This window comes from Serratia sp. TMDUHS_CL, assembly GCF_037137105.1.
Classification (GTDB): Bacteria; Pseudomonadota; Gammaproteobacteria; order Enterobacterales; family Enterobacteriaceae; genus Serratia; species Serratia nevei.
In genome coordinates, this window is the sequence record NZ_JBBBDV010000010.1 from 108,896 (window position 1) to 166,566 (window position 57,671).

Annotated in this window: 49 protein-coding genes (2 of these 49 running past the window's edge); 18 read left to right on the forward strand and 31 right to left on the reverse strand. The window is 60.6% G+C overall.

Annotated elements, in window-relative coordinates:
• Positions 1–83, reverse strand: the start of a protein-coding gene (gene malQ, locus WCL58_RS18390; protein ID WP_100396760.1) for a 4-alpha-glucanotransferase. It extends 2,008 nt beyond the left edge of the window; 83 of the gene's 2,091 nt are visible here — the first part of the coding sequence; it begins with the start codon at positions 81–83; its stop codon lies beyond the left edge, outside the window.
• Between the two features lie 9 nt (positions 84–92).
• Positions 93–2,498 (reverse strand): maltodextrin phosphorylase, encoded by a 2,406-nt coding sequence (gene malP / locus WCL58_RS18395; RefSeq protein ID WP_084827094.1) that lies wholly within the window; start codon positions 2,496–2,498, stop codon positions 93–95.
• A gap of 460 nt (positions 2,499–2,958) precedes the next feature.
• Between malP and malT the strand changes: the two genes are divergently transcribed.
• A complete protein-coding gene (malT, locus tag WCL58_RS18400) occupies positions 2,959–5,673 on the forward strand; it encodes an HTH-type transcriptional regulator MalT (RefSeq protein ID WP_060424501.1) in 2,715 nt (904 codons plus the stop codon).
• A gap of 3 nt (positions 5,674–5,676) precedes the next feature.
• On the opposite strand, the gene WCL58_RS18405 is transcribed toward malT, so the two are convergent.
• The 6 genes from WCL58_RS18405 to ulaA are packed head-to-tail and all read right to left on the reverse strand — an operon-like array spanning position 5,677 to position 10,099.
• Positions 5,677–6,363, reverse strand: coding sequence for an L-ribulose-5-phosphate 4-epimerase (locus tag WCL58_RS18405; protein WP_141960761.1), 687 nt, complete (start codon positions 6,361–6,363; stop codon positions 5,677–5,679).
• Between the two features lie 4 nt (positions 6,364–6,367).
• On the reverse strand, positions 6,368–7,222 hold the full coding sequence (locus WCL58_RS18410) for an L-ribulose-5-phosphate 3-epimerase (RefSeq protein ID WP_336851463.1): 855 nt from the start codon (positions 7,220–7,222) through the stop codon (positions 6,368–6,370).
• A gap of 9 nt (positions 7,223–7,231) precedes the next feature.
• Positions 7,232–7,888 (reverse strand): 3-keto-L-gulonate-6-phosphate decarboxylase UlaD, encoded by a 657-nt coding sequence (locus tag WCL58_RS18415; protein WP_180547899.1) that lies wholly within the window; start codon positions 7,886–7,888, stop codon positions 7,232–7,234.
• A gap of 12 nt (positions 7,889–7,900) precedes the next feature.
• Entirely contained in the window at positions 7,901–8,368 is a 468-nt protein-coding gene (ulaC, locus tag WCL58_RS18420) for a PTS ascorbate transporter subunit IIA (RefSeq protein WP_060438254.1), read from the reverse strand.
• Between the two features lie 10 nt (positions 8,369–8,378).
• Entirely contained in the window at positions 8,379–8,687 is a 309-nt protein-coding gene (ulaB, locus tag WCL58_RS18425) for a PTS ascorbate transporter subunit IIB (protein ID WP_047729673.1), read from the reverse strand.
• A 14-nt stretch (positions 8,688–8,701) separates the two neighbouring features.
• Positions 8,702–10,099, reverse strand: a complete 1,398-nt coding sequence (ulaA, locus tag WCL58_RS18430; RefSeq protein WP_060424498.1) for a PTS ascorbate transporter subunit IIC — start codon at positions 10,097–10,099, stop codon at positions 8,702–8,704.
• A gap of 354 nt (positions 10,100–10,453) precedes the next feature.
• Here ulaA and ulaG point away from each other — a divergent pair, with 354 nt between their 5' ends.
• From ulaG to glpD, 6 genes are all read left to right on the forward strand, one after another.
• Positions 10,454–11,518, forward strand: coding sequence for an L-ascorbate 6-phosphate lactonase (gene ulaG, locus WCL58_RS18435; RefSeq protein WP_060424495.1), 1,065 nt, complete (start codon positions 10,454–10,456; stop codon positions 11,516–11,518).
• A gap of 110 nt (positions 11,519–11,628) precedes the next feature.
• A complete protein-coding gene (gene ulaR / locus WCL58_RS18440; RefSeq protein WP_060424494.1) occupies positions 11,629–12,384 on the forward strand; it encodes an HTH-type transcriptional regulator UlaR in 756 nt (251 codons plus the stop codon).
• An 84-nt stretch (positions 12,385–12,468) separates the two neighbouring features.
• Positions 12,469–12,795, forward strand: coding sequence for a thiosulfate sulfurtransferase GlpE (gene glpE, locus WCL58_RS18445; protein WP_004930790.1), 327 nt, complete (start codon positions 12,469–12,471; stop codon positions 12,793–12,795).
• 171 nt (positions 12,796–12,966) lie between these two features.
• Positions 12,967–13,803 carry a rhomboid family intramembrane serine protease GlpG gene (gene glpG / locus WCL58_RS18450; protein WP_084827091.1) on the forward strand — a complete coding sequence of 279 codons (837 nt, stop codon included), beginning with the start codon at positions 12,967–12,969 and terminating at the stop codon, positions 13,801–13,803.
• 50 nt (positions 13,804–13,853) lie between these two features.
• Complete coding sequence (locus WCL58_RS18455; protein WP_004930797.1) at positions 13,854–14,612, forward strand: DeoR/GlpR family transcriptional regulator; 759 nt, start codon at positions 13,854–13,856, stop codon at positions 14,610–14,612.
• Positions 14,613–14,861: 249 nt separating this feature from the next.
• Positions 14,862–16,370 (forward strand): glycerol-3-phosphate dehydrogenase, encoded by a 1,509-nt coding sequence (glpD, locus tag WCL58_RS18460; protein ID WP_049202828.1) that lies wholly within the window; start codon positions 14,862–14,864, stop codon positions 16,368–16,370.
• A 63-nt stretch (positions 16,371–16,433) separates the two neighbouring features.
• Here the strand turns inward: glpD and glgP are convergent, their stop codons facing one another.
• The 6 genes from glgP to asd all read right to left on the reverse strand — a co-directional run bounded on the left by glgP (position 16,434) and on the right by asd (position 27,594).
• Positions 16,434–18,881: a glycogen phosphorylase gene (gene glgP / locus WCL58_RS18465; RefSeq protein WP_055311829.1), complete on the reverse strand. Its 2,448-nt coding sequence runs from the start codon at positions 18,879–18,881 to the stop codon at positions 16,434–16,436.
• Positions 18,882–19,022: 141 nt separating this feature from the next.
• Entirely contained in the window at positions 19,023–20,453 is a 1,431-nt protein-coding gene (glgA, locus tag WCL58_RS18470) for a glycogen synthase GlgA (protein ID WP_049202834.1), read from the reverse strand.
• 135 nt (positions 20,454–20,588) lie between these two features.
• Positions 20,589–21,866 carry a glucose-1-phosphate adenylyltransferase gene (glgC, locus tag WCL58_RS18475; RefSeq protein WP_004930810.1) on the reverse strand — a complete coding sequence of 426 codons (1,278 nt, stop codon included), beginning with the start codon at positions 21,864–21,866 and terminating at the stop codon, positions 20,589–20,591.
• A gap of 15 nt (positions 21,867–21,881) precedes the next feature.
• Positions 21,882–23,864 (reverse strand): glycogen debranching protein GlgX, encoded by a 1,983-nt coding sequence (gene glgX, locus WCL58_RS18480; protein WP_141960483.1) that lies wholly within the window; start codon positions 23,862–23,864, stop codon positions 21,882–21,884.
• The gene (gene glgB / locus WCL58_RS18485) at positions 23,861–26,047 is read right to left on the reverse strand and encodes a 1,4-alpha-glucan branching protein GlgB (RefSeq protein WP_060441400.1); all 2,187 of its coding nucleotides are present in this window, start codon (positions 26,045–26,047) and stop codon (positions 23,861–23,863) included. The genes glgX and glgB overlap by 4 nt, the downstream gene beginning before the upstream one ends.
• Before the next feature lie 443 nt (positions 26,048–26,490).
• Entirely contained in the window at positions 26,491–27,594 is a 1,104-nt protein-coding gene (gene asd, locus WCL58_RS18490; RefSeq protein ID WP_016930397.1) for an aspartate-semialdehyde dehydrogenase, read from the reverse strand.
• Positions 27,595–27,786: 192 nt separating this feature from the next.
• Between asd and WCL58_RS18495 the strand changes: the two genes are divergently transcribed.
• A complete protein-coding gene (locus tag WCL58_RS18495; protein ID WP_336851464.1) occupies positions 27,787–28,380 on the forward strand; it encodes a YhgN family NAAT transporter in 594 nt (197 codons plus the stop codon).
• 30 nt (positions 28,381–28,410) lie between these two features.
• On the opposite strand, the gene gntK is transcribed toward WCL58_RS18495, so the two are convergent.
• From gntK to WCL58_RS18515, 4 genes are all read right to left on the reverse strand, one after another.
• A complete protein-coding gene (gntK, locus tag WCL58_RS18500; protein WP_033649350.1) occupies positions 28,411–28,938 on the reverse strand; it encodes a gluconokinase in 528 nt (175 codons plus the stop codon).
• Between the two features lie 101 nt (positions 28,939–29,039).
• Complete coding sequence (gene gntT, locus WCL58_RS18505) at positions 29,040–30,356, reverse strand: gluconate transporter (RefSeq protein WP_033636339.1); 1,317 nt, start codon at positions 30,354–30,356, stop codon at positions 29,040–29,042.
• 340 nt (positions 30,357–30,696) lie between these two features.
• The gene (gntR, locus tag WCL58_RS18510; RefSeq protein ID WP_060424481.1) at positions 30,697–31,692 is read right to left on the reverse strand and encodes a gluconate operon transcriptional repressor GntR; all 996 of its coding nucleotides are present in this window, start codon (positions 31,690–31,692) and stop codon (positions 30,697–30,699) included.
• Positions 31,693–31,982: 290 nt separating this feature from the next.
• A complete protein-coding gene (locus WCL58_RS18515) occupies positions 31,983–32,678 on the reverse strand; it encodes a pirin family protein (RefSeq protein WP_038873615.1) in 696 nt (231 codons plus the stop codon).
• A 390-nt stretch (positions 32,679–33,068) separates the two neighbouring features.
• Here WCL58_RS18515 and WCL58_RS18520 point away from each other — a divergent pair, with 390 nt between their 5' ends.
• Together WCL58_RS18520 and WCL58_RS18525 are read left to right on the forward strand one after the other, a co-directional pair.
• Positions 33,069–33,584, forward strand: coding sequence for a GNAT family N-acetyltransferase (locus WCL58_RS18520; RefSeq protein WP_060441401.1), 516 nt, complete (start codon positions 33,069–33,071; stop codon positions 33,582–33,584).
• Positions 33,577–34,758: a P1 family peptidase gene (locus WCL58_RS18525; RefSeq protein ID WP_336851465.1), complete on the forward strand. Its 1,182-nt coding sequence runs from the start codon at positions 33,577–33,579 to the stop codon at positions 34,756–34,758. Before WCL58_RS18520 ends, WCL58_RS18525 begins: the two co-directional genes overlap by 8 nt.
• A gap of 58 nt (positions 34,759–34,816) precedes the next feature.
• Here the strand turns inward: WCL58_RS18525 and iolE are convergent, their stop codons facing one another.
• Genes iolE through iolD form a run of 4 tightly spaced genes read right to left on the reverse strand, consistent with a single transcriptional unit; the run spans position 34,817 to position 39,687 of the window.
• Positions 34,817–35,713 carry a myo-inosose-2 dehydratase gene (iolE, locus tag WCL58_RS18530; RefSeq protein WP_019455194.1) on the reverse strand — a complete coding sequence of 299 codons (897 nt, stop codon included), beginning with the start codon at positions 35,711–35,713 and terminating at the stop codon, positions 34,817–34,819.
• Between the two features lie 59 nt (positions 35,714–35,772).
• The gene (locus WCL58_RS18535) at positions 35,773–36,657 is read right to left on the reverse strand and encodes a sugar phosphate isomerase/epimerase family protein (RefSeq protein ID WP_004930845.1); all 885 of its coding nucleotides are present in this window, start codon (positions 36,655–36,657) and stop codon (positions 35,773–35,775) included.
• Positions 36,658–36,697: 40 nt separating this feature from the next.
• Positions 36,698–37,711 (reverse strand): Gfo/Idh/MocA family protein, encoded by a 1,014-nt coding sequence (locus tag WCL58_RS18540; protein WP_336851466.1) that lies wholly within the window; start codon positions 37,709–37,711, stop codon positions 36,698–36,700.
• 35 nt (positions 37,712–37,746) lie between these two features.
• Positions 37,747–39,687, reverse strand: a complete 1,941-nt coding sequence (iolD, locus tag WCL58_RS18545; RefSeq protein ID WP_336851467.1) for a 3D-(3,5/4)-trihydroxycyclohexane-1,2-dione acylhydrolase (decyclizing) — start codon at positions 39,685–39,687, stop codon at positions 37,747–37,749.
• A 545-nt stretch (positions 39,688–40,232) separates the two neighbouring features.
• On the opposite strand from iolD, the gene WCL58_RS18550 reads away from it, so the two are divergent.
• Both WCL58_RS18550 and WCL58_RS18555 read left to right on the forward strand, forming a co-directional pair.
• Positions 40,233–42,164 carry a bifunctional 5-dehydro-2-deoxygluconokinase/5-dehydro-2-deoxyphosphogluconate aldolase gene (locus WCL58_RS18550; RefSeq protein WP_336851468.1) on the forward strand — a complete coding sequence of 644 codons (1,932 nt, stop codon included), beginning with the start codon at positions 40,233–40,235 and terminating at the stop codon, positions 42,162–42,164.
• Positions 42,165–42,367: 203 nt separating this feature from the next.
• Positions 42,368–43,204: a MurR/RpiR family transcriptional regulator gene (locus tag WCL58_RS18555; protein ID WP_004930856.1), complete on the forward strand. Its 837-nt coding sequence runs from the start codon at positions 42,368–42,370 to the stop codon at positions 43,202–43,204.
• A 41-nt stretch (positions 43,205–43,245) separates the two neighbouring features.
• Here WCL58_RS18555 and WCL58_RS18560 read toward each other — a convergent pair whose 3' ends face one another.
• The 4 genes from WCL58_RS18560 to WCL58_RS18575 form a co-directional block, all read right to left on the reverse strand.
• Positions 43,246–43,584: a type II toxin-antitoxin system RelE/ParE family toxin gene (locus WCL58_RS18560; RefSeq protein WP_049202849.1), complete on the reverse strand. Its 339-nt coding sequence runs from the start codon at positions 43,582–43,584 to the stop codon at positions 43,246–43,248.
• A 14-nt stretch (positions 43,585–43,598) separates the two neighbouring features.
• Positions 43,599–43,868 (reverse strand): hypothetical protein, encoded by a 270-nt coding sequence (locus WCL58_RS18565; RefSeq protein ID WP_004930864.1) that lies wholly within the window; start codon positions 43,866–43,868, stop codon positions 43,599–43,601.
• 174 nt (positions 43,869–44,042) lie between these two features.
• The gene (gene iolB / locus WCL58_RS18570; protein ID WP_336851469.1) at positions 44,043–44,864 is read right to left on the reverse strand and encodes a 5-deoxy-glucuronate isomerase; all 822 of its coding nucleotides are present in this window, start codon (positions 44,862–44,864) and stop codon (positions 44,043–44,045) included.
• 77 nt (positions 44,865–44,941) lie between these two features.
• On the reverse strand, positions 44,942–46,447 hold the full coding sequence (locus WCL58_RS18575; protein WP_336851470.1) for a CoA-acylating methylmalonate-semialdehyde dehydrogenase: 1,506 nt from the start codon (positions 46,445–46,447) through the stop codon (positions 44,942–44,944).
• Positions 46,448–47,003: 556 nt separating this feature from the next.
• Here WCL58_RS18575 and WCL58_RS18580 point away from each other — a divergent pair.
• Entirely contained in the window at positions 47,004–48,446 is a 1,443-nt protein-coding gene (locus WCL58_RS18580; protein ID WP_049202853.1) for a sugar porter family MFS transporter, read from the forward strand.
• A gap of 32 nt (positions 48,447–48,478) precedes the next feature.
• Entirely contained in the window at positions 48,479–49,315 is an 837-nt protein-coding gene (locus WCL58_RS18585; protein ID WP_060424467.1) for a TIM barrel protein, read from the forward strand.
• Between the two features lie 36 nt (positions 49,316–49,351).
• Here the strand turns inward: WCL58_RS18585 and fetB are convergent, their stop codons facing one another.
• The 5 genes from fetB to WCL58_RS18610 all read right to left on the reverse strand — a co-directional run bounded on the left by fetB (position 49,352) and on the right by WCL58_RS18610 (position 52,849).
• On the reverse strand, positions 49,352–50,125 hold the full coding sequence (gene fetB / locus WCL58_RS18590; RefSeq protein WP_049202855.1) for an iron efflux ABC transporter permease subunit FetB: 774 nt from the start codon (positions 50,123–50,125) through the stop codon (positions 49,352–49,354).
• Positions 50,112–50,789: an iron efflux ABC transporter ATP-binding subunit FetA gene (gene fetA / locus WCL58_RS18595; RefSeq protein ID WP_047729658.1), complete on the reverse strand. Its 678-nt coding sequence runs from the start codon at positions 50,787–50,789 to the stop codon at positions 50,112–50,114. Before fetA ends, fetB begins: the two co-directional genes overlap by 14 nt.
• Positions 50,790–50,979: 190 nt before the next feature.
• The gene (locus WCL58_RS18600) at positions 50,980–51,267 is read right to left on the reverse strand and encodes a FaeA/PapI family transcriptional regulator (RefSeq protein WP_100396774.1); all 288 of its coding nucleotides are present in this window, start codon (positions 51,265–51,267) and stop codon (positions 50,980–50,982) included.
• A gap of 38 nt (positions 51,268–51,305) precedes the next feature.
• Complete coding sequence (locus tag WCL58_RS18605; RefSeq protein WP_244951341.1) at positions 51,306–52,406, reverse strand: FKBP-type peptidyl-prolyl cis-trans isomerase N-terminal domain-containing protein; 1,101 nt, start codon at positions 52,404–52,406, stop codon at positions 51,306–51,308.
• Positions 52,407–52,435: 29 nt separating this feature from the next.
• Entirely contained in the window at positions 52,436–52,849 is a 414-nt protein-coding gene (locus tag WCL58_RS18610) for a hypothetical protein (RefSeq protein ID WP_038871468.1), read from the reverse strand.
• Between the two features lie 757 nt (positions 52,850–53,606).
• Between WCL58_RS18610 and WCL58_RS18615 the strand changes: the two genes are divergently transcribed.
• From WCL58_RS18615 to WCL58_RS18630, 4 genes are all read left to right on the forward strand, one after another.
• Positions 53,607–54,137: a fimbrial protein gene (locus WCL58_RS18615; protein WP_038871472.1), complete on the forward strand. Its 531-nt coding sequence runs from the start codon at positions 53,607–53,609 to the stop codon at positions 54,135–54,137.
• Positions 54,138–54,228: 91 nt separating this feature from the next.
• Positions 54,229–54,780, forward strand: coding sequence for a fimbrial protein (locus tag WCL58_RS18620; RefSeq protein WP_060441410.1), 552 nt, complete (start codon positions 54,229–54,231; stop codon positions 54,778–54,780).
• 86 nt (positions 54,781–54,866) lie between these two features.
• The gene (locus WCL58_RS18625; RefSeq protein ID WP_102985396.1) at positions 54,867–57,353 is read left to right on the forward strand and encodes a fimbria/pilus outer membrane usher protein; all 2,487 of its coding nucleotides are present in this window, start codon (positions 54,867–54,869) and stop codon (positions 57,351–57,353) included.
• Between the two features lie 24 nt (positions 57,354–57,377).
• Positions 57,378–57,671: the beginning of a fimbrial biogenesis chaperone gene (locus WCL58_RS18630; protein WP_070913855.1), read on the forward strand. The gene runs 453 nt beyond the window's last position; only the first 294 of its 747 coding nucleotides appear in the window; the start codon lies at positions 57,378–57,380; its stop codon lies beyond the right edge, outside the window.

The window sequence follows — 57,671 nt, forward strand, 5'->3', positions numbered from 1 at the left end:
GCCTGCCGCTTGCCGTGGGCATTGATGAAATCGGCAGCGATCCCCGCCTGCGCTGCCGCCTGATCGATACGCTTACGATCCATTCGCTCTCCTTAACGTTTGGCTTGCCAGATGCGCTGCTGGTAATCGCGAATCGAGCGATCCGAGCTGAACATGCCGACGCGCGCAGTGTTAAGGATAGTCCGCCGCGTCCATTCGTCCCGGTCGCGGTACAGTTCGTCGACCCGGCGCTGCGCCTGGCAGTACGAGGCGAAGTCCGCCAGCACCAGATAGGGATCGCCGCCTTCCAGCAGGCTGTGCAGCATCATGTCGAACGCGTGCTTGTCGCCGTGGCTGAACGCGCCGCTCGCCAGCTCGTCCAAAATCGCCTTCAGGTGCTTGTCTTTCTTGCGGTAGCTGAGCGGATCGTAGCCCTTCGCCAGTATCGCCTTCACCTGCTCCACGGTATTGCCGAAGATAAAGATATTGTCTTCGCCCACCTGCTCGGCGATTTCGACGTTGGCGCCGTCCAGCGTGCCGACCGTCAGCGCGCCGTTCAGCGCCAGCTTCATGTTGCCGGTGCCGGAGGCCTCTTTACCGGCGGTGGAGATCTGCTCGGAGATATCCGCCGCCGGGATCATCAGTTCGGCCACCGACACGCGGTAGTCGGGAATGAACGCCACTTTCAGGCGATCTTTCACCAACGGATCGTTATTGATCTTCTCGGCCGCCTGGTTGATCGCGTAAATGATGTTTTTCGCCAGGTAGTAGCCCGGCGCCGCCTTGGCGCCGAACAGGAAGACGCGCGGCACGATGTCCAGATTCGGGTTGTCGCGCAGCTGGCGATACAGCGACAGGATGTGTAGCAGGTTCAGGTGCTGGCGTTTGTACTCGTGCAGACGCTTGATCTGCACGTCGAAAATCGCGTCCGGATCGAGCGTCAACCCCATCACGCCGTGCACGTAATGGGCTAGCGCCACCTTGTTGTCGCGTTTGATCTGCTGATAACGCTGGCGGAACGCCGCGTCGTCGGCGAATTTTTCCAGCCCGCGCAACGCGTCGAGATCGTTCGCCCATTCCACCTTCAGCGTCTCGTCGATCAGGCCCGACAGCGCCGGGTTGCACTGTTTCAGCCAGCGACGCGGCGTGATGCCGTTGGTGACGTTATGGAATTTGTTCGGCCACAGCTGGTGATATTCCGGGAACAGATCCTTCACCACCAGATCCGAGTGCAGCTGAGCCACGCCGTTGACCGCAAAGCCGCTGACCACGCACAGGTTGGCCATGCGCACCTGCTTGTTGTGATGCACCGCCAGTTTGGCCCACACCGCCTCGTCGCCCGGCCAGTGCTTATCCACCTGCTTTTTGAACCTGGCGTTGATCTGTTTGATGATGGAGAAATGGCGCGGCAGCAGGCTGCGCACCAGTTTTTCATCCCAGCACTCCAGCGCTTCCGGCATCAGGGTGTGGTTGGTATAGGCGAAGGTGTTGCTGGTGATCGCCCAGGCCACCTCCCACTCCAGCTGGTGTTCGTCCAGCAGAATACGCAGCATTTCCGGAATGGCGATGGTCGGGTGGGTGTCGTTCAGCTGGATCACTTCGTACTTCGGCAGCTCTTCAATCTTGCGGCCGGCCTGATGGTGCTTGCGCAAAATGTCCGCCACCGAGCAGGCACACTGGAAATACTGCTGCATCAGGCGCAGGCGCTTGCCGGCCTGATGGTTGTCATTCGGGTAGAGCACCTTGGTCAGCTTGTCGGCTTCTACGCCCTGCTTCTCCGCCTGCAGGAATTTGCCGTCGTTGAAATCGCTCAGGTTGAACGGATGCTGATGGGTCGCCTGCCACAGGCGCAGCGGCTGCGCCACGCCGTTGCGATACCCCAGCACCGGCAGATCCCAGGCTTCGCCGCGCAGGGTGAAGGCCGGGCGCCACAGTTCGCGGCCGTCGGCCTGCTTTTCCAGCTTGCCGCCGATGCCCACGTCCACCGCCAGCGCGGCGTTGTGGCGGAACCACGGGTAGCTCTCGCGCTGCCAGTTATCCGGCGCCTCTTGCTGCTGCCCGCCCTGGAACGACTGGCGGAACAGCCCGTACTGGTAGTTCAGCCCATAGCCGGTGGCCGGTTGCTCCACCGTCGCCATCGAGTCGAGGAAACAGGCCGCCAGGCGCCCCAGCCCGCCGTTGCCCAGCGCCGGATCGGTTTCCTGCTCCAGCAAATCCGCCAGCTTGACGTTCTGCTCCGCCAGCGCCTGCTCGACGGTGTCGTACCAGCCCAGGTTGATCAGGTTGTTCGCCGTCAGCCGGCCGATCAGAAACTCCATCGAGATGTAGTTCACGTGGCGCAGCGGTTTGGCGCTTTTGCGCGGCGCCGGCTGCGCGGCCAACTGCTCGGCCAGCGCCGCACTGACGGCTTCCCACCATTGATGCTGCGTCATCTGCTGTGCGGAACTGAGGCCGAACCGTTGCCACTGGCGGGCAAGCGCCGCCAGAAAAGCATCCTTCTTGAGCGTAGGCTGTGACATAAGGAAAACTCTCTATCCAGTAAGTGGGTCAAATTGCCGCTATCGTGCCGGTGAGAAAGCCTGACGGCATCATCCCGCCTGGGGATTAGCTGGGGAGGAGGATTGGGGCGTAGCTGGAATTGTGATCTCAGGCACTTTTTGACTCCCTTGCAACGATGCAAAAAAGCCCGCCAACGCGTGCGGCGAGCACTGAGAACGTTAACCATGACGTTAGCACAAGTATTCGCACTGCTGAAGTTTTGTCCATGGCCGGAAATGCGATCTGCAACCGCATCGCCGCGCGCCGGCGCCAAACGTAAAAAAGTGTGATCGATAGCAACTTAACTCCAAGCCGATGCGGAAGCTTGTTGCAATACGTTTAGGGTTGGCAGAAGTTAGGGGGAGCTATTAATTACGAACCATAAAATAATTAGCGCCACTCCAATCCCGGCGGGAACCGCGATTTATACCCTGGAATACTATGCTGATCCCATCAAAACTGAGCCGCCCGGTACGGCTGCAAAATACCGTGATCCGCGATCGCCTGCTGGCCAAACTGGCCAGCGCGGGCAACTATCGCCTGACACTGGTCAATTGCCCGGCGGGATACGGGAAAACCACGCTGATCGCCCAATGGGCGGCCGGCAAGGCCGATCTGGGCTGGTATTCCCTGGATGAGAGCGACAACCAGCCGGAGCGCTTCGCCAGCTACCTGATCGCCGCGCTGCAGCAGGCCAGCGGCGGCCGCTGCGTCAAGAGCGAGGCGCTGAGCCAGAAGCATCAGTACGCCAGCCTGTCGGCGCTGTTCGCCCAGCTGTTTATCGAGCTGGCCGACTGGCACCAGCCGCTGTACCTGGTGATCGACGACTACCACCTGATCACCAACGACGCCATCCACGAAGCCATGCGCTTTTTCCTGCGCCATCAGCCGGAAAACCTGACGCTGATCCTGCTCTCGCGCACCCTGCCGCCGCTCGGCATCGCCAATCTGCGGGTGCGCGATCAGCTGCTGGAAATGGGTACGCAGCAGCTGGCGTTTACCCATCAGGAAGCCAAACAGTTCTTCGACTGCCGCCTGGCGGCACCGATGGAACAGCAGGACAGCAGCCGCCTGTGCGACGAAGTCGAAGGCTGGGCCACCGCGCTGCAGCTGATCGCGCTGTCGGCCCGTCAGTCCGCCTCGTCGGCCCAGCTGTCGGCCAAGCGCCTGGCGGGGTTGAACGCCAGTCACCTGTCCGACTACCTGGTGGACGAAGTGCTGGATCACGTCGATGCCGATGCGCGCGCCTTCCTGCTGCGCTGTTCGGTGCTGCGCTCGATGAACGACGCGCTGATCGTGCGGCTGACCGGCGAAGACAACGGCCAGCAGCGGCTGGAGGAGCTGGAGCGCCAGGGGCTGTTTATCCACCGCATGGACGACACCGGCGAATGGTTCAACTTCCACCCGCTGTTCGCCTCTTTCCTGCGCCAGCGTTGCCAGTGGGAACTGGCGCTGGAGCTGCCGGGGTTGCACCGCGCCGCCGCCGAAGGCTGGCTGGCGCTGGGATATCCGGCAGAGGCCATTCACCATGCGCTGGCGGCCAGCGACGTCAGCATGCTGCGCGATATCCTGCTGCAACACGCCTGGTCGCTGTTCCACCACAGCGAACTGGCCTTGCTGGAAGAGTGCCTCAACGCGCTGCCCTATGAGCGCCTGATCCAGAACCCCAAGCTGGCGCTGCTGCAGGCCTGGCTGGCGCAGAGCCAGCACCGCTACGGCGAGGTCAACACCCTGCTGGAGCGCGCCGAGCGCACCATGCGCGAACAGAAAATCGAGATAGACCAAACGCTGCATGCCGAGTTCGACGCCCTGCGCGCCCAGGTGGCGATCAACGCCGGCAAACCGGAAGAGGCCGAACGGCTGGCGACCGAAGCGTTGAAATTCCTGCCGCTGTCCAGCTATTACAGCCGCATCGTCGCCACCTCGGTGACCGGCGAAGTGCACCACTGCAAGGGCGAGCTGGCGCGCGCGCTGCCGATGATGCAGCAAACCGAGCAGATGGCGCGTCGTCATCAGGCCAACCATTACGCGCTCTGGGCGCTGCTGCAGCAGAGCGAAATCCTTATCGCCCAAGGCTTCCTGCAGGCCGCTTACGAAACCCAGGACAAGGCGTTCGAACTGATCCGCGAGCAGCACCTGGAACAGCTGCCGATGCACGAGTTCCTGCTGCGCATTCGCGCGCAGATCCTGTGGTCGTGGTCGCGGCTGGACGAGGCGGAAGACGCGGCGCGCACCGGGCTGAAAATCCTGGCGAACTACCAGCCGCAGCAACAGCTGCAGTGCATCGCCATGCTGGCCAAATGCTCGCTGGCGCGCGGCGATCTGGACAATGCCAATACTCACCTGCAGCGCTGCGAAACCCTGCTGCACGGCGCCCACTACCATCGCGACTGGCTGACCAACACCGACAAGTCGCGGGTGATCCACTGGCAGATGACCGGCGACACCGCCGCCGCCGCCCAGTGGCTACGCCACACCGAAAAGCCCGGCATGGCGGATAACCACTTCACGCAGGGCCAGTGGCGCAACATTGCGCGGGTGCAGATTCTGCTCGGCCAGTATGACGAGGCCGGCGTGGTGCTGGATGAACTGAACGAGAACGCCCGCCGGCTGCGGCTGGTGAGCGATCTCAACCGCAACCTGCTGCTCAGCAACCAGCTGTACTGGCTGCAAGAGCGTAAGGGCGAAGCGCAGCAGGCGTTGATCGAAGCGCTGTCGCTGGCCAACCGCACCGGCTTTATCAGCCATTTCGTCATCGAGGGCGAAGCGATGGCGCAGCAGTTGCGCCAGCTGATCCAGCTCAACACGCTGCCGGAGCTGGAACAGCATCGCGCCCAGCGCATCCTGCGCGACATCAACCAGCATCATCGGCACAAGTTCGCGCATTTTGACGAGAACTTCGTCGATAAGCTGCTGACCCACCCGCAGGTGCCGGAGCTGATCCGCACCAGCCCGCTCACCCAGCGCGAATGGCAAGTGCTGGGGCTGATCTATTCCGGCTACAGCAACGACCAGATCGCCGGCGAGCTGGACGTGGCGGCCACCACCATCAAGACGCACATCCGCAACCTGTACCAGAAGCTCGGCGTGGCCCATCGCCAGGAGGCGGTGCAGCAGGCGCAGCAGCTGTTGAAGATGATGGGGTACGGCGCCTGAGAGTCAGCGCTGGCCGTAATAGGCACCGGCGCCATGTTTGCGGCTGAAATGCTTTTCCAGCAGATAGTCATCGATCCGCCGTAGGCCGGGGTTAATATCCCGGCTGATCCACGCCATTTTCGCCACCTCTTCCAACACCACGGCGTTATGCACCGCCTCATCCGGCGTCCTTCCCCAACTGAACGGGCCATGCTGATACGCCAGGATACCGGGAATGTGCAATGGTTCACGCCCTTTCAGGGTTTCGATAATCACCCGACCGGTGTTCAGCTCATATTCCCGCGCCACCTCTTCTGCCGTCAGCCCGCGGGTACAAGGAATATCGCCGGAAAAATAGTCGGCGTGGGTGGTGCCGAGCACCGGTATCGCTTCCCCTGCCTGCGCCCAGGCGGTGGCATGGGTGGAGTGCGTATGCACCACACCGCCGAGTTGAGGGAATGCCCGGTACAGCGCCAAATGCGTCGGCGTATCGGACGAAGGCCGCAGTTGCCCCTCAACAACCTCACCTCGCACATTCACCACCACCATATCCTCAGCCCGCATCGTTTCATAAGGTACGCCGCTGGGTTTGATCACCACCAGCCCACTGGCCCGATCGATGCCGCTGACATTGCCCCAGGTATAGGTCACCAGCCCGTGCTCAGGCAAGGCCATGTTGGCTCGGTACACCTGACTTTTCAGTTGCTCCAGCATGCTACCTCCTTATTTCCAACCCGGCCTCGACCATGCGTTCAACCACCCAGGCACGCGCCTCCCGCACCGCCCGCAGCGGATCGTTCGCTTTCTCGCTCCACATCTCGAGCAGATAGGGACCACGATAGCCGCTCGCAAGCAACGTTTCGAAACAGCGTACGAAATCCACTACGCCCTCGCCGAACGGTACATTCTTAAACTCCCCCGGCCGCGTATCCTTAACGTGTACCGCCACAATATGTCCGCGCCCGGCCATGAGCTCCATCGGCACATCGTTGTCCCAGGCAGACAAGTTGCCGATATCCGGGTACAGCTGAAACCACGGGTTATTCAGGTAGTGGGCATAGCCCAGCGCCTTGCTGATCGAGTTCATCAGCGGATAGTCCATGATTTCCATCGCCAGCATGACCTGTGCACAGCTGGCCATCTCTACCGCCTGCACCAATCCGGCGCGGAACCGGGCGCGGGTCTGCGCAGTAGACTGCTGGTAATAAACGTCATACCCGGCCAGTTGGATCACCCGGATGCCGGTATCCTGCGCCAGCCGAATAGCTTTTCGCACGATCTCCAGTCCCCGCTCGCGCGTCGTGTCGTCTTCACTGCCCAACGGAAAACGCCGGTGGGCGCTGAGGCATAAAGAAGGCACGCGCACACCGCTCGCCGCAACGGCGCTAACCAACGCGAGCCGCTGTTCAACGCTCCAGTCCAGCCGCGCCAGGCGGCCGTCGCTTTCATCGATCGACATTTCAACGAAATCGAATCCCAACTCACCCGCCAGTTGCAGGCGCGTCAGCCAGTCCTCGCCCGGCGGCAACGCTTTCTCATAGATGCCCAACGGCACGGATTTGTGCAACATAACCGCTCCTCAGCCCCACCGCTGGGCGATGACACGTTTAAATTCCCGCGCCGCCGCGACCGGATCGGCGGCATCACGAATGCTGCGCCCGGCGATAAAGGCATGGATGGGAATACCTTGGAACAGAGGCAAATCCTCCAGCGCCAGTCCGCCGGTGACCGTCACCTTAAAACCCATCTCGCTCAGGCGACGAACCGCGCGGATATCGTCATCGCTCCAGGATACCCCCGCCGCCTGCGCGTCACGGCTGCGGTGATACACCACCTGACCAATTCCCGCTTCACGCCACGCCTGCGCCTGTTCCCAGGTCCAGAACCCCGTCAGTTCTATCTGCACGTCACCACCGAACTCATGTGCCACCTGCAGCGCGCCCTTGGCCGTATTGATGTCAGCGCAGCAGATCACCGTGATCCAATCGGCATGCGCCTCGAAGCACATTCGCGCCAAAATCTGACCCGCATCGGCGATTTTTGCGTCCGCCAACACGATGCGATCCGGATACAGCGCTTTTAAATCGCGTATGGCTCGCACGCCTTCTGCCACGCACAAAATAGTGCCGACTTCGATGATGTCGACTTCGGCCGCGATCAGGCGAGTCGTGTCATAAGCCGCAGCCATGGACAGATTATCCAGCGCCACCTGCAACATCGGTAAATGCGTGTTCATTGTTTGTCCCCTTCAATTCGCCGCCGTAGACGTTTTGTCGATCAACGCCAATACCTCGCTCGCGTGGCGACAGGCCCGCAAGCGATCGAAATTCGCCTCATCTTCAAACAGGTTCACCACTTGCATGATCCCCACCTCCTGATGCGTTTTGGCGTCCACCGCCGCCATGGTGATCAAGATGTCTATCGGATCGTTGTCCTCATCGCCGAAACACACCGGCGTCTTCAGGGTGACCAAGGCGAAGCCGGTTTTCAGCACCCCTTCCTCCGGCCGGCCGTGCGGCATCGCCAGGCCCGGCGCCAGCACGAAGTAAGGGCCGTGCCGTTCGACGCCGGCCAAAATGGCGTCAAAATAGCGGGGTTCCACCACGCCGGCGGCCACCAGCAGATCGACCCCCAGTCGCACCGCCTGGCGCCAGTCGGCAGCCTCCGCCTGCAGTTGGATAGCGTTATTCTGCGCCAACGAATCGCTCAGCTTCATGACTCGCTCCTCACTGCTTCAAATCTTGCGGAAAATGCGCGCCGATGACGTCCATCAGCTTCGGGCCGAAGTCCGCCGCCGAGAGCATATTGCGCACCCCGACCACGTATTTGTTGCCGCTGACGACGATTTCATCCGCGACATGGGTGGAAGCAATGATGATGTCAGCCCCATTCAACTCGGATTTGTATTCCCCCACCGCACAGCTGTTGACCGAATGATCCACGCCTTGCTGCGTTAAAAATTGGTCGACTTTCATTTTCATGATCATGGAACTGCCTTGTCCGCAACCGCATACCGCCAGGATTCGTACCGTCATAATCTGCACTCCTATTAACGTGACGCCGATTCAACCGATTGTTTTTCAGCATCTTCTTCCGCACGCAGGGTGCGTCCGGCGAAGAACATGTACAGCAGGGCGATAACGATCACCACGCCCATAAACCACAGGCCCAGACTCAGCCCTTGCATCAGCGGCGGCGCCAGAATCGACCAGTCCGCCATGCCCATCCAGGCACTTAGCCCAGTCAGTTTGATGGCCCACACGCAGCCGAAGATCTCTATCATTCCCATCACCAGACAGATCTTCATCGCCGCGCGCCAGCCACCAAAGTGGTTAGCGAATACGCCGATGGTGGCGTTAGAAAAGAACATGGGAATGAAACCGGGAATAATCATGATGGAAGAGCCAAGCGCTAACAGTATGCCGACGGCGATCAGTTGGCCGATGGTGCCCCACATAAAACCCCACACCACGGCGTTGGGCGCGAAGCTATAAATGGCGGCACAATCGATGGCCAGTACCGCGCCCGGGATCAGACGTTGGGAAATGCCGTTAAAGGCCTCGGTCAATTCGGCGACGAACATGCGCACACCCTGCACGATGATGAAAATCGCCACCGCGAACATCAGCCCGGTTTGCAGGATATAGATGCTCCAGTGAGTTTTACCGGCCATCGCCTGCAGAGTGTCCAAGCCGAACGAGCACAGAATGATGCCGAAAAACAGCGTCATCACGATGGCGGTGGACACGATGTTGTCATGGAAAATGTTCAGCCACCCAGGCAGCTTCAGATCTTCCACGCTGTCCTCTTTTTTACCGAGATACGGTGCGGCCTTGTATGCCAGCCACGAAGCGAACTGCTGTTGGTGCCCAATGGAGAAACCGCTGTTTTCCGTTACCGCCTGCGTCGGTTTGAACATCATGTTGGAGGTGATGCCCCAGTACAGTGAAGCCAAGAGCGCACTGCACAATACCGTCGTCCACATGCCGTAACCCAGAATGTAGAAAAATACCGCGATCAACCCAACCTGCTGAAACATAATATGGCCGGTGAGCATGATGGTGCGGATGCCGGTGATGCGCCTCAACAACACGTAGAGTATGTTCAGCGCCAATGCCAACAAGACCGCGTAGCCGACCCAACTATAGGCGTCCCCCATACGTTCGATGGTGGCCATCATCGAGGCATAGGTATCTGAAATCGCCCCGTTGATGCCGTATACCTCGGACAACTTCGCCACAACGGGTTTGAACGTGCCGGTCAGGATGCCGGAGCCGGCTTGCAGCAACATGAAACCGATAATGGTTTTGATCGTGCCTTTGATAATGACCGCCGCGCTTTTGCGCAGCAACGTGTAACCCAACAGCGTAACCAACCCCAACAGCAGCGGTGCATTGGTCATCACCTGGTTAAAAAAGACGGTGAAGATGGTGTAAAGAGTTTCCATACGGCTCTCCCGAAAAGGTTGGCATGCAGGTAACGCCTTCACCATACCAATCACAATAAATCACAAAAAGATCATAAATGATTATTTGTGAACAACCTCGCAAGTTAAAAATCAATTCCACTAACATTCAATGAATTAGACGACTCACACTTTATTACCTATTGAATTTAATAGCAGTTAATCAAACGAAAAGGAGAGAAAACGCCGGCGCAGCGCGTAAATTCTGCGGCGTTTACGTGTATTTCGATCGTTGTCAGTTGAAAAAAACGGTGCTAGATTCGATCAAAACAAATCACATAAAATCTTTAAATGATTATTTGTGATTTTATTATCACCACCAACGAGGAAAGACCCATGAGTAAAGTCAACGACATCACCCGCGAGTCCTGGATATTGAACACCTTTCCCGAATGGGGCACCTGGCTGAACGAAGAGATAGAGCAGGAGAACGTCGCGCCCGGTACTTTCGCCATGTGGTGGCTGGGCTGCACCGGCATCTGGCTCAAGTCCGAAGAAGGCGCCAACCTGTGCGTCGATTTCTGGTGCGGCACCGGCAAGCAGAGTCACGGCAACCCGCTGATGAAAACCGGCCACCAAATGCAGCGCATGGCCGGGGTGCGTAAACTGCAACCGAACCTGCGCACGACCCCATTCGTGCTCGATCCGTTCGCCATTACCCAGCTCGACGCCGTGTTGGCCACGCACGATCACAACGATCATATCGATGTGAACGTCGCGGCGGCAGTGTTGCAGAACTGCGCCCCCACCGTCCCGTTTATCGGGCCGCAAAGCTGCGTAGATATCTGGATCGGCTGGGGCGTGCCGCCGGAGCGCTGCATCACCGTCAAACCTGGCGACGTGATAAAAATCAAAGACATCGAAATTCATGCGCTGGATGCTTTCGATCGCACGGCACTCATCACATTGCCGGTGGAACAAAAAGCGGCGGGCGTTCTGCCGGACGGCATGGACCTGCGGGCGGTCAACTACCTGTTCAAAACGCCGGGCGGCAACCTTTATCACAGCGGCGATTCCCACTACTCCAACTATTACGCCAAGCACGGCAACGATCATCAGATCGATGTCGCCCTCGGTTCCTACGGCGAGAACCCGCGCGGCATTACTGACAAGATGACCAGCGCAGACATCTTGCGCATGGCGGAATCGCTGAACGCCAAGGTCGTTATCCCCTTCCACCACGATATTTGGTCTAATTTCCAGGCAGATCCGCAGGAGATCCGCGTGTTGTGGGATATGAAAAAGGACCGGCTCAAGTACGGTTTCAAACCGTTTATCTGGCAGGTTGGCGGCAAGTTCATCTGGCCGCAGGACAAAGACAATCTGGAATATCACTACCCGCGCGGGTTCGATGATTGTTTCATCCAGGAACCCGACCTGCCCTTCAAGTCTTTCTTGTAATCAATCGGTGTTGCATACGGATGCGCGCTTTTGAACGGCAATGATTCAAATCGTCAAACGGCGCGCATATAATCGAAGGCAACGACGTTTTTTCTCTCCACGGAGCCCGCATGACAGAGTCCCAACGCCACAACGCTATTCTCGATCTCTTGCAGCGCAAGGGGCAAATCTCCGTGGCGGACGTCATCGCGGCGTTTGACATCTCTCCGGCCACCGCGCGCCGGGACATCAACAAGCTGAATGAAATCGGCAAATTGCGCAAAGTACGCAACGGCGCCGAAGCCACGCAAACTCCGCGCCCGGCCTGGACGCCGCTCAATATCCACCAAACCCAGCACCTCGATGAAAAAATGCGCATCGCGGCAGCGGCGGCACAGCTCTGTCAGCCGGGTGAAAGCGTGGTGATCAACTGCGGCTCCACCGCATTTCTGTTGGGCCGTGAAATTTGCGGCAAGCCGGTTCAGGTGATCACCAATTATCTACCGCTGGCCAATTACCTGATCGATCAGGAACACGACAGCGTGGTGATCATGGGAGGCCAGTACAACAAAACCCAGTCGATTACTCTGGCGCCTCAGGAAGGCGACGCAACCCTGTACGCCGGGCACTGGATGTTCACCAGCGGTATCGGCCTCACCGCTGACGGTTTGTATAAAACCGATATGCTGACCGCGATGGCAGAACAGAAGATGCTCAACTATGTCGGTAAACTGGTGGTGCTGGTCGACAGCAGCAAAGTCGGCCAACGCGCCGGCATGCTGTTCAGCCGCACCGAGCAAATTGCCATGGTGATCACCGGCCGGGCCGCCGATCCGGCAATCGTTGAGCAACTGCGTCAGCAAGGCGTTGAAGTGCTGCTGGTGTGACAAAACCACAACCTTACTCTGGTCTTAAACGCCGCAGAGTTGGTTACAATAGCGGCGTCCCCCAATTACGAGGCAGTCAGCAGTATGGAACAGTTCGAAGCGATCAACGTTGAGCAGGCGTACACCCGCTGGAAAGAGGGCAGCGCCGCCCTGGTCGACATCCGCGATCCGCAAAGTTTTGAAGCCGGGCATACGCCGGGCGCCTTTCACCTCACCAACGCCACCCTGTCGGCCTTTATGCAGCAAAACGACTTCGAGCGGCCGGTGATGGTGATGTGCTACCACGGTAACAGCAGCCGCAGCGCGGCGCAGTACCTGCTGCACCAGGGGTTCGACGCGGTCTACAGCATCGACGGCGGCTTCGAGGCCTGGGCCCGCCAGTATCCGCAGGACGTGGAAACCTCTGCCTGATTCCCGCCGCCCGCCGTGCGTCGGCGGGCTTCCCCTTCATTTTTGTGCGCGTTTTCGCGGGTTTTTCGCAGATCCGTTTGCCAGCGCTCAGGATTTCGACGTTATAATCGGCCGTCAGGGTCGCCGGCGAGCAAGCCGCGGCCAAAATCATTCACTTACGACGGAAGAGCAATGGTTAGAGTAATCGCCATATCCAACCCGCGCCTGGCGCTGGCCTTTGTCGACTATATGGCGACCCAGGGCATCAGGCTTGAGCTGCGCAACAGCGGCGAGGCGGCGGAAATCTGGCTGGCCGACGACGGCCACCTCGAACAGGTGCAACACGAGCTGCAGCAGTTTCTGGTCGATCCGCTCAACCGCCGTTATCAGGCCGCCAGCTGGCAGACCGGCCATACCGACGCCGGCCTGCACTATCAGAGCGAATCCTACCTGCACACCCTGCGCAGCAAGGCCGGGCCGCTGACGCTCGGCGTGATGGTGCTGTGCATCGCGGTCTACATCCTGATGCAGGTGCTGGGCGACAACACCGTGATGTACTGGCTCTCCTGGCCGCAGGACAGCAGCCAATACACGCAGCTGTGGCGCTGGGTCAGCCATGCGTTCCTGCATTTCTCCCTGCTGCATATCCTGTTTAACCTGATGTGGTGGTGGTATCTCGGCGGCCAGATGGAAAAACGCCTCGGCGCCGGCAAGCTGTTCGTGCTGGCGGTGGTGTCGGCCTTCTTCAGCGGCTGGGCGCAATCGCTGTTCAGCGGCGCGCTGTTCGGCGGGCTGTCGGGCGTGGTCTATGCGCTGATGGGCTATGTGTGGCTGACGGGCGAACGGGCGCCGGAGCGCGGCCTGATGCTGCCGCGCGGGCTGATGGTGTTCTCGGTGCTGTGGCTGGTGGCCGGATATTTCGATATTTTAGGAATGTCGATCGCCAACGCGGCACACGTAGCCGGTTTAGTGTTAGGGTTATTGATGGCATTTTGGGATACGCGTCATCGCGCACACAACGAACAATAACAGCCGGGAGCTGTGCCCAGCGGGCACAGCGGGCGTTTTAGGGGATTATCGTGAAGCAAACACAGCGTCATGACGCAATTATCGAGCTGGTGCGCCTGCAAGGTTACGTCAGCACGGAAGAGCTGGTGGAACATTTTGACGTCAGCCCGCAAACGATTCGCCGCGATTTGAATGACCTGGCCGACCAGAACAAGATCCAGCGTCACCACGGCGGCGCGGCGCTGCCTTCCAGCTCGGTCAACGCTGCCTATAACGATCGCAAGGTGATGTGGTCGGAAGAGAAAGCCCGCATCGCGCAGCGCGTCGCCAGCCAGATCCCGGACGGCGCCACGCTGTTCATCGATATCGGCACCACGCCGGAAGCGGTGGCCCATGCGCTGATGAACCACAAGAACCTGCGCGTGGTCACCAACAACCTCAACGTCGCCACCCTGCTGACCGCCAAGGAAGACTTCCGCCTGATCCTGGCCGGCGGCGAAGTGCGCACCCGCGACGGCGGCATCATGGGCGAAGCCACCCTGGACTTCATCTCCCAATTCCGCCTCGATTACGGCATTCTCGGCATCAGCGGCATCGATATGGACGGCTCGCTGCTCGAATTCGACTATCACGAAGTGCGCACCAAACGCGCGATTATCGAAAATTCCCGCTGCGTGATGCTGGTCACCGACCACTCCAAATTCGGCCGCAACGCCATGGTCAACCTGGGTAACATGAATCTGATCGACTACCTGTTTACCGACCAGTTGCCGCCGCCGAGCGTGATGAAAATCATCGAGCAGTACGACGTGCAGCTGGAGCTGTGCTGATCCGCTGTTAACCTGCGGGGCGCGCCGCCGCCCCGTTTCCTCCCCCCCCCGCCCCTCTTCATCGACAGCCGTTTGCGCGCTTGCGCCATATCCACATCATTTATGTGACTATCATCACCAAACTGTTACCTCTATCACGCCTAAATGTTTTTGTTTGGTTAAGTCTTGGCTTGCTTGTTGGTTTTTGATTACAATCATGAGCGAAAACGAACATGAAAGAGCTATTTCGAACATCTGGAGGAAGATGACGTGGAAACCAAAGACTTGATCGTTATCGGTGGCGGCATCAACGGTGCCGGCATCGCGGCGGATGCTGCCGGGCGCGGGCTGTCGGTACTGCTACTGGAAGCGCAAGACTTGGCCTGTGCTACGTCTTCCGCCAGTTCCAAACTGATCCACGGTGGCCTGCGCTACCTGGAACACTACGAATTCCGTCTGGTGAGCGAAGCGCTGGCCGAGCGTGAAGTGCTGCTGAAGCTGGCGCCGCACATCGCGTTCCCGATGCGTTTCCGCCTGCCGCACCAGCCGCACCTGCGTCCGGCCTGGATGATCCGTATCGGCCTGTTCCTGTACGATCACCTGGGCAAACGCACCAGCCTGCCGGGCAGCAAGGGCTTGCGCTTTGGACCAGAGTCGGTGCTGAAGCCTGAACTGAAGCGCGGTTTCGAATATTCCGACTGCTGGGTCGACGATGCTCGCCTGGTGGTGCTGAACGCGCAGGAAGTGGAAAAACGCGGTGGCGAAGTGCGCACCCGCACCAAAGTGACCCGCGCATGGCGTGAAAATGGCCTGTGGATGGTGGAAGCGGTCGATATCGACAGCGGCAAAACCTTCACCTGGCGCGCCAAAGGCCTGGTGAACGCCACCGGCCCGTGGGTGAAAAACTTCTTCGACGACGGCCTGAAGCTGAAATCGCCTTACGGCATCCGCCTGATCAAAGGCAGCCACATCGTGGTGCCGCGCGTGCACGATCAGCCGCAGTCTTACATTCTGCAGAACGAAGACCACCGCATCGTGTTCGTGATCCCGTGGAATGACGAGTTCTCCATCATCGGCACCACCGACGTGGAGTACAAAGGCGATCCGAAGGACGTGAAGATCGACGAGAACGAAATCGCTTATCTGCTGAAAGTGTACAACGATCACTTCAAGAAGCAGCTGGGCCGCGACGACATCGTCTGGACATACTCCGGCGTGCGTCCGCTGTGCGACGACGAATCCGATTCGCCGCAGGCGATCACCCGCGATTACACGCTGGACGTGCACGACGAGCAAGGCAAGGCGCCGCTGCTGTCGGTCTTCGGCGGCAAGTTGACCACCTACCGCAAGCTGGCCGAGCACGCGATGGAAAAACTGGCCCACTACTACCCAGGCTGCGGCCCGGCGTGGACCAAAAACGCCACGCTGCCGGGCGGTGACATCGGCGGCGATCGCGACGGCTACGCAGCCAAACTGCGCCGTGCGCACGGCTGGCTGCCGGAAGCCCTGGCGCGCCGCTATGCCCGCACCTACGGCAGCCAGAGCGAGCTGATCCTGGCCGGCGCCAACGGCCTCGGCGATCTGGGCGAAGACTTCGGCCACGGTCTGTATGAAGCCGAACTCCGCTACCTGACCGACAAAGAGTGGGTCGTAGAGCTGGACGACGCCATCTGGCGCCGCACCAAGCTGGGTATGTGGCTGGACGACGCGCAACAGGCGCGGGTGAAAGCCTGGCTGGCGGAACACGCGAAAACGAAAGCGCTGTCTCTGGCTTCCTGAGCCGCAGCGTAACGAAAAAAGGGCCGGTTATCCGGCCCTTTTCTTTGCGCTTTCTCTTCCGTCTTACAGCTTCACCGGCTGAATGTGCCAGATTTCGTCCGCGTATTCCTGAATGGTGCGATCGGAGGAAAAATAGCCCATGTTGGCGATATTCAGCACCGCGCGCCGCGTCCACTCGTCCTGATTGAGATACACCTCGTCCACCTTGTCCTGCGTATCCACGTAGCTGCGATAATCCGCCAGCAGCTGGTAGTGATCCCCCAGGTTCACCAACGAGTCGAACAGGTTGCTGTAGCGCTTCGGTTCGTCCGGGCTGAACACGCCGGTGGCGATCTGCGTCAGCGCCTGATGCAGCTCGGGATCCTGCTCGTAGTATTGATGCGGGTTGTAACCGTTGCGGCGCAGTTCCTCCACCTGTTCGGCGGTATTGCCGAAGATAAAGATGTTCTCCTCCCCCACGTGCTCGCGCATCTCGACGTTGGCGCCGTCCAGCGTACCGATGGTCAGCGCGCCGTTCAGCGCAAACTTCATGTTGCTGGTGCCTGAGGCTTCGGTGCCCGCCAGCGAGATCTGTTCCGACAGATCCGCCGCCGGGATAATGATCTGCGCCAGGCTGACGCCGTAGTTCGGAATGAACACCACCTTCAGTTGGGTATGCACGCGCGGATCGTTGTTGATCACTTTGGCCACGTCGTTGATCAAGCGGATGATCTGCTTGGCGGCATAGTAGGCCGAGGCCGCCTTGCCGGCGAAGATCACCACCCGCGGCACACGCTCGATCTCCGGATCGTCCAGCAGGCGGTTATACAGCGTGATGACGTGCAACACGTTGAGCAGCTGCCGTTTGTACTCGTGGATGCGCTTGATCTGCACGTCGAACAGCGCATCCGGGTTAACCACCACGTTGAGCGTTTTGGCGATGTACAGCGCCAGTCGCTCCTTGTTCTGCCGCTTGGCGCGCTGCACCGCCTGCAGGAAACTCGGGTAATCGACGTTGGCTTTGATCTCGCTCAGCTGGCTGAGATCGGTGCGCCAGGTTTGCCCGATGCAGTCGTCCAGCACCGCCGCCAGCGGCGGGTTGGCCAGCGCCAGCCAACGGCGCGGCGTCACCCCGTTGGTTTTGTTGCAGAAGCGATTGGGGAACAGCCGGGCGAAGTCGGCGAACAGCGACTGCACCATCAGCTCGGAATGCAGGGCAGAAACGCCGTTGACCTTGTGGCTGGCCACCACTGCCAGCCACGCCATGCGCACCCGGCGGCCGTTGGTTTCATCGATGATCGAGACCCGCGCCAGCAGGTCGTTGTCGCCCGGCGCCACTTCCTGCACCATCTTGAGGAAGTGATCGTTGATTTCGAAAATCAGCTGCAGATGGCGCGGCAAGATGCGCCCTATCATGTCCAACGGCCAGGTTTCCAGCGCCTCGCTCATCAGCGTGTGGTTGGTGTAGGAAAACACCTGCTCCACCACTTCCCAGGCGTCGAGCCACTTGAATTTGTGCTCGTCGATCAGCCGGTGCATCAGTTCGGGAATCGACAGCACCGGGTGAGTGTCGTTGAGGTGAATGGCGATCTTGTCCGCCAGGTTGTCGAAGGTTTTGTGCATCAGCCAATGGCGGTTGAGGATGTCCTGCACCGTGGCCGACACCAGGAAATACTCCTGCCGCAGCCGCAGCTCGCGCCCGGAGGAGGTCGAGTCGTCCGGATACAGCACGCGCGACACGTTCTCCGAGTGGTTTTTATCCTCCACCGCGGCGAAATAATCGCCCTGGTTGAACTTGCCGAGGTTGATCTCGTTACTGGCCTGCGCGCTCCACAGCCGCAGGGTGTTGGTGGCGTCGGTGTCGAAACCGGGGATCACCTGATCGTAGGCGATGGCCACGATCTCTTCGGTCTCCAGCCAGCGGGCCTTGGCCCCCTCCTGCTGCACGCGGCCGCCAAAGCGCACCTTGTAGCGGGTGTTGTGGCGCGGAAACTCCCACGGATTGCCGTACTCCAGCCAATAGTCCGGCGACTCCATCTGCTGGCCGTTGACGATATTTTGCTTGAACATGCCGTACTCGTAGCGAATGCCGTAGCCGCGCCCCGGCAGCGCCAGCGTCGCCAGCGAATCGAGGAAGCAGGCCGCCAGGCGCCCCAGACCGCCGTTGCCGAGGCCAGGGTCGTTCTCTTCTTCCAGCAGTTCACCCAGGCTCAACCCCATTTCGTTCAGTGCGTTGTCGATGTCCTGATAGATGCCCATCGACAGCAGCGCGTTCGACAGGGTGCGGCCGATCAGGAACTCCATCGACAGGTAATACACCTGCCGCACGTCCTGCGACAGCTGGGCGCGGTTGGAGCGCAGCCAGCGTTCAACCATGCGATCGCGCACCGCGAACAGCACGGCGTTCAGCCAGTCGTGCCGGTTGGCGATGGCCGGATCCTTGCCGACGATAAACATCAGCTTATAGGCGATGGAGTGTTTCAGCGCTTCCACACTGACCGTAGGTGAGGTGTAACTAAACGGTGAAGTCATGGCTTTTTGATCCCTTTTAGGGAGCCCAGCCATTCGCCGCGGAATAGCTGGCCCCGCTGAACATGGACGCGGTACGCCGCGCCCCGACAATCAACCCAAACGGCTGCCCGCCGCGCGTCAACCCAAGACGCGAAACGCAGGCTACAAACGTTGATAAAGCGACAGATACTCTTTCGCCGCCACCGGCCAGCCGAAGTCCACGCTCATGGCGTGACGCTGAACGTGGCGCCAGTGTTTCGGCCGGCTCCACAGCACCATGGCGCGGCGGATGGCGTTGCCCAGCGCGACGGCATCGCAATCGTCGAACACGAAGCCGCTGGCGGTGCCGTCGGCCAGATTTTCCAGCGCGCAGTCCACCACCGTGTCCGCCAGCCCGCCGGTGCGGCGCACCAGCGGCAGCGTGCCGTATTTCAGGCCGTAGAGCTGCGTCAGGCCGCAGGGCTCGAAGCGGCTCGGCACCAGAATCACGTCGGCGCCGCCGATGATGCGGTGGGAGAAGGACTCGTGATAGCCGATCTGCACCCCAACCTGCTCGGGATAGTCGGCGGCGGCGGCCAGAAACGCCTGTTGCAGCACCGCGTCGCCGGCGCCCAGCAGCGCCAGCTGCCCGCCCTGCGCCAGCAGCTCAGGCAATGCCTGCAGCACCAGGTCCAGACCTTTTTGGCTGGTCAAGCGGCTCACTACCGCGAACACCGGCAGCGATTCGTCCACCTTCAGCCCCATGGCCTTTTGCAGATGCAGCTTGTTTTTGACCTTGCTTTTCAGATCGTCGGCGTCGTAGCGGGTACTCAGCCGCGGGTCGTGGGCCGGATCCCAAATCTTGTCGTCCACCCCGTTGAGGATACCGCTCAGTCTGCCCTGCCGCTGCCGTTCCTGCAGCAGCCCCTCCATGCCATAGCCGAACTCCGGCCGGGTGATCTCGCGCGCATAGGTCGGGCTGACGGCGGTCACGTGGTCGGCATAAAACAGCCCGGCCTTGAGGAACGACATCTGGCCGTAGAACTCCAGGCCATAAACGTCATAAAACGACGCCGGCAGCCACAGCTCGGTCACATGATGGGCGGAGAACAGCCCCTGATAGGCCAGGTTGTGCACCGTGAACACCGAGCGCGCCGGGTGGCCGTTGGCGGCCAGATAGGCGCAGCTCAGGCCGGCGTGCCAGTCGTGGGCGTGCACCAGCTGCGGGCGCCAGTAGCGATCCAGCCCCTTGGCCAGCTCGCAGGCCATCCAGCCCAGCAGCGCAAAGCGGCGATGGTTGTCGGGGTAGGCGTACATGGATTGGTCGTGGTACGGGCTGCCCGGCCGGTCATACAGCCAGGGCGCATCGATGAGATAGATGCCCACGCCATGGTAGGTGCCGTAACGCAGGCCCACCCGGCCGGCGAACGAGTCGATTTCCGCCACCAGCACGGTGTCCGGAATGCCGTTGCGTACGTCAGGGAAAGCGGGCAATAGCACCCGAACATCGGCGCCTTCGGCGATTTGCGCCGCCGGCAGTGCGCCAACCACGTCTGCGAGTCCGCCCGTTTTCAGCAGGGGGAACATTTCAGAACATACGTGTAAGACCTGCATTATCACTCCTGAAAGTCGGCCGAAGGCCTCTGGATAAGAAATAAAGCAGGCTTGCCGCTGTTATGTTTGCCGCGTTGCGCAAGCCATCGAACCGTTCATCAGGCGGCAGGCTATCGTTCTGCCGCCCACGTTAACTCACAATTTTGACAACATTTCGCGCGTCACCAGCACGATGCCGCCTTCCGAGCGATAAAAGCGCTTGCTGTCCTCATCGGCGTTTTCCCCGATCACCATGCCCTCCGGAATGTGGCAGGCGCGGTCGATGATGCAGCGCCGCAGGCGGCAGGAACGGCCGACGTTCACGTCCGGCAACAATACGGTAGAGTCGATGGTACAGAACGAGTTCACTCGCACGCGCGGGAACAGCACCGAATGCACCACCACCGACCCGGACACGATGCAACCGCCGGACACCAGCGAGTTCATGGTCATGCCGTGGCTGCCGGAGCGATCCTGCACGAACTTGGCCGGCGGCAGCGGCTCCATGTGGGTGCGGATCGGCCAGGCGCGGTCGTACATGTCCAGCTCCGGCGTTACCGACGCCAGATCGAGGTTGGCGCGCCAGTAGGCGTCCAGCGTGCCCACGTCGCGCCAGTACGGCGGCAGATCGGGGTTGGAGGTCACGCAGGACAAGGTAAACGGATGCGCCCACGCCGCCTGTTGCGCGGTGATTTTCGGGATCAGATCCTTGCCGAAATCGTGGCTGGAGCCGGGGGTCGACATATCCTCTTCCAGCAGCTGGAACAGGTAGGCGGCATTAAAAATATAGATGCCCATGCTGGCCAGCGACATATCCGGGTTGCCCGGCATCGCCGGCGGATCGGCGGGTTTCTCCAGGAACTCGATAATGCGGTCGCTTTCATCCACCTTCATCACGCCGAATTCGCCGGCTTCGCTGCGCGGCACCGGCAGGCAGGCCACGGTGCACTGGGCCCCCTTCTCGACGTGGTCGATCAGCATGCGCGAGTAATCCATCTTGTAGATATGGTCGCCCGCCAGGATCACCACGTATTCGGCCTCATAGCGGCGGATGATGTCCAGATTCTGGTAGACCGCGTCGGCGGTGCCTTTGTACCAATGTTCGGTGCTGAGGCGCTGCTGGGCCGGCAGCAGGTCGACGAACTCGTTCATCTCTTCGTTGAGGAACGACCAGCCGCGCTGAATGTGCTGCACCAGCGTGTGCGACTGGTATTGGGTGATCACGCCGATGCGGCGGATGCCGGAGTTCAGGCAGTTCGACAGGGCGAAATCGATGATGCGGAATTTGCCGCCAAAGTGGACGGCGGGCTTGGCGCGGGTGGAGGTCAAATCTTTCAGGCGCGAGCCGCGGCCGCCGGCCAGGATCAGCGCTACGGATTTAATCGGCAGCTGGCGCGCCAACATCAGGGGGTCTTTATTTTCAAACCTAACCATAGCGGACTCCTTTTATTATTTCCGTACCAGAATGCAAAGCGAGCGCGCGTCCTGGTGCCAGGCGGGTAACACCGCCCGTGAGTCTTCCTGAGTGAACGGAGCGACAACCTGCCAATCGCCTTCCGGCAACCTCATCTCCACCGTTTGCGGCGTGGCGTTAACCAGCAGCAGCCAGCGCTGCGACAGCAGGATCTGCATAAGCAGATCGCCTTGCTCCCACTGCTGCGCGTCGAGCGCCTGCCCTTGTGCGTTCAGCCACTGCACGCTGCCGTCGTCCTGCTGCCACCAGCGGTCCTGTTGCAACGCGGGGATCCGGCGGCGCAGCGCGATCAGCGCCGCGACGTAATCGGTCAGCGCGTCATCCGCCGTGGACCAGTCGAGCCAGGTGGTGGCGTTGTCCTGACAATAGGCGTTGTTGTTCCCCTGCTGGCTGTGTCCCTGTTCATCGCCGGCCAGCAGCATCGGCGTTCCCTGGGACAGCAACAGCGTGGCGAGCATCGCCCGCTGGCTGGCCCTGCGGCGTTGCACAATGGCGTCGTCGGCGACCAGGCCTTCCACGCCGTGGTTGTTGCTGAAATTACGATCGCTGCCGTCGCGGTTGCCTTCGCCGTTCGGCTGATTGTGTTTCTCGTTGAAGCTGACCACGTCCTGCAGGGTAAAACCGTCATGGGCGGTCAGCATGTTGACGGTGGCGTAAGGCGCTCGCCCGCGCTGGTTGTACACATCGCTGGAGGCGGCAAAACGCCGGGCGAACTGGCCGAGCGACACGCCGCTCTGCAGCCAGAAACGGCGCATGTCGTCGCGGTAATGGTCGTTCCATTCGGCGAAGCGGCCGGGAAACGCCCCCACCTGATAGCCGCCGGGGCCAACGTCCCAGGGTTCGGCTATCAGCTTGCAGCGCGACAGCACATCGTCCGCCAGCATCGCCTGGAACAGCGGCGCATCGCGATCGAACCCCGGCGTGCGGCCGAGCACGCTGCCCAGATCGAAGCGGAAGCCGTCGACGTGGCACTCCCGCACCCAAAAATGCAGGCAGTCCATCACCCAGGCCACGCCCTGCGGCTGATCGAGCCGCAGGGTATTGCCGCAGCCGGTGTCGTTGACGTAGTCCCCTTCCGGCGTCAGCCAGTAGTAGCTCTGGTTGTCGATGCCGCTCAGCGACAGCATCGGCCCGTCCATATCCAGCTCGGCGCTGTGGTTGAACACCACGTCGAGGATCACCTCGATGCCGGCTTGATGCAGCGCCTTGACCGCATCGCGAAATTCGTTCAGCGGCGTGCCGTCGGTGCTCAGGCTGGCGTAGCGGTTGTCCGGCGCATAGGGCGCCAGCACGTTATAGCCCCAGTAGTTGATCAGCCCCAGCCGCTGCAGACGCGGTTCGGAGGTATGTTGCTGCACCGGCAGCAGTTCCAGCGCGGTGATGCCGAGGCGTTTGAAGTGGGCGATCATCACCGGGTGCCCCAGCGCGGCGAAGCTGCCGCGCAGCGCCGGCGGGATCTTCGGGTGCAGCAGCGTCAGGCCGCGTACGTGCGCTTCGTAAATCACCGTCTGCCCCCAGGGCGTGGCGGGCGGGCGATCGTCCTGCCAGTCATAGCATTGGTCCACCACCACGCATTTCGGCATCAGCTCGGCGCTGTCGTGCGGATCCGGCCGATCGTAACCGCCGTGCAGGTGCGGGTGGTCCGCCACCGGCCCTTCCACCGCGCGCGCGGCCGGATCGAGCGCCAGCTTGTTGGGGTTGAACCGCTGTCCGTTCGCCGGGTCGAACGGGCCGTAGACCCGGTAACCGTAACGTTGTCCCGGCTTGCCGCCCGGCAAATAGCCATGCCAGATATCGCCGCTGCGCGCCGGTAGCGGCAGGCGCACCTCACGCTGCTGGCCGTCGAACAGGCACAGCTCCACCCGCTCGGCGTGCGCCGAGTACAGGGTAAAATTGATGCCTTCGCCGTCGTAATGCGCGCCCAGCGGCGCGGCGAGGCCGGCCGTCAGCTCCGTCATGGCGCCTCCCGCAGCAGATAAATGGTCGCCAGCGGCGGCAGCGTCACGCAGATGGAAAAGTCGCGGCCGTGGCTGCCGACCGCTTCGGAAGAGACCCGCCCCTGATTGCCGGCGTTGCTGCCGTGATAGTGGTGCGAATCGGTATTGAGGATCTCGCGATAGTCGCCGGCGCGGGAGAGGCCGATGCGGTAGCGGTAGCGCGGCACCGGGGTAAAGTTGCTGATGGCGATCAGCTCATTGCCCTGCGAATCGTAGCGCGCGAACGCGAACACCGAGTTGTCGTGATCGTCGACCACCAGCCACTCGAAGCCGTCCGGGCGATAGTCACGCTCATACAGCGGCGCCTGCTGCCGGTAGCAGTGGTTCAGATCGCGCACCAGCCGCTGCACGCCGTTGTGCCAGTTATCCAGCCCTTCCAGCAAATGCCAATCGAGGCTGGTATCGAAATTCCACTCGCGCCCCTGCGCAAACTCGCAGCCCATAAACAGCAGCTTTTTGCCCGGATGCGCCCACATAAACCCGTAGTAGGCGCGCAGGTTGGCGAACTTTTGCCAGGCGTCGCCCGGCATGCGGTCGAGGATCGATTTTTTGCCGTGCACCACTTCATCGTGCGAGATCGGCAGCACGAAGTTCTCGGTATAGGCATACAGCATGCCGAAGGTCATCTGGTTGTGGTGATACTTACGGTGCACCGGATCGCACTTCATGTAATTGAGCGTGTCGTGCATCCAGCCGAGGTTCCATTTGTAGTGGAACCCCAGACCGTTGGCGTCCGGCGGCAGGGTGACGCCGGGGTAGTCGGTGGACTCCTCCGCCAACGTCACCGCGCCCGGCTGCGCCTGGCCGATAGTCTGGTTGGTATAACGCAGGAAGGCGATCGCCTCCAGGTTCTCGTTGCCGCCGTAGTAATTCGGCACCCACTCGCCGTCGGCGCGGCTGTAGTCGCGATAGATCATCGACGCCACCGCATCGACCCGCAGCGCGTCGATGCCGAAGCGCTCCAGCCAATACAGCGCGTTGCCCGCCAGGTAGTTGCGCACCTCGTGGCGGCCGTAGTTGTAGATCAGCGTATTCCAGTCCTGATGGAAGCCCTCGCGCGGATCGGCGTATTCGTACAGCGCCGTGCCGTCGAAGTTCGCCAGGCCATAGGCGTCGCTCGGGAAGTGCCCCGGCACCCAGTCGAGGATCACGTTGATGCCCGCCTCATGCGCCGCCGCCACGAACGCCCTGAAATCGGCCGGCGTGCCGAAGCGCCGGGTCGGCGCATACAGCCCCAGCGGTTGATAGCCCCAACTGCCGTCGAACGGGTGCTCGTTGATCGGCAGCAGCTCGATATGGGTGAATCCCATGTCCTTCACATAGTCGATAAGCTGCACCGCCAGCTCGCCGTAGCTGAGCCAGAAGTGGTTGTCGGTGTGACGACGCCATGAGCCGAGATGCACCTCGTAGATAGCGATCGGCTGGTCAAAATCGTTGGCGCGGCGGCGCGCCTGCGTCGACGGCACCACCTCCGGCAGCGGCGCCACCAGCGAGGCGGTGTCCGGGCGCATCTGCGCCTCGAAGGCGTAAGGATCGGCTTTCAGCTGGGTATTGCCGTAGCAATCGACGATTTCATATTTGTACAGCTGGCCGGCCCGCACGCCGGGCAGGAACAGCTCCCAGATGCCGTTTTCACGCCGCAGACGCATCGGATGGCGGCGGCCGTCCCAGAAGTTGAACTCCCCCACCACCGAGACGCGCTGGGCGTTAGGCGCCCAAACGGCAAAGCTGACGCCGTCGACGCCATCCAGCGTGGCGAGGTGAGCCCCCAGGCGTTCATAGGGGCGCAGGTGCGTGCCCTCGGCCAGCAGCCAGCTGTCGATGTCCTGCAGCAGCGGGCCGAACCGGTAGGGATCGTCGACAGTCTGTTGGTGATCGCGCCAGCTGACCTGCAGCTGATAGCGGAAAGGATTTTTGCGCCGCGGCACCACGGCGCTGAAGAAGCCGCGCGGATCGTCGCAGTTCAGCTGCGCCAACCGCCGGCCGGTTTGCTGCTCAATCAGCCAAACCTCGGTGGCGTCCGGCAGCAGCGCACGCACCTGCAGACCGTTATCGGTCGCATGCATGCCAAGCAGAGCAAAGGGATCGGCGTAATGGCCGGAGATGATCTGATCAATCACGTCACGATCGGGAAGTACAGGCATAGTCTTCTTCCTTAGATTAACAGCATGATCTAAGCACGGCTTGTTGGTTATTCCTTGGCCGTTTTGGTCATCATGCAATGCATTCGGACTCTAAAGCGTGATTGCGGTCGGTTATTGACCAATCTTTACTCTGCCGACCTGAATTTCGCTCTTTATGCTTATTTTTTGAAATATTTCAGTCATGGTGAAAAATTGTTCGCCCATGCGTTAAGCATAGCCAATGTCTGTTAAAAACTGCTCAGCATTGCTCAGGAAAATTCTTCATTAAGAAAACTGCCAGCCCGGCGGCTTCTGCATGCGGCGGCCGACGAGGAGATATGCGGGGTGGAGCACGGTGAAACGAGGCTTGCGGTGACGTTGCCCGGCGCGGTGCGCGGCGAACAAAAAAGCGGAAAACGAGGCTTTAGGGGGCTGAAATCAGCCAGCCCCCAGGAAGTGCGGGTTTACAGCAGGATGCGCAGCATGCGGCGCAGCGGCTCGGCCGCGCCCCACAGCAGCTGGTCGCCCACGGTGAACGCCGACAGGTACTCCGGCCCCATATTCAGCTTGCGCAGACGGCCGACCGGCGTATTCAGCGTACCGGTCACCGCCGCCGGCGTCAGTTCGCGCATGGTCAGCTCGCGGTCGTTCGGGATCACGCGCACCCAGTCATTGTGCGTCGCCAGCATCTGCTCGATTTCCGGCAGCGACACGTCTTTTTTCAGCTTCAGGGTGAACGCCTGGCTGTGGCAGCGCAGCGCGCCAACGCGCACGCACAGACCATCGACCGGGATCACGCTGCCAGTGTTCAGAATCTTGTTAGTTTCCGCCTGACCTTTCCACTCTTCACGGCTCTGGCCGTTGTCGAGCTGCTTGTCGATCCACGGGATCAGGCTGCCGGCCAACGGCACGCCGAAGTTATCGGTCGGCAGTTTGCCGCTGCGGGTGGCCTCGGTCACCTTGCGCTCGATATCCAGAATGGCGGAGGCCGGGTCCTGCAGTTCCTTCGCCACGTCGGCGTGCAGCATGCCCATTTGGGTCAGCAGTTCGCGCATGTGGCGCGCGCCGCCGCCGGAGGCCGCCTGGTAGGTGGCGACCGACGCCCACTCCACCAGATCGTTGGCGAACAGACCGCCGAGCGACATCAGCATCAGGCTGACGGTGCAGTTGCCGCCGACGAAGGTTTTGATGCCTTTGTCCAGGCCCTGCTGAATCACCGCGTGGTTGACCGGATCCAGGATGATGATGGCATCGTCCTGCATGCGCAGCGAAGAGGCCGCGTCGATCCAATAACCCTGCCAACCGCTGGCGCGCAGCTTAGGATACACTTCGTTGGTATAATCGCCGCCCTGACAGGTAATAATGATATCGAGCGCGCTCAGCGCGTCGATGTCATACGCATCCTGCAGCGTGCCCTGCTGGCCGCCGAAGGCCGGCGCGGCAGAACCGTGCTGCGAGGTGGAGAAAAAGACCGGGCGAATGGCGTCGAAATCGCGCTCTTCCGTCATGCGTTGCATGAGAACCGAGCCGACCATTCCGCGCCAACCGATGAAACCAACGTTTTTCATAATATCTGTTTCCCGCCCGGATAAGGGCTATGTAGGTGATAACGAGTTGTGTGCAATATCTCCTCACCTTACAAAATGTCGGCGCGGGCGCAAAGTGAATTTATTCGATGGCTGAGGATTTCTCAGCAATCCTTCTTATAGGCAAGGACGCGGCCAGAAAGGCCGAGGCGTTTTCCCGATCACGAGGTCACCATGACAGAGATGATTTCCGCTACGGTATTGCTGTTTTTAATTATGGATCCGCTGGGCAATCTGCCGATTTTCATGTCGGTGCTCAAGCACCTGGAGCCGCGCAGGCACCGGGTGGTGCTGATCCGCGAGCTGCTGATCGCCCTGCTGCTGATGCTGATTTTCCTGTTCGCCGGCGAGAAAATTCTGGCGTTCCTCAACCTGCGCACCGAAACCGTCTCCATTTCCGGCGGCATCATTCTGTTTCTGATCGCCATCAAGATGATTTTCCCGTCTCAGGAGGGCAACAGTTCGGGGCTGTCCGCCGGCGAAGAGCCCTTCCTGGTGCCGCTGGCGATCCCGCTGGTGGCCGGGCCGTCGATTCTGGCAGCGCTGATGCTGCTGTCGCACCAGTATCCGCACCAGCTGCCCCATCTGGTGGCGGCGCTGTTAATCGCCTGGGGTCTCTCTGCGGCCATTTTGCTGATGTCGAACCTGTTCCTGCGCCTGCTGGGCAGCAAAGGCGTCAGCGCGCTGGAGCGGTTGATGGGGCTGATTCTGGTGATGCTGTCGACCCAGATGTTCCTGGACGGCGTGCGGGCTTACATGAAGCTGTAGGCGCCTGGCGGCGCCGACAACGGCCCGCGCTTAGCGGGCGGTGATGCGGTTGATGCAGGCGAGCGTGTCGGCGACCACGCCGTCCAGCGGCTGGTTGATGTCGATCGCCTGCACATCCGGCTCCTGCTCGCCCGGCTCTTCCAGCGTGGCGAACTGCGAAACCAGCATCTGCGGTTTGAAGAAGTGGCCTTTGCGCTGTTTCAGGCGCTCCTCAATCACCGTTTTATCCCCTTTCAGGTAGAGGAAATGCAGGTTGCGATTGCCTTCGCGCAGGCGGTCGCGATAGCTTTTTTTCAGCGCCGAGCAGACCAGCAGCGACACCGGATTGGTGCGTTGCATGGCGAAGATGGCGTCGTTGAGCGCAGCCAGCCACGGAGCGCGATCGTTGTCGTCCAGCGCATGCCCGGCGGCCATTTTGTTGATGTTGGCGCGCGGGTGCAGGTAATCGCCGTCCAGCATGGCGGCATCGGCTTCCCGGGCGACGGCGCTGGCCACGGCGGATTTACCGCTGCCGGACACCCCCATCAGGATAAATACGTGATTCTGCGGATTACTCATTGTGTCATGCCCTTATGGGAACTGGCGCGAGCGCGCCAAATGCGTCCCAACTGATAAAGATACTCTGGAACGCCGACGCCCCGCAGGGCGTCGGATAACGATTATACGACCGTCGCCAGCAGCAGGCAGCCCACCAGGCCGCACACCGAGATGATGGTTTCCAGCACCGACCAGGATTTGATGGTTTCCATGATGCTCAGGTTGAAGTACTCCTTGAACAACCAGAAGCCCGGATCGTTAACGTGCGAGAAGATAACGCTGCCGGAACCGACCGCAATCACCATCAGCTCAGGGCTGACGCCGGTGGTGGCGATCAGCGGGGCGACGATGCCGCCGGCGGTGATCGCCGCCACGGTGGCGGAACCCAGCGCCAGACGCAGCGCGGCGGCGATCGACCAGGCCATCAGGATCGGCGAAACGTTGCTGCCTTCCATCAGGCCGGCGATGTACTGCTCGACGCCGCTGTCCACCAGCACCTGTTTGAAGGCGCCGCCACCGCCGATGATCAACAGCATCATGGCGATGATTTTAATCGAGTCGGTGATGGTGCCCATCACTTCATCCATGGTGCGGCCGCGGTTCAGGCCGAAGGTGAAGATAGCGATCAGCACGGCGATCAGGGTCGCCATCACCGGGTCGCCGAAGAACTCGGCGAAGCGCAGCAGGCTGTGGCCCTTCGGCAACACCATTTCAGCCACCGCGCGCAGCGCCATCAGGATCACCGGCACCAGCGACGTGGCGACGCTGACGCCAAAGCTCGGCATCTCTGCTTCGGTAAAGGTTTTCGGGTTGTACAGGCCTTCCGGCACCGGCTTGTCGATGCCTTTCAGGAAGCGGGCATAAACCGGGCCGGCCAGGATCACCGTCGGGATCGCCAGCAGCGTGCCGTACAACAGGGTTTTACCCATGTCGGCATGGAAGATGGTGGCGATGGCCGTCGGGCCCGGGTGCGGCGGCAGGAAGCCGTGGGTCACCGACAGCGCGGCGGCCATCGGCACGCCGACGTACAGCAGCGGGATGCGCGCGGAGGCGGCGATGGTGAACACCAGCGGCAGCAGCAGCACGAAGCCCACTTCGTAGAACAGCGCGAAGCCGACGGTGAAGCCGGTCAGCACCACCGCCCATTGAATATGTTTTCTGCCGAACTTGTCGATCAGCGTGGTGGCGATGCGCTGTGCGCCGCCGCAGTCCGCCAGCAGTTTGCCGAGCATGGCGCCGAAGCCCATGATCAGCGCCAGGCTGCCCAACGTGCCGCCCACGCCGGCCTTGATGGAGCCGATGACCTTATCGACCGGCATACCCTGTGCGATCCCGACCGCCAGAGCAACCAGCACCAGAGAGATAAAGCCGTTCAGCTTGAAGCGGATCATCAGCAGCAGCAGCAGCGCTACGCCGCCTGCAACAATCACTAATGGCATAATTTTTCTCCAACCTTTTATCGCGACTCTCTTTACGATAGGCGTAAAGCGTGCGGTTGTTTTATTTTTAGGCTCTTTCCCGGTGTTTAAGAAGAGCTGTAGGTGTTGTTGATTCAGAGGTTCAGTCTTGCAGCAAGATGACCGCACGCTCGTTGTTACCGGTATCATGATACCGGTAACAACATGAGCGCCGGAACCGGGTAAGCGGCTAAAATTCGCGTTCTGGGACAGAGATCAAACTTATGCCGGCAACGACCGGCGGGCTTACAGGCGGGATAACCCGCGCGCCTCAGGGCGCGCTGCAAAAAGAAAGGGTGTTAAAACAGAACGTTAAAATGGCTCAGATACTGCCGCCGGGGATCACGGTGAAACCGACGTCCACCATGCGCGGGCACACCGTTTCGCCGCGCAGCCGGGCCAGCAAGCGCTCGGCACCGATCTGCCCCATGCGTTCGCGCGGCGTCAGCACGCTGGCCAGCTTAGGCACCATCACCTGACCGATATCATGGCCGTGGAAACCGGCGATCGCCATGTCCTGCGGGATCGACAGCCCCTGCCGCTGGCACTCGAAGGCCGCGCCGATCGCCAGGTCATCGTTGGTGCAGAAGATACTGTCGATCTGCGGATAGTCGCGCTGCGCCAGGCGCAGCAGCTCGCCGCCGGCGGAATAGGAGGAAGAACGCGCGGTCATGATGCTGTAAGGCTCCAGGCCGGATTCGCGCATCGCCTGCTCATACCCCTGCTGCTTGATGAGGGTACGTTCATCCTGACGGGCACCGAAATAGACCACGTGACGGTGGCCGTGCGCGATGATCTGCTGGGTCATCTGGCGCGCCGCCTCGAAGTTGTTGAAGCCCACCGCCAGATCGATGCACGGCGAGACGCAGTCCATCAGCTCCACCACCGGAATGCCCGCCACCTCGATCATTTTCAGGGTGCGCGCCGTGTGATGGCGCTCAGACAGGATCAGGCCGTCGATATTGTAAGAAAGCAGCGAGGTCAGACGCTCTTCTTCACGCTCCGGCAGGTAGCCATAGTGCGCCAGCATAGTCTGGTAGTTGTGCGCGTCGGTGACGCTTTCGATGCCGCGCAGCACTTCGGCGAACACCTGGTTGGTCAGCGACGGCAACAGCACGCCAATCGCCCGGCTGGTGGCGTTGGAGAGGATGTCCGGCGCGCGGTTGGGGATGTAGCCCAGCTCATCCAGCGCGACGGCGATTTTTTGCTGCAGGGCGGCAGAAACCTGGTCGGGATTGCGCAGATAACGGCTCACCGTCATCTTGGTCACGCCCACCTTGTCCGCCACATCCTGGAGTACCGGCCGTTTTTTCTTCATTATCAATGAACTGACTAACCGTGAATGGGCAGTCATTTTAGCAAAAAAAACGGCGGGCCGATATTGTCGGTTATGCGACGGCCAACGCAAAAAGGGCTCACAGCGTGAGCCCTTCATACGGTGACAAAGGGGAAAAAGCGTGGTTTTTCCCCTTTGTGATTGTCAGCCGAAAATCAATAAATTGATTTTCCTTGTTTTTATATGCTGCCGGCTTTCAGGCGGGCAACGTCATCAGGCTTGTCGTTAACCTCAAGGGCTCACAGCGTGAGCCCTTGAAATTTACCGCTTAATCACACCGGCGGCAGATCGAACAGCAGGATTTCGCTCTCTTCGTCGGCCTGGATCGTCAGCGCCGATTCATCCCACACCGCAAACGCATCGCTGATGCCGGCGGCCTGGCCGTTGACCGAGACTTTGCCGCGCACCACCTGGATCCAAATACGGCGGCCGGCGGCGATCGGGTACTCACCCTGTTCGCCTTTATTCAGTGCCCAACGCGACAGCGTCATATCCTGGAACACCTTCAGCGAACCGTCGCGCGCATCCGGCGACAGCACCAGCTGACGGCCCTGCGGCGCGTCGAACATGCGCTGCTCGTAGCGCGGCTCCAGCCCGACCTGATCCGGAATGATCCAAATCTGGTACAGGTGCAACGGACGATCCTGATTGGCGTTGTACTCGGAGTGACGCACCCCGGTGCCTGCGCTCATGATCTGGAATTCGCCGGCCTGGATCTGCTCCTTGTTGCCCATGCTGTCCTGGTGTTCCACCGTGCCGCTCAGCACGTAGGTCAGGATTTCCATATCTTTATGCGGATGGGTACCGAAACCCTGCCCCGCGTCGATCACGTCTTCGTTGATCACACGCAGCGCCGAGAACCCCATAAAGTTCGGATCGTAGTAGTCGGCAAAAGAGAAGGTGTGCCAGCTATCCAGCCAGCCATGATTGGCGTGGCCGCGGTCTTCCGCTTTACGTACATAAATCATATTCAACTCTCCTCAATGTTTTTTTACAGTCTAGTCCTGCGGGCAGAATAAGAAAGCGTAAAAAACTCATGCCTCTGTTCAAAAATTTCGATGGAATGAAGCGGCAGATGGGCAACGGATTTGTTGAAGGCGGAAGCGGTTGAAAAAGGGCAAAAAAAAAAGCCAGCACCCGAGCTGGCTAAGTAAACACTGGAAGCAATGTGAGCAATGTCGTGCCTTCGCAGCGAGAGTATCAAGGGTTGATGCCCTCCCCGGAACGCATCGCAATAATAATCATTATCATTCGCACCTGTAAAGCGTTTTTTTTGACCCGTTCAAATAATATTGACTCAAGGCAGTAAACGGATAAATTCAGAGGTTATTCAACCGGTAAGCAACAGGAGCAGCGAGATGAGCGAGATCGTGATACGCCACGTGGAAACGACGGATGCGCAAGCCCTGCATCATCTTTATTCTCAGACGCCCGTCTATCGCGATACGCTGCAGCTCCCGCTACCGTCCGTCGAGTCCTGGCAGAAGCGCCTCGCCAATCCCGAGCCGGGTACGCATAACCTGGCGGCCTTCATCGACGGGCAGCTTGCTGGCCAGCTGGCCGTCATGCTGAATCAGCGCGTGCGCCGCCGCCACGTGGCAACCTTCGGCATCGGCGTCGATCCTCGCTACCACGGCAAAGGCGTTGGCAGCCGCCTGATGCAGGCGATGATAGACCTGTGCGACAACTGGGCGGCCATCGAGCGCATCGAGCTGACGGTGTTCACCGACAACCCGGCGGCCATTGCGCTGTACCGCAAATTCGGTTTCGAGATAGAGGGCACCAGCCGCGCCTATGCCATGCGCGACGGCGTATTGGTCGACGCCTACCATATGGCGCGTTTGCGCTCCGGGCAGCCGCACGGCGATGCGTAATCGCCCTCACCCACGGGGGCCGCTGCGCCGGCCCCTGTGCATCAACTGCCGAACCTTTTTACAAGCGCTGGCCGGCCTGACCGCCGCCGTCGGCATATTCTCTCCTCTCACCCCGTTAGGTGCCGCTATGCCAACTTCCGCCGCCGGGCGCCCAGGCGCCCGCAACCTGATTACCGATGTGCCGGGCCTGAAGGTCGGCGTAGCGCAAGACAGCCGGATACGTACCGGCACGACGGTTATCCTGCCGGACAGCCCGGCGATCGCCGCCGTGGACGTGCGCGGCGGCGGCCCCGCCACCCGGGAAACCGACGCGCTGGGTGAAGACAATCTGGTACAGACCGTCGATGCGCTGACGTTCAGCGGCGGCTCGGTTTACGGCCTGGCGGCGGCGGATGGCGTCGCAGCCTGGCTGGGGCAACAGGACCGAGGCTACGCGCTGCGCCCGGCCCCCGGCGTGCCGGTCTCCCCTATCGTGCCCACCGCCTGCCTGTACGATCTGGCCAACGGCGGCGACAAAAACTGGCAGCTCACGCCGCCGTATCACCAACTGGGCATCGATGCGGTCGGCAAGGCCGGATTGGACTTTCCGCTGGGCACCGTCGGCGCCGGCTACGGTGCCATGACCGGCATGGGTAAGCTGAAAGGCGGCCTCGGCTCGGCATCTATCATTGCCGCCAATGGCGCTACCGTCGGCGCACTGGTGGCGGTCAACAGTTTGGGTGCGGTGGTCGCACCCGGCACCCGCGCCTTCTGGGCGACCCCCTATGAAATTGACGGTGAATTCGGCAACGGCGGCGCAGCGGCGCTGGCGCAACTGCGCGCGCAGGGCGAAGATTGGATGGAACAAGAGCCGCAGGGCGGCAGAAAGAACACGACCCTGGCCTGCATCGCCACCGACCTGGCGCTGACGCGGGTGGAGTTGAAACGGGTGGCCATCATGGCGCAAGACGGCATGGCGCGCGCCATCCGCCCGCTGCACAGCCCGTTTGACGGCGACGTAGTGTTCGCCCTGTCCACCGGGCAGCGCGAGGTTCAGGGCAGCCGCGAACTGGCGGTGCTGCAGATCGGCGCGCTGGCGGCGGACACCCTGGCCCGGGCGATCGCCCGTGGCGTACATGCCGCCACGCCGTGGCCCGGCAGCCAGGTCGCAACCTGGCAAACGCTCGGCGGCTAACACGCCGCCACCAAAAAAGGGGCGCTGGCGCCCCTTAATCATGATTATCCCTCGTCGCTTAAATGCCGGCGGTTTCCCGAATATAACGGCGCGCTTTTACCGCATACTCGAACGGATTGGCAAGCGCCGGATCCTGCTCGGCCTCCACCACCATCCACCCTTTGTAACCGCGCTCGTCCAGTAGCTTGAACACCGGCCTGAAGTCGATCACGCCATCACCCGGCACGGTGAAGGTGCCCTTCTTCACGCCGTCGAGGAAGCTCAGCTTGTTGGCCTTCACTTCCGCCACCACCTCATCGCGCACGTCCTTCAGATGGACGTGGTTGATGCGCGGCAGATACTTCTCCAGGATCGCCATCATCGCCTGCTGGCTGCCTTCCGAATAGTAGGCGTGGCCGGTATCGAACAGCAGGTAGACGTCGTCGTTGACCATGCTCATGTAGCGATCGATTTCGGCCGTGGTCTGAATGCCGGTGCCCATGTGGTGGTGCAGACACACCTGCATGCCTTTGCCGGCGGCGATCTTCGCCAGCTCGTTGTAACCGTCAGCCACGCGCTGCCACTCTTCATCGCTGAAGTACGGCTTCTCTTCGAACACGCCTTTGGTGGTGCCCTGAATGCTCTTGCTCTGCTCGGAGCAGCCGATCACCCTGGCGCCCATGGCATGCAGGAAATTCATGTGGTTGATAAATTCATCGATGGTTTTGTCTTTCTGGCCGTCGGCGAAAAAGGTGCTGAACCAGGCGTTGCAGATCTGGATGCCGCGAATATCCAGCATCGGTTTCAGCACCGCCGGATCGCGCGGGTATTTGCTGCCCACTTCGCTGCCGGTGAAGCCGGCCAGCGCCATTTCGCTGACGCACTGCTGGAAGGTGTTTTCCTTGCCCAGATCGGGCATGTCGTCGTTGGTCCAGCCGATCGGCGCAATGGCCAATTTCACGTTGTCTTTATTCATGGTCTGCCTCGGTCCTTGGAGGGCCGCCGGTGCAAACGCCGCCGGCGAGCCGAATAAGATTATTTGCCCAACAGCTCTCTTTCGATGCGCTCTCTGGTCGCCACCGCCTGGCTCGGCATCTTTTCCGGGTAGCCGAACAGCGAGGTGCAGATGATCGATTCGCCGCCGACCTTGAAGCTGCGGTTGGCAAATTCCATGTCGCGCAGCGTCTGGAACAGGGCGTCGAAATTCACCTCGCCTTCGCCGATGCCGACGTGCTGATGCACCGCGGCGTCAACGCCCGGCGGGTTGACGATATAACGGCAATGCTTGGTGTGATTCATGGTGTCGGCGATCAGCACGTGGGAAAGATCGTCCCCGGCGTACTGCAGCATGCCGGCCACGTCACCCTGCCCCTTGTCGTAGTAGAAGGTGTGCGGCACGCTGTAGAGGTATTTGACGTGGTCGCTGCGCAGCGACTTCACCAGATCGGCGGTTTCGTTGCTCAGCTCGCAGAAGTCCCACGGGTGCGACTGGATCTCCATACGGATACCCTCGCGCTCGACGATCGGCAACAGCTCCTCCATCGAGCGATACCACAGCTCCTCGCAGATCTCCGGTTCGTTGGGGTTGCCCGCCAGTTCGGTGTTAATCACCTGCACGCCCATTTCCACCGCGATTTCGATCATCCGCCGCCAGTTTTTGACCGCCGCCTGGCGGCGATCTTCCCCTGGCCCGGACCAGCGATACACCACGATAAATGAGGAGATCTCCACGCCGGTCGCTTTCAGGGCGTTTTTATACTCCGCCATGATTTCGCGGCTGGCCTTCGGATGCTTGTAAAACGGGTTGATCTGCGGGTGCGGCGACTGCTCGATGTATTTGTAGCCCCAGTCCGCCACCTGCTGCACCATTTTGGTCACGCCCAAATCCCGTATAACGTCGACATCAAAAGCGATCTTCATGGTCACTCCTCTGCAATCGTAGGTATGGGGGACAAGCCGATTATTTGTTGTAGAACACCGGGCGCGCCGGCAAGGTCACCGGCACAATCTCGCCGCTGAGCTGGGCCGCCACGCAGGCGTCGGCGGTCACCGCGGCGGCGTAGCCGTCCCAGGCGGAAGGCCCGGTCAGCTTGCCCGCAGCCACGTCGTTGATGAAACCCTGCAGCTCGACGTCATAGGCGTCGATAAAGCGATCTTTCCAGTCGGTCAGGATTTCGGTCGACAGGCGGGCGCCGCTGCGCATCTGCACCGAGGACGGCTCCGGCAGTTTGGCGATGCCGGTTTCCCCCACCACTTCGCACTGAATGTCGTAGCCGTACTGGCAGTTGACGAAGATTTCGACGTCGATGCGCGTACCCTTGGCGGTTTCAAACAGCACAATCTGCGGATCTTTCAGGTGCGGGAACGCCTTCGGGCTCTTACGCGGGAACACCACCTGCACCGACACGTAGTCATCATCGAGCAGCCAGCGCAGCACGTCGATTTCGTGGATCAGGGTGTCGGTGATCGCCATATCGGTGGTGTAGGCCTCGCCGACCGTCGGGTTGCGGTGCGCGCAGTGCAGCATCAGTGGTTCGCCGATCTGGCCGCTGGTCAGCACCTGTTTCAACGCGCGATAGCCCTGGTCATAAGGGCGCATAAAGCCGACCTGCACCAGCCGCTTGCCGTGTTTCGCTTCGGCATCGACGATGTTTTTGCAGCCCTGCGCGGTCACCGCCAGCGGCTTCTCGCAGAACACCGGTTTGCCGGCGGCGATGGCCGCCAACACGAACTCTTCGTGGCTCGGCCCCCAGGACGTGACCAGCACCGCCTGCACGTCGGCGGCCTTGATCAGATCGTGGCCGTTGTCATGCACCCGGGCATCCAGCTGCAGATCGCTCACCACCTTGGCGGCGTTGTCGCGGTTGATGTCGTTTACCGCCACCACGCGGGCACCCTGCAACACTTTGCTGCAGCGACGGATATGATCGCGGCCGATGGCGCCGGTGCCGATAACCCCAATGTTCAATGTCATTTTCGCTACCCTCGAGATTTATGTATGAAAACGAATCAGTAATCGCGCGCCTTATCGATGTTTTCCTGCAGCTTGCGCGCCACTTCGACGATTTTCTCGCTGTCGGCCACCTGAGCGCCGCCCACGCGCCACCAGCTGAGATACTTGTGCACCATGGTCTTCGGCAACACCTTGATGTCCAGCAGCGTGGACACGGCTTGCCTGCGGGCGTCGGCCAGCGCGTCGAGCAGCTGCTGCTCGGTGGTGACCCGATAGGTTTTACAGCCGTAAGCCGCCGCCAGCATGGCGAAATCGACCGGCACCAGCTTGCCGTCGAGCTTGCCGCCCTCTGGATTGCGGAAGCGGAATTCGGTGGTGTAGCTGTCCATGCCGTGTTCCATCTGCAGGTTGTTGATGCAGCCGTTGGTCATGTTGTCGAACAGCACCACGTTGATCTTGCAGCCTTCCTGAATCGAGGTGACCAGTTCGGAATGCAGCATCATGAATGCGCCGTCGCCCACCATTGCGTACACCTCGCGCTGCGGCTCGGCCAGCTTGACCCCCAGCGCGGCGTTCACCTCGTACCCCATGCAGGAGTAGCCGTATTCCACGTGGTAGCCGTGCTCGCTGCGGTTGTGCCACACCCGCTGCAGATCGCCCGGCAGGCTGCCGGCGGCGGCGACGATCACGCTGTCCGCCGGCAGCTCGCGGTTCAACACCCCCAGCACGCGGCTCTGGGTCAGCGCGGAATCGGTCTGGGCGATAAATTCGGCGAACACCCGCTCGCGATCGAGGTGATCGTCGATCTCCGGTACAAAACCCGCGCCGCCGTATTCCACCGCGTAAACCCGCTCGGTCTCTTCACGCTGGGCAGCGCGCGCCGCGGCGATGGCGTCGCCCCAGCCGGCGCGGTAGTCAGCCTGCGCCAGCAGCGCGCCCAATGCGTTCAGGGCCTCGCGGGCGTCCGCCAGCACCTGCACGCCGTCGAGCTTGCCGGCGTCAAAGGCGCTGACGTTGATATTGAGGAAGTTAACGTCCGGGTGTTGGAACAGCCATTTGGACGAGGTGGTGAAATCGGTGTAACGGGTGCCGACGCCGATCACCAGATCGGCCTGCCGGGCCAACGTGTTGGCCGCCAGGCAGCCGGTTTCCCCGATGCCACCGAGGTTGAATTCATGGTCGCTCGGTACCGTGCCTTTGCCGGCCTGGGTTTCGGCAAACGGAATGCCGAAGCGCTCGGCAAATTCGCGCAGCGCCCGCCCGGCCTGCGAGTATTTCACGCCGCCGCCGCACACCAGCAGCGGTTTGCGCTTGGCGGTCAGCAGCGCCAGCGCGTCCGCCAACATGCCGTCGGTCGCCGGGCGACGATCGAGCCGATGCACGCGTTTCTGGAAGAAATAGTCGGGATAGTCGTAGGCTTCACCCTGCACGTCCTGCGGCAGGCACAGCGTCACCGCGCCGGTATCCGCCGGATCGGTCAGCACGCGCATCGCGTTGATGCAGGCGCTCATCAGCTGCTCCGGCCGCACGATGCGATCCCAGTATTTGCTCACCGCGCGGAACGCGTCGTTGGTGCTGATGCTGAGATCGTAAGGCTGCTCGATTTGCTGCAGCACCGGATCCGGCTGGCGGGAAGCGTAAACGTCGCCCGGCAGCAGCAATAAAGGAATGCGGTTGGCGGTGGCGGTGGCCGCGGCGGTGATCATGTTGGCGGCGCCGGGGCCGACCGATGAGGTGCAGGCGTAGATCTGCCGGCGCAGCTTCTGTTTGGCGAAGCCGATCGCCGCGTGGGCCATGCCCTGCTCGTTGCGGCCCTGATGTACCCGCAGCTCGCCGCTATCCTGTTCCAGCGCTTGCCCCAGCCCCAGCACGTTGCCGTGGCCGAAAATCGCGAAAATGCCCGCGACGAATTTGGTTTCCACGCCGTCGGCCAGCAGATACTGGTTATCGAGAAATCTGACGAGCGCCTGCGCCATGGTTAGCCTGATCTTGCCCATTTACTCACCCTTTAGATTGAGGGCCGCCCCGGAAAGGGCTCGCGCCGAGCCGACAATCCCGTGTTTGTGTTACGCGGCGGCAGCTATTATCTTGAGCAGGCGATGCCCGCTGCTCACGAAGTCGACAACCTGAAACGTGAAGCGATTATAAACAAATATATTTTTCATAAAATCACATTACAGAAGAAACATTTCATTTTGCGATAAAGATCGCATATTGCATGAAAAGCCCGTTTCATCTCGTGCTTCAGCCTTCGCTGACTTCGCACCGCGCAGTGGCGGGTGACCACCGTCAGCACTCAGGATGACAGCCTTTTATCCTGTCCTCGCACTCCTTTTCAGCGCGCGCCTGGCCGCCCTTCCGTGGCCGTTTCACCGCCTTTTCCACCCGCTTGCCGATGTTTTAAATGCATCACATTTTTGGGGTGTAAATTTCATTCTATATTGAAATTGAAATTTTCATTCCCCATACTGTCCACATGCTTCCTGCAGGGCGCCACGCTCGGGTCGCCGCCGGAGTTTTGCTTAAACAGAAGGAAACGGGTATGGCTACACAAGAAAAACAGCTTGATGTCATTTGTCTCGGGCGCATCGCCGTCGATTTCTATGCTCAGCAGATCGGCGCGCGGCTGGAAGACGCCGGCACATTCGCCAAGTACCTCGGCGGCTCCTCCGGCAACGTGGCCTACGGCACCGCCATTCAGGGGTTAAAATCCGGCATGCTGGCGCGCGTCGGCGACGAGCACATGGGCCGCTTTCTGCGTGAAGAGCTGCAGCGCGTCGGGGCCGATACCCGCTGCCTCATCACCGACAAGCAACGATTAACCGGCCTGGTGATCCTCGGCATCAAGGATCAGGAAACTTTCCCGCTGATCTTCTACCGCGAAAACTGCGCGGACATGGCGCTGACGCCGGACGACATCGACGAGGCCTACATCGCTTCCTCGCGCGCGCTGGCCATCACCGGCACGCACCTGTCGCACCCGAACACCCGCGCCGCGGTGCTGAAGGCGCTGGAATACGCGCGCCGCCACGGTCTGCGCACCGCCCTGGACATCGATTACCGCCCGGTGCTGTGGGGGCTGACGTCGCTGGGCGACGGCGAAACCCGCTTTGTGGAATCGGACCAGGTCACGCGCGAGCTGCAGGAGGTGCTGCACCATTTCGATCTGATCGTCGGCACCGAAGAGGAGTTTCACATCGCCGGCGGCAGCACCGACACGCTGACGGCGCTAAAAAACATGCGGCGGGCCACGGCGGCCACGCTGGTGTGCAAGCGCGGCGCGCAGGGTTGCTCGGTGTTCGAAGGCGAAATCGCCGACGACTGGGCGCAGGTGAAGCTGCACGCCGGCGTTCGGGTTGAGGTGCTGAACGTGCTGGGGGCCGGCGACGCCTTTATGTCCGGCCTGCTGCGCGGCTACCTGAACGATGAGGGCTGGGATCAGGCCTGCCGCTACGCCAACGCCTGCGGCGCATTGGTGGTGTCGCGCCACGGTTGCGCGCCGGCCATGCCGACCAAACGGGAGCTGGACGACTATCTGCTGCGCGAACGGCAGGTCACGCGCCCGGACCGCGACGCACGCCTGAACCACCTGCACCGGGTGACCACCCGCAAGCAGCAATGGCCAGAGTTGTGCGTGTTCGCCTTCGATCACCGCAAGCAGCTGGCGGACATGGCGCGCGAAGCCGGCGTCGGCGAGGAACGCATTCCGCGCCTGAAAACCCTGCTGCTCACCGCGGCGCAACAGGCTGCCGCGCAGGCCGGGCTCAACGGCAACAGCGGCATTCTGGCCGACACCACCTACGGGCAGGCGGCGTTGAACGAGATCACCGGCCAGGGATGGTGGATCGGCCGGCCGGTGGAGCTGCCCAGCTCGCGCCCGCTGCGCCTGGAGCACGGCAATATCGGCTCGCAATTGATCGACTGGCCGCAGGAGCACGTGGTGAAGTGCCTGGTGTTTTATCACCCGCACGACGCGGCGGAACTGCGCCGCGAGCAGGATGCGCTGATCGCCGACGTCTACCGCGGCTGCTGCAAATCCGGCCACGAGCTGCTGCTGGAGGTGATCCTGCCGGACAACAACCCCGACAAGGACGAACGCCATTACCTGGAGATGATTGAACACTTCTACCGGTTGGGCATTCAGCCAGACTGGTGGAAACTGCCGCCGCTGAGCGCGGAAAACTGGCGGCGGGTCGGTGCGCTGATCGACACCTACGATCCCTTCTGCCGCGGCGTGCTGATCCTGGGGCTCGACTCCCCGGAAGCGGTGCTGAAGGCGGGCTTTGCCGCCGCCGCGGATGCGCGCTGGGTGAAGGGTTTCGCCGTCGGCCGCACCATCTTCGGCCAGCCTTCGCGCCGCTGGCTGCAGGATGAAATCGACGACGCGGCCCTGATCGAGCAGGTGAAACAAAAATACCTGACGCTGATCGGTTTCTGGCGCCAGTACCGTCCGCAGGCGAGCGGTGCGCACTGACAGCGAGCGCGAGTTCACGTCCCCTTAAGGCCATTTCGCCGCTTTAAGGGGATTTTTTTGCCCCTTTTCTGTGAAGTCGCGCAATGTGCGATCGAATAAATCGCTTTTTGAGGAAATGAAATTTCCGCTCCGTCTGTTAAAATACCCTGTCAATATTTCAGGCGTCAGGCCAATGCGCCTTCACCCCACTGCGAGCCGAATGGATGAACAACCCAACTCAACTTTCGCTGTTACAGGACGAGATTCGCCACCGTTATGAAACGCTGAGCAAGCGTTTGAAGCAGGTGGCGCGCTATATTTTGGATAACAGTAACAGCATCGCTTTCGATACCGTTGCCTCCATCGCCGCACAGGCCAGCGTACCGCCTTCCACCCTGATCCGTTTCGCCAACGCCTTCGGCTTCAGCGGCTTCAACGAAATGAAGCAGGTGTTCCGTCAGCATCTAATGGAAGAAACGGTGAACTATACCGAACGCGCGCGCCTGTTCCGCCAAACCTCCACCGACGACAACGTCGCGCCGGAGAAACCGGCGGAAATTCTCAACGTATTCACCATGGTCAACGCGCAGGCGCTGCAGCAGCTGGCGATGCAGATCGCCCCCGAGCAGCTGGATCGCGCCGTCGAGTTGCTCAACAACGCCGAAAATATCTACGTGATCGGCCTGCGCCGTTCGTTCAGCGTCGCCTCCTACCTCACCTATGCGCTGCGCCATCTGGAGCGCCGCGCGTTTCTGATCGACGGCCTGGGCGGCATGTTCACCGAACAGCTGAGCATGGTGAAACCGAAGGACGTGGTGATCGCCATCAGCTATTCGCCGTACGCCCGCGAAGCGGTGGAACTGGTGGAACTGGGCGCCAAGCGCGGTGCGCAGCAGATCGCCATCACCGACAGCCAGGTCAGCCCGCTGGCCGCCTTCAGCGACGTCTGTTTCGTGGTGCGCGAAGCGCAGGTGGATGGGTTCCGCTCGCAGGTGGCTTCGATGTGCCTGGCGCAGACGCTGGCGGTCTCGCTGGCGCTGAATAACGCCCGGGACGAGTAAGGCTGGGGTGAACGCGCCCGACAGGCTCGGGCGCGGCGGGATTATTGCAGCAACAAATAGCGGTAGAGCGCGCTTTCCAGATCCTGCTTCATGCTGATGAAAAGCAGAATCTCCACCGTCTGGCCGTCGTAGTCATAGATGACGCGGTATTCGCTATCGGGATCCAATCGCTCGTGCAACCGTACCCCCATGCCCGCCAGCACGGCGTTGAAGCGGTAGCGGGCAGGATCGTCGGCAATTGCCGCAAGGGACGATAACAACAGATTGTCCACGAACACCCCGGCTGCGGCGGCCCCTATCGTTCCGCTCTTGTAAGACTCGATGTCTTTCAGGCTCCATTCCGCCGCCGGCGCGACGGTAAAACGTATTTCCTTGGGCATCCTGCACCTCGGGCCTATTTCCGCGCGTCGCGCAGCCGCTGCAACGTTTCTTCGGGCGACAGACCGCGCTGATTTTTAATCTCTTGCTTCGCCATCATAGTCAGTTTCAGCAACGCGTTGGACTGGCGCTCCAGATTGCGTTCCCGAATTTCGGCCTCTCTCTCAGCCGCCGTTTGCACAAACAGCTCAGCAACACCATTTTTTGTGACGTAAACCCCGCCTTCAAACAGATCGGGCGAACCTAATCCTTCTCGCGCCGCTTTTTGGGACATGGTAGTCGTCATGGTTTTTCCTCCTGCGCATAGGCAATCACGCTGTATCACAGCGGTTCTTTGGATTCACTCAGCCGGGGAGCGATCGCGTGCGGACAGGTTATCATTTGAACAAGATGGAGGGCAAATTTAGGTCAAATTTATACCCTGATAAAAAGAAAGCCCGGCAAGCCGGGCCTCAAGCGCTTATTGCGCGGCGGGATAGGCGTCGCCGTTAATCCAGGCGTGGTCTTTTTCCCAGGTGAATTTCCACTGCCGCACCGGCCCGGCCATCACGTTGAGATAATAGTTGTCGTAGCCTGCCAGGGTCGCCACCGGGTGATAACCGCGCGGCACTTTCACCACGTCGCGATTGTAGACCGGCATGCACTCGTCGAGCGTGCGATCGTCGGTATAGACACGCTGCATGCAGAACCCCTGCTCCGGCTGAATGCGGTGATAATACGTCTCTTCGAGATAGGTTTCGTCCGGCGAGTCTTCCCGATCGTGCTTGTGGCTCGGGTAGGAACTGGTGTTGCCCTCGTCGGTGTAAACCTCCACCACCAGCAGGCTGTCGGCCGGCTCGCTGTCCGGCAGAATGTTGTGCACCAACCGCTGGTTACGCCCCTTGCCGCGCCGCTCCACGCCGATATCCGCCGGCGTGATCAGCCGTGAGGGCAGGTGGCCGCTGCCGGGCGTGCTGCACACCGCCAGCTCCAGATCGGTTTCTGCCCGCACGTCGATGCGATCGTGATGCGGCACATACACCGCGTAAGGCGGCGTGCGCTCGAACGGGCTCATGCGTTTGCCGATATACGGGTACTCGGCGCGCAGCGTGGCGACGGAGGCGATACCGGCCACCAGCACCAGGCACAGCTCCTTATCGCCGCACTCAAGCTGCAGCGACTGCCCGGCGGCCAGGCGATAAACGTCAAAGCCGACATAGCGCCAACCGGCATTTTCCGGCGTCACGTGCTGGATGCGCCCTTCGGCGTTCGGCGTCTGACATTTGGCAAGCAGTGAAGACATCTCGATTCTCCTGTTAATGATTCGTGCAAAGGCCGCTGCCCCGAAGGAGCAACGGCCTGGCCTGAATATGACAGCGCTTAACCCAGCGTCGGCATGCTGAATTCGGACACCGTCTGCTGCCCGGCCGGCCAGCGCGCGGTGGCGGTCTTCATGCGCGTGTAGAAGCGCACGCCGTCGGTGCCGTGCACGTTCAGCGCGCCGAACACCGAGCGCTTCCAGCCGCCGAAGCTGTGGAACGCCATCGGCACCGGCACCGGCACGTTGACGCCGACCATCCCGGCCTGCACTTCTTGCACGAACTGGCGCGCGTAGTGGCCGCTGCCGGTAAAGATGGCGCTGCCGTTGCCGAACTCGTGGCCGTTCACCGTGTCGATGGCGGTACGGTAGTCCGGCACCCGCACGATGCCCAGCACCGGCCCGAAGATCTCTTCACGGTAGATGCGCATGTTCGGTTTCACATGGTCGAACAGCGTGCCGCCGACGTAGTAGCCTTCAGGATAGCCCGGCACCTGATAATTGCGGCCGTCGGCCACCAGGGTCGCGCCTTCTTCCACGCCCAGATCGATGTAGCCCAGCACCTTCTTCTGGTGGGCGGACGACACCAGCGGCCCCATTTCATTCTCTTCGCCGCCCTGCTGCAAGCCCGGCCCGACGCGCAGCTGCGCGATCAGCGGCTTCAATTTGGCGATCAGTTTGTCGGCGGTATCGTCACCGACCACCACGGCGATCGGCAACGCCATGCAGCGCTCGCCGGCGGAGCCGAACGCGCCGCCCATCAGCGCGTTAACCGTGGCGTCCAGATCGGCGTCCGGCATGACGATCGCCTGGTTCTTCGCCGCGCCGAAGGCCTGCACCCGCTTGCCGTGCGCACTGGCGGTGGTGTAGATATGTTCCGCCACGGTGGAGGAGCCGACGAAGCTCACCGCCTGAATGCGCGGATCGGTGCACAGCTGCGCCGCGTCTTCATTGGCGCAGTGCACCACGTTGAACACGCCGTCCGGCAGGCCGGCTTCTTTCAGCAGCTCCGCCAGGCGCACCGAGGCGGAAGGCACCAGCGCCGGCGGCTTGAGGATGAAGGTGTTGCCGCAGGCCAGCGCGATAGGGAACATCCACATCGGCACCATCGCCGGGAAGTTGAACGGGGTAATGCCCGCCACCACGCCCAGCGGCTGCATCAGCGAGAAGCTGTCGACGCCGCTGCCGACGTCCGGCGAATACTCGCCCTTGATCAGATGCGGGATGCCGCAGGCGAATTCGACCACTTCCATGCCGCGCGTCAGTTCGCCCAGCGCATCCGAGTACACTTTGCCGTGCTCGCTGACGATAAGCTCGGCCAGCTCGTCGCGGTGCTGTTCCAGCAGCGCCTTGAAATTGAACATGATGCGCGCGCGGCGCAGCGGCGTGGTGCGCGACCAGTCGGCAAACGCCCGATGGGCCACGTCGATGGCCTGTTTGACTTCGGCGGCGGTGCTCTGCGTGACGCGCCGCTCAACCTGCCCGCTGGCCGGGTTGTGCACGTCAACGGCTTGATTACTGCTGCTCAGGCACACCTGCCCGCCAATAAAGTTACCCACGGTTTTCATGTCACGCCCTCTTTTCAAGTCCGCTGTCGCCTGGCCATTCGCCGGCGGCACGGCGTTAATCGTCCCGCTCGCCAAACCCCGTCGGCAAGCCGGCTAAATCCTGACCGGATGTAGCAAACTCTATTTCATTGAAAAAAAAGTTTCAAATAAATTGTTTTGGAAAATTTATTTTTAGTGCGTGAGGTCGCAATTTTGCGGTGTCGATCCGGTTGGCGCTTTCATTGGCGTGCCAGGGAAAGCGCAACGGCGGAGAAGAAATCCGGGGTAATGCACACTGACTTTGCTACAGAAAACCCGCGCTATGCCTGCCCTGTCGTCGTTACCGCCAGCCCCCGTTCGCCCAAGATGCCCGAATCGCTCGCGACGGTTTTTTTTGAACTGGATCTAAAAATCAATATTCCATTATTCACTAATTATGAAATAAATGTTCTTGTTTGTTCCAGCATTTATCGACGACATCGCCTTGATGACAGGCACGGTTCACACCCTTCCGCTCGCCCTCTTCCCGACACCCCAACCGTGCGGACGGAAGCCAGGATAAAAATCGGAGCAACACATGTCATATCAGCGTAAGCACAATACCGGCTACATATTGCGAATTTGCGGCATCGCCGCCCTGGGCGGCATTCTGTTCGGCTACGATACCGCCGTGATCTCCGGCGCGATCGAAGCGTTGAAAACCTATTTCAGTCTCAGCCCGGCCGAAACCGGTTGGGCGGTCTCCAACGTGGTGATCGGCTGCGTGGTCGGCGCCTTCGCCGCCGGGCCGCTGGCGGCGCGCTGGGGCCGTAAAAAGGCGCTGATGCTGGCGGCGCTGCTGTTCACCGTGTCCGCCGTGGGCGCGGCCTTGGCCCCGACCTTCACCTGGTTCGTCATCTACCGCATCATCGGCGGGCTGGCGGTCGGCATTGCCGCCACCGTGTCGCCGATGTACATGTCGGAAGTGTCGCCAAAGGACATGCGCGGGCGCGCGCTCAGCATGCAGCAGTTCGCCATCGTCTTCGGTCAGATCGTGATTTTCTACGTCAACTTCAAAATCGCCAGCCTCGCCAGCGAAGCCTGGCTGGTGGAAATGGGCTGGCGCTGGATGTTCGCCTCGGGCGTAATCCCCTGCATTCTGTTCTGCATCCTGGTGTTCGTCATTCCTGAATCGCCGCGCTGGAACGTAATGATGGGGCGCGACGATCAGGCGCTGGCGATGTTGACCAAGGTCTCCAACGCCGCCCACGCGCAGAATCTGCTGAAAGAAATCAAAGACTCGCTGCAGCAGGATCAACAGCAGCAGCACCGGAAGCTGAACTACGGCGATGTGCGGGTACGTTTCATCCTGTTCGTCGGCTGCATGATCGCCATGTTGCAGCAGGTGACTGGCGTCAACGTAATGATGTATTACGCGCCGGTGGTGCTGAAAACCGTGACCGAAAACGCGCAGGAAGCGCTGTTTCAGACCATCTGGATCGGCGTGCTGCAGCTGGTCGGTTCGGTCATCGGCGCCATGCTGATGGATCGCATGGGCCGCATTCCCTTGATGCGTTATGGCACGCTGGGCGCCATCGCCGGCCTGCTGCTCACCTCGTACGCGCTCTACACCCAGGCCACCGGCTATTTCGCGCTGTTCGGCATGCTGTTCTTCATGGTGTTTTATGCGCTGTCCTGGGGCGTCGGCGCCTGGGTGCTGGTGTCGGAAATCTTCCCGAACCGCATGCGCGCGCAGGGGATGAGCATCGCCGTCGGCTGCATGTGGGTCGCCAACTTCGCGGTGTCGCAGTCGTTCCCGATGATCAACGACCACCCGTATCTGTTCTCGCATTTCCACGGCGCCTTCCCGATGTGGATCTTCGCCGCCTGCTGCCTGTTCAGCTACTGGTTCATCGGCCGCTACATTCCGGAAACCAAAGGCGTCTCGCTGGAAAAAATGGAGCAGGTGGTGCTGGCCAAACGCCACCGTCACCCCCTGCCCGACGGCAAGCCGCTGCCGCTGGAAAACGGCAAATCCTGATCTCTCAACCCTGACCGCTGGAGTAATGCCTCATGACACTTGCGCTGGACCGCTTCTGCATTAACCGCAAGATCGCGCCGAATCTCGATCTGGACAGTTTTTTCCGCCTGGTGAAACGCTGCGGGCTCAGCAAGGTTGAGCTACGCAACGACATGCCCAGCGGCAAGGTAACTGACGATCTGAGCGACGCGCAGCTCAACGCGCTCGCCGCGCAATACGGCATCGAGATCGTCACGATCAACGCCCTTGGCATGTTCAATCGGGTAGACGACCCGGCGGCGCTGCTGCAGCGCGCCGAAGCGTTGCTAGCGCAGGCGCAGGCCATCCACAGCCGGGCGCTGGTGCTGTGCCCGCACTGCAGCGCTGATGACAAGCGCAGCGAGCAGCAAAAACGCGATGATACCCTCGCGGCGTTGCGGTTGCTGGCGCCGCTGTTTGCCCGCTATGGCGTGCAGGGGTACGTCGAGCCGCTGGGCTTCGGCATCAGTTCGCTGCGATCGTCGCTGCTGACTCAGGCGCTCATCCGCGATTCGGGCGCGCCGTACCGCATCGTGCTCGATACTTTCCACCACTACCTGAGCGATGTGACGCAGGCCGACTTCGATGCGCAAATCCAGGTGGCGCAGATCGGCCTGGTGCATCTGTCCGGCGTGGAAGACGGGCGGGATAAAGGCGCGCTGAGCGACGAAGAGCGCATCATGCTGAGCGAGGGCGATCGGCTGGAGAGCCGCCGCCAGGTGCAGAACCTGGAACGCCTGGGCTACACCGGCGTCTATGCCTTCGAGCCCTTCTCTTCGCAGCTGGACAGCTGGAGCGAGGCGGATATCGAACGGGAAATCCGCCACAGCATTGCCCTGCTGCAAGGGTAAAAAAAACGGCCTCCGCGGAGGCCGTTTTTCATGGCGTTACTTCAGGTTGCCGACCACCAGCTGGTGGCGCTCGTTGTAAAACTTACGGTAGGCCAGATAGCAGGCGATGATGGTCGACAGGCTGGCGGTAGAAAGCAGCATGAAGGTCACCATAATCTGGTATTTGATCGCTTTCACCGGGTCGATGCCGGCGAAGATCAGCCCGGACATCATGCCCGGCAGGCTAACCAGCCCAACGGTTTTCGCCGAGTCCACGGTCGGGATCAGCGAAGCGCGGATGCTGTCGCGGATCAGCGCCGCCGAAGCGAACTTGGGCGTCGCCCCCAGGCTGAGCATCTCCTGAATCTTCTGCTGTTCGCTTTTGAAACGCTGGCCGAGGTTGGTGTAGCACAGCCCCACCGCCACCATGGCGTTACCGGCGATCATCCCGGAGATGGGGATCACCTGCATCGGCGTAAATTCGATGGAGCCGGTCAAGACCAGCACCGCCAGCGTCAGCACCGCGCCGGTGGTGATGGCGATAAACGACGTCACGAACGCGTGTTCGACGTACTTGCTGCGTTTCTTGGCGTTGTAGGCCGCGTTAAAGCAGATGAACAGCACCATCAACACGGTAAGCACCGCGTTATCCAGGTCGAAAATATACTTCAGCACATAGCCGACGATGATCAGCTGCACCACCGCGCGGCAGATGCTCCAGATAATGTCCTTTTCCAGCGCCAGCTTTTCCCGGTGGCTGATCAGGATGGCGACCACCACCAGGATCATCGACAAGCCTAAGGATTCGTTGGTGATGTTATGCTGATTCATGCTGTTGCTCCTGTTGCTCGGCGCCGTGCGCGCGCAGGGTGATCACCTCATCCGCATGCGCTATCTCTTCGGTATCGTGCGTCACCCACAGCACCGCCAGCCGGTGCTCCGCCACCAGCTGATGCACTATCTCATTGACGTTGCGTTTGTTTTCCTCGTCCAGCGCGCTGGTGATCTCATCGAGCAGCAGCACCCGGGGCATAAACTGCAGGTTGCGGATCAGGGACACGCGCTGCTTCTCTCCGCCGGACAGCTCATTGATGCTTTTGGTCAGCATCGCCTCCGGCAGCCCGAAACGCGTCAGGTCGGCCTTCATTTTTCGTTCATCCGGCGACTGCTGACGGATCTGGTAGGGCAGCGCCAGATTGTCATAAACCGTATTGCCGAACAGCGCCGGCGTCTGGAAGCAGTAAGAAACCTGCTTGCGATACGCCTCCGGCGACATCTCGGCGATCGCCTGGCCGTCGAAATAGAGGCTCCCGCGGGTCGGATCCATTAAGGAAGAGATGATTTTCAGCAGCGTGCTTTTCCCGCAGCCGGAAGGGCCGGTGATCAGTTTGAACTCGCCCTCACCCAGCGTGAAAGAGACAGAGTCCAGGATCACCTGGTTGTCTATTTGATAATGAATATCATCCAATCTCAGTATGTCTTTCTTTTCCTTCATTACGATGCCGGCTCCCTACACCTGTTCCCGTCTGAGCGATAAGTATATGGCCGCAAAAAACATCTTAGCAATGCCTGCGCGGATGGCAGAGAGCGGAAAGGAGGATTGGCGGAGCAAAACGCCCCGCCAAATGATAAGATTAATTAATGATTAGCTGTAGAGATAGTCAAAAGCGACCGCCAGGGTCGAATCACTCTTTTTTTAGCGCTGCCTGTTCGTCGCCGCTGTACCAGCGTAGAGAATTGTTGATGCTGCGGTGGGTGCAGTGGACCTTGCCCTCCTTTTCCAGCGCCAGCAGCAGGGTTCGGGTGGTATAAATGTTTTCGCCGCATTTATCCGCCAGCTCGCGCGTCTTCGGCCACTGCTCCGGCGGGGGATGATGGCCCCCTGACCCTTCGACACGCTCTCTGCACAATCCTTGCAACACATTCAGCATCAGCGATTTTCTGCTTTCAAACGTTTTCGGCGCCTTGGCCATAGCATTCCTCCTGAGTGGTTACTGCTGAGCTCCCCCGCTCACGGCTGCACGTCAGCGATGCGCAGGGTATAAATCATGGTGGCATCCGGGGGGATTGCCGGCGGGCTGCCCTGCTTGCCGTACGCCAGCGCCGGCGGCACCACCAGCGTGATCGAGCCGTGGCGCTGCAGCTTCTCGATAGCGGCGCGAAACAGCGGCGGATAGCGCGTCAACGGCTGAGAGATCACCGTCCCTGCCAACTCCATATCTTTGACCACCCGGCCGTCGACCAGGCTTTCGCGCACCACGATATCCACCCGATCGTCGGCACCAATCGCCCCATTGCCGGCATAGTCCACCCGGTAGTAGAAACCGAGCGCATCCTGCTTGACGCCCTCCTGACGGGCGAAATCGGCCAGATAGGCTTTGTCGTCCCGCGGTGGCGCCTGCGTCTGCTGCAACCGCTGCTGCGCCGTGCGCAACGCGCTGTCGATGGCGGCCTCATCCAGCCGCAACCGCCCGGCCAGAGTATCGGCGATGCCGGCCAGCAGCAGCCGGCTGTCCGCCTCCAGCCCCGCGCGCCGGTTCTCCTGCTGCAAATGCACAATGTCGCGCCCCAGAGACACGCCGGCGGCATACGCCTGTTGGTCCGCCTCGCTGGCCAGCAAGGGCGGTTCGGTGGCCTGCTGCCGCTCGGCCAGCAAGGTGTCGATCCGCTGCTGCTGCTGCGCCAACTGCGCCGCCAACCTTGCGCTGCGCTGTTCGGCCTGCGTGAGCGAAGCGGCCAGTGCGCCCACCTCAGGCACCGGCGCAACGGCTTGCCGCAATCCCTTCAGGGCATCGGCCAGCGGCCGAATGTCGACGACGGCCCGCTCCCGTTTCGGCGCCGCCGCGGCCTGAGCCGCCGCTAACTGCCGCTCCAACTGACGAATTTTCTCCGCCTGCTGTTGCAAAGACTGCTTCAGTGAAGTTAAACGAACGCCGTCTGCCCCGGCGATGGCAGCCGATTTGGCGGCCGGTGCGGGTGCCGGTTTACGCGCGGCGTCTTCCCCGAGCGCGGCCGGCGGCGCCTGCCGTTGTTCAGCGAACTTCAACAGGGCGGGAATGCCGTCGTCGGCGGCGCAAGCGGCCCCGTTCGCCGCCAACAGCAAAAAGCCCATCGCCCATCCTTGCGCGCATCGCTTCATGGCTACAGATTCTCAACCCGGCTGGACAGATCGGACATCAGCTCATGCTCGACGTCGGCGCAGAATTTCTCGGTTTTATATTGATAAAGAGCATCAATCGCTTTACGGGTACTCTCATCCACGTTGCCGCGCACCCCGGCATATCCCGAGGCGTTGGAAAGCAGGCCGTTAAAATAGGCAATGCGCTTTTGGTAACTTTGCGGATTAATATTCTTTAACGAATTAACCCGTTGTTGGCAAAGCGCGATGCGTTGTTCATCGGATTTATCATTAGGATTGTTCTGTGAAAGTTTTTTCACAGAATTCAGTTTTGTCTTGCTACCGTCCGCACAGCCAGATAGCACCATAAAAGACAGCAAAAATATAGCCAATCCCACCTTGCGGCGTCCGCCGCAAGCATTAATCATCGTTATCATTCCGTTTATAATCCTTTAATTGTCACTTAGGTCATCATTATGTGGCGAACGGCAGCGGCACATGCCTTAATTTGATTAATCAAAAGGGGTTAGACAGCGAAAAATCCCTATTCCGCAATGCGATAGAATAATTCACTACCGGTGTAATTGTTATTCAATTGTTAATTAATCAGATCTAAACGCAGGTTAAACGCGAATAAGAAACCCAATCACTCGCGAACAGAAAACCACGAAACAACAATAAAAACAATGAATTATGTTTTATATTTTGTTTCTAAAGGGAAATGCATCATCTGCTGCCTAAGGGCGATATTAGCAAAACAATATTGTGAATTGTAGGTGCACCCCTATTTCCCCCGATCTAATATCTCGCATATCGTTATTTATATAGTGATTTATACTGGATAATATTTGTATACGATCTATTGATTTTAAAGCAAATATATTTCTTTTTCCTTTTGGTTTTATATTCTGAATTTGACTTAATTTAATAAAATCTATTTCCAAGCAATACTATTATTTGCAAGAATATTCCCAGCAACACGCCACACATAAAACTCGTATTTTATTTACCAGAAAATCCATTGTCGATTTTCCAAATCTCGTTATTTCTCATAAATAACGGATGTTGGCGTATTGCCCAGAGCAAAAGGATCTGGCTCCAACCGCACGGCCGGCGACATGGCGTTGCCGCCGCTGCGGGGGATTTAGATGTGCTGTTCTTTTTATTTAAAAACTCTCTACAGGAACCTGAGAAATGAAACTGAATAAATTAATGCTGGCAACCGTGATTGCTTTCGCTTCCGCATCTGTTGCTCATGCCGCATCTAATCAGGGCAGCGGTAAAGTCACCTTTACCGGCGAAATTATCGATGCGCCATGCAGCGTCGCGCCGGAATCCGTTGATCAGACCGTGCCAATGGGCCAGATCAGCAGCCGCATCCTGGCCAACCAGGGTAAATCCAGCATGCAGCCTTTCAACATCGAACTGAAAGATTGCTCCATCTCCACCATGAAAAACGTCAAAGTGACCTTTACCGGCACGCCTGATCCGATCAACAGCAAATTGCTGGCTCTGAGCGGCACCGCAACCGGCGCCGGCATCGTGATCTACGACAACCTGCACTCCAAAGAAGTGGAACTGGGCACCGCGACCGACGGCCAGGGCCTGAACGACGGCGACAACTCGCTGAAATTCGCCGCTTACCTGCAGGGCAGCAGCGCCTCAAGCACCGTGGTACCGGGCGACTTCACCAGCGTGGCGAACTTCACCCTGGCTTACCTGTAATACCCCACAGGGGATGTCTCAGGGCATCCCCCGCTTTATTGCATGCCGAGGATACCGGCAAGGGAACAGGGAAAGACAGGGAGACGCCAGTATGACTATCCGCCTTTGCGGCCTGTTGCTCATCGCGCTCAGCGCTGGCAACGCGGCGGCGGCAGCGAAAAATCAGGGCCACGGCAAAGTCAGCCTGGGCGGCACCATCGTCGAAACGCCGTGCGGCATCGCCAGCGACAGCCTGGATCAAACCGTCGATTTCGGGCTGATCTCCATGAGCGACGCCTCGCAGGACGGGCAGTCGGTGCTGATCGGCAGCCGCCGCCATTTCACGATCAAACTGGTGAACTGCGAGCTGGCCAGCCAGGTGAAGCCTGACTTCATCTATCGCGCGGCCAACGTCACGTTCGACGGCACCGCCGACAGCCGGGATCCTTCTCTGCTGGGCGTTTACGGCGAGGCGAAGGGGGTGGCTATCGAGCTGTTGACCGATGCCGGCACCCCGATCCCGCTCGGCAGCACGACGGCGGATTACCAGATTGTCGCCGGCGACAACACGCTGCGCTTCGGCGCGCAGTTGCGCCTGCATCCCGACAAGGCGCGGGCGGGCGGCTTCAGCTCTCTGGCCAAATTCACCCTGTCTTATCTCTAGCGCCGGCGGGCGCTGCACAGCATTACGTATTCAGGTCGTACGGATGACCTGCTATTGGGCGCGGACTTGCCATGAGTGATTATGCTATGACGTCATTACTGACACGGAAACACCTACCTCTCCTCGTCATTCTATCTTTCCTCTGGGTGCGTCCGGCATTTTCCGCCACGGAGTTCAATACCGACGTTCTGGACATCGGCGAGCGCAGCAAAGTGGATCTTTCGCGTTTCTCCGATGCCGACTACGTCATGCCCGGCGCTTATTTGCTGGACATCAAGATCAACCAGAAAACGCTGCCCCAGCGCAGCATTCAGTATTTCCCGTCGCCGGATAACAAAAGCGGCAGCCAGGTGTGCCTGCCGCCTGACCTGGTGGAAAAAATGGCGCTGAAAGAAGAAGCGGCCAAAAAAGTCACCCTGTGGCACGACAACCAGTGCGCCGACATTCGCGGTATCAAAGGCGCGACCGTCTCCGATCGCATCGGCGGCGGCGTGCTGGCGATCACCATCCCACAGGCGTGGATGAAATACTCCGATCCCGACTGGACGCCGCCCGAACAGTGGGACGACGGCATTCCCGGCCTGCTGCTGGACTACAACCTGAGCGGCCAGTTAGGCAAGCAGAGCCACAACAACAACACCGCCCAGAACCTGAGCAGCTACGGCACGCTGGGCGCCAATATGGGCGCCTGGCGCCTGCGCGCGGACTACCAGGCCAATTACAATCAGCAGGCCGGCGATCGCAGCACCGGTTTCGACTGGAACCAGATCTACGCCTATCGCGCGCTGCCGATGCAGGCCGCCAAGCTGACGCTGGGCGAGATCTACCTCGACTCCGGGGTGTTCGACGCCTATCGCTTCACCGGCCTCAACCTGGCCAGCGACGAGCGCATGCTGCCGCCCAACCTGCAGGGCTACGCGCCGGAAGTGCGCGGCATCGCCAAGAGCAACGCCAAGATCACCGTCTCGCAGGAAGGCCGCACGCTGTACGAAACCACCGTGCCCGCCGGGCCGTTCGCCATTCAGGATCTCAACAGCTCGGTGCGCGGCAAGCTGGACGTCAAGGTGGAAGAGCAAGACGGCACCGTCTCGACCTTCCAGGTGGATACCGCCACCATTCCGTACCTGACCCGACCGGGCTACGTGCGCTACAACGTGGCGCTGGGCAAAACCTCGGCCTACGACCACCGCACCCAGGGGCCGCTGTTTTCCGCCAGCGACTTCTCCTGGGGCCTGAGCAACGCCTGGTCGCTGTACGGCGGTGCGCTGCTCGGCGGCGACTATAACGCCTGGGCGCTCGGCCTCGGCCGCGATCTGAACGTGTTCGGCGCCATGTCGCTGGACGTCACCCAGTCGATCGCCCGCCTGCCCGGCGAACCGACCGCCAGCGGCATGTCGTTCAAGCTCAACTACGCCAAACGCTTCGACGAGCTGAACAGCCAGATCACCTTCGCCGGCTACCGCTTCTCACAGCGCAAGTTCATGAACATGTCGCAGTACCTGCAGGAGCGTTACGGCGATTACGACAAGAATTACAACGGCCGTCAGAAAGAGCTGTACACCATCACCGCCAGCAAAACCTTTATGGCGGAAGACAGCGCCAAGGCGATCACCGCCTACCTGACCTACTCGCACCAGACCTATTGGGATGCGCGAACTCAGGATCGTTACGGGCTGTCGGCCAGCAAGCTGTTCAGCGTCGGCGATATCAGCAACATCACCGCCTCGCTGTCGGCTTACCGCACCTATTACCAGGGCCGCACCGACGACAGCGTGATGCTCAACTTCACCGTGCCGATCGGCGATCGCCGGCGCGTCGGTTATGCGCTGCAAACCAACAATGGCGATGTCACGCAGACCGCGTCGTACAACGACTACAGCGATCCGGACAATACCTGGCAGGTCAGCGGCGGCTTTAATCAGTCCGGCAAATCGCTGGCGCGCGGGTACTACACCCATAACGCTTCGTTCGGCTCGCTGAACGCCAGCGCCTCTTACCAGCAGGACAGCTACTCGTCGATCGGCGGCTCGTTCCGCGGCGGCCTCACCGCCACCCGACACGGTATCGCGGCGCACCAGAACTCGAGTAACGGCGGCAGCCGCATGATGCTCGACACCGACGGCATCGCCGGCGTGCCGATCAACAACGGCCGCGCCTACAGCAACCGTTTCGGGCTGGCGGTGATTTCCGACATCACCAGCTACTACAACACCGACACCCGCATCGACGTCAACAAGCTGGCGGACGACGTCGAGGCCACTCGCGCCGTGGTGCAAGGCACGCTGACCGAAGGCGCGATCGGCTACCGCCACTTCGAGGTGGTGAAAGGCAGCAAGCTGCTGGCCACCATTCGCCTCGCGGACGGCAGCGAACCGCCGTTCGGCGCCGCGGTGCTGAGCGAGAAAGGCCGCGAGGTCGCGGTGGTCAACGACGGCGGTTCGGTCTACCTGACCGGCGTGCAGCCGGAGGAAAAGCTGGACGTCGCCTGGGAAGGCCAACGCCGCTGCCGCATCGTGATCCCGGGCGCCGCCAAGCCGCTGGACCAGCTGCTGCTGCCGTGCGCCACCCTGTAATCCGTAACGCTGAGAAATAATGACATGAACAAACACCCGATAACGCTACTGACCGCCGCCGGCCTGGCCCTGAGCGCCGTACTGCCCACCGCCGACGCGGCGATATCGCTGGATCGCACGCGCGCCGTCTATGTGAGCGACGCCAAATCGATCAGCCTGAATATCGTCAACGAAAACAAAGAGCTGCCTTTCCTGGCGCAGTCCTGGCTGGAGAACGAGCAGCACCAGAAAATCACCTCGCCGCTGGTGGTGCTGCCGCCGTTGCAGCGCGTGGAGCCGAGCGAACGCAGCGTAGTGCGCATCACCAAGACGCCGGAG

Bases quoted from the DNA above. Each gene is read 5' to 3' on its own strand.
- malP (WP_084827094.1), bottom strand. From the start codon at position 2,498: ATGTCACAGCCTACGCTCAAGAAGGATGCTTTTCTGGCGGCGCTTGCC.
- malT (WP_060424501.1), top strand. From the start codon at position 2,959: ATGCTGATCCCATCAAAACTGAGCCGCCCGGTACGGCTGCAAAATACC.
- WCL58_RS18410 (WP_336851463.1), bottom strand. From the start codon at position 7,222: ATGTTGCACAAATCCGTGCCGTTGGGCATCTATGAGAAAGCGTTGCCG.
- WCL58_RS18415 (WP_180547899.1), bottom strand. From the start codon at position 7,888: ATGAACACGCATTTACCGATGTTGCAGGTGGCGCTGGATAATCTGTCC.
- ulaC (WP_060438254.1), bottom strand. From the start codon at position 8,368: ATGAAGCTGAGCGATTCGTTGGCGCAGAATAACGCTATCCAACTGCAG.
- ulaB (WP_047729673.1), bottom strand. From the start codon at position 8,687: ATGACGGTACGAATCCTGGCGGTATGCGGTTGCGGACAAGGCAGTTCC.
- ulaA (WP_060424498.1), bottom strand. From the start codon at position 10,099: ATGGAAACTCTTTACACCATCTTCACCGTCTTTTTTAACCAGGTGATG.
- ulaG (WP_060424495.1), top strand. From the start codon at position 10,454: ATGAGTAAAGTCAACGACATCACCCGCGAGTCCTGGATATTGAACACC.
- ulaR (WP_060424494.1), top strand. From the start codon at position 11,629: ATGACAGAGTCCCAACGCCACAACGCTATTCTCGATCTCTTGCAGCGC.
- glpE (WP_004930790.1), top strand. From the start codon at position 12,469: ATGGAACAGTTCGAAGCGATCAACGTTGAGCAGGCGTACACCCGCTGG.
- glpG (WP_084827091.1), top strand. From the start codon at position 12,967: ATGGTTAGAGTAATCGCCATATCCAACCCGCGCCTGGCGCTGGCCTTT.
- glgP (WP_055311829.1), bottom strand. From the start codon at position 18,881: ATGACTTCACCGTTTAGTTACACCTCACCTACGGTCAGTGTGGAAGCG.
- glgA (WP_049202834.1), bottom strand. From the start codon at position 20,453: ATGCAGGTCTTACACGTATGTTCTGAAATGTTCCCCCTGCTGAAAACG.
- glgC (WP_004930810.1), bottom strand. From the start codon at position 21,866: ATGGTTAGGTTTGAAAATAAAGACCCCCTGATGTTGGCGCGCCAGCTG.
- glgX (WP_141960483.1), bottom strand. From the start codon at position 23,864: ATGACGGAGCTGACGGCCGGCCTCGCCGCGCCGCTGGGCGCGCATTAC.
- glgB (WP_060441400.1), bottom strand. From the start codon at position 26,047: ATGCCTGTACTTCCCGATCGTGACGTGATTGATCAGATCATCTCCGGC.
- asd (WP_016930397.1), bottom strand. From the start codon at position 27,594: ATGAAAAACGTTGGTTTCATCGGTTGGCGCGGAATGGTCGGCTCGGTT.
- WCL58_RS18495 (WP_336851464.1), top strand. From the start codon at position 27,787: ATGACAGAGATGATTTCCGCTACGGTATTGCTGTTTTTAATTATGGAT.
- gntK (WP_033649350.1), bottom strand. From the start codon at position 28,938: ATGAGTAATCCGCAGAATCACGTATTTATCCTGATGGGGGTGTCCGGC.
- gntT (WP_033636339.1), bottom strand. From the start codon at position 30,356: ATGCCATTAGTGATTGTTGCAGGCGGCGTAGCGCTGCTGCTGCTGCTG.
- gntR (WP_060424481.1), bottom strand. From the start codon at position 31,692: ATGAAGAAAAAACGGCCGGTACTCCAGGATGTGGCGGACAAGGTGGGC.
- WCL58_RS18515 (WP_038873615.1), bottom strand. From the start codon at position 32,678: ATGATTTATGTACGTAAAGCGGAAGACCGCGGCCACGCCAATCATGGC.
- WCL58_RS18520 (WP_060441401.1), top strand. From the start codon at position 33,069: ATGAGCGAGATCGTGATACGCCACGTGGAAACGACGGATGCGCAAGCC.
- WCL58_RS18525 (WP_336851465.1), top strand. From the start codon at position 33,577: ATGCGTAATCGCCCTCACCCACGGGGGCCGCTGCGCCGGCCCCTGTGC.
- iolE (WP_019455194.1), bottom strand. From the start codon at position 35,713: ATGAATAAAGACAACGTGAAATTGGCCATTGCGCCGATCGGCTGGACC.
- WCL58_RS18535 (WP_004930845.1), bottom strand. From the start codon at position 36,657: ATGAAGATCGCTTTTGATGTCGACGTTATACGGGATTTGGGCGTGACC.
- WCL58_RS18540 (WP_336851466.1), bottom strand. From the start codon at position 37,711: ATGACATTGAACATTGGGGTTATCGGCACCGGCGCCATCGGCCGCGAT.
- iolD (WP_336851467.1), bottom strand. From the start codon at position 39,687: ATGGGCAAGATCAGGCTAACCATGGCGCAGGCGCTCGTCAGATTTCTC.
- WCL58_RS18550 (WP_336851468.1), top strand. From the start codon at position 40,233: ATGGCTACACAAGAAAAACAGCTTGATGTCATTTGTCTCGGGCGCATC.
- WCL58_RS18555 (WP_004930856.1), top strand. From the start codon at position 42,368: ATGAACAACCCAACTCAACTTTCGCTGTTACAGGACGAGATTCGCCAC.
- WCL58_RS18560 (WP_049202849.1), bottom strand. From the start codon at position 43,584: ATGCCCAAGGAAATACGTTTTACCGTCGCGCCGGCGGCGGAATGGAGC.
- WCL58_RS18565 (WP_004930864.1), bottom strand. From the start codon at position 43,868: ATGACGACTACCATGTCCCAAAAAGCGGCGCGAGAAGGATTAGGTTCG.
- iolB (WP_336851469.1), bottom strand. From the start codon at position 44,864: ATGTCTTCACTGCTTGCCAAATGTCAGACGCCGAACGCCGAAGGGCGC.
- WCL58_RS18575 (WP_336851470.1), bottom strand. From the start codon at position 46,447: ATGAAAACCGTGGGTAACTTTATTGGCGGGCAGGTGTGCCTGAGCAGC.
- WCL58_RS18580 (WP_049202853.1), top strand. From the start codon at position 47,004: ATGTCATATCAGCGTAAGCACAATACCGGCTACATATTGCGAATTTGC.
- WCL58_RS18585 (WP_060424467.1), top strand. From the start codon at position 48,479: ATGACACTTGCGCTGGACCGCTTCTGCATTAACCGCAAGATCGCGCCG.
- fetB (WP_049202855.1), bottom strand. From the start codon at position 50,125: ATGAATCAGCATAACATCACCAACGAATCCTTAGGCTTGTCGATGATC.
- fetA (WP_047729658.1), bottom strand. From the start codon at position 50,789: ATGAAGGAAAAGAAAGACATACTGAGATTGGATGATATTCATTATCAA.
- WCL58_RS18600 (WP_100396774.1), bottom strand. From the start codon at position 51,267: ATGGCCAAGGCGCCGAAAACGTTTGAAAGCAGAAAATCGCTGATGCTG.
- WCL58_RS18605 (WP_244951341.1), bottom strand. From the start codon at position 52,406: ATGGGCTTTTTGCTGTTGGCGGCGAACGGGGCCGCTTGCGCCGCCGAC.
- WCL58_RS18610 (WP_038871468.1), bottom strand. From the start codon at position 52,849: ATGATAACGATGATTAATGCTTGCGGCGGACGCCGCAAGGTGGGATTG.
- WCL58_RS18615 (WP_038871472.1), top strand. From the start codon at position 53,607: ATGAAACTGAATAAATTAATGCTGGCAACCGTGATTGCTTTCGCTTCC.
- WCL58_RS18620 (WP_060441410.1), top strand. From the start codon at position 54,229: ATGACTATCCGCCTTTGCGGCCTGTTGCTCATCGCGCTCAGCGCTGGC.
- WCL58_RS18625 (WP_102985396.1), top strand. From the start codon at position 54,867: ATGACGTCATTACTGACACGGAAACACCTACCTCTCCTCGTCATTCTA.